This window comes from Kitasatospora viridis, from assembly GCF_007829815.1.
Taxonomy (GTDB): domain Bacteria; phylum Actinomycetota; class Actinomycetes; order Streptomycetales; family Streptomycetaceae; genus Kitasatospora; species Kitasatospora viridis.
The window spans coordinates 1-56,412 of sequence record NZ_VIWT01000002.1 but is presented as its reverse complement, the minus strand read 5'-3'; the positions used below and the strand labels follow the sequence as shown (position 1 = coordinate 56,412).

The window sequence follows — 56,412 nt, the reverse complement described above, 5'->3', positions numbered from 1 at the left end:
GCGCGGCTCGTGCTGGTCCGTCATGCTCCACTGCCTCTCGTGTCGTGCCCTGATCGGCGTCGATCCTAGACCGCCCGGCAAATGGGGAGCGGGTGAAGGAGCGGCTCCCCCGCTCTCCGGCCGGGGACCCCCGCCCGGCCGAAGGCCGGGGCGCGTCGCGACGCCGCCTCCCGAGTGCCGGTCGGTCCAGGACGGAGGATGGGGGCATGGAGGAGCGCGCGGGGCTCGCCGCCGACGGGCCGGCGCCAGAGGCGGGGGCCGGGTCGGAGCGGGGCTCCCTGCGGCGTGACCTGGCCGGGCCGCTGCGCGGATTGCTGGTGGGGCAGTGCCTGGGGCAGTGCGGCGACGGGCTGGCCCAGATCGGGTTCGCGCAGTTCGTGCTGTTCGACGTCGGCCGGGGCGCCAGCCCCGGGCGGATCGCGGCGGTGCTGGCGGTGACGCTGCTGCCGTTCAGCGTGGTGGGCCCGTTCGCCGGGGTGCTGCTGGACCGGCTGGACCGGCGGCGCACGCTGGTGCTGGTGTCGGTGCTGCGCGGGCTGCTGGTCGCGGTCGGGGCCGTGGTCGTGGCGGAGCGGTGGACGGCGCCGGCCTACCTCGCCGTGGTGCTGCTGCTCTCCTCCTCGCGTCTGGTGCTGACCGCCAAGGGCGCCGCGCTGCCGCGCACGGTGCCCCGGGCGCGGCTGGTGCCGGCCAACGCGTTCTCGGCGCTGACCGGATCGGCGGCGGCGTTCCTCGGTGCACTGGGCGGCTCGCTCTTCGTCGGCCGCTCGGTGGTGGCCGCCTTCCTGGGCGCGGGGGTGCTCTACGCGGGGGCGGCGGCGGTGTTCGCCCTGCTGCCCGGGCTCGGGCCGGAGCTGACGGTGCCTCGGGGTTCCGCGCTGCCGGCCGTCCGGCGCACGGTGGCCGACCTGGTCGAGGGCGTGCGGCTGGCCGCCCGGACGGCGGCGATCCGGCGGCCGCTGCTCGCGGTCGGGGCGCACCGGCTGCTACTGGGGGCGGGGTTCGTGGTGCTGGTGCTGGTCGCGGACTCGCAGTACCGGCTGCGGGCCTCGGGCTACGCGGTCGCGCTCGCCGCCACCGGCATCGCCACCTTCGCGGCGAGCGCGGTCGCCCCGCCGCTGGCGGGCCGCTACGGGGCCCGGGCGCTGGTGCCCGCCGCGTTCCTGCCGGCCGCCGCGGCGGCGTACGTCGGCGGGCTGTTCCCCTCGCTCTGGGTGCTGGTGCTCTGCCTGGCGGTGGCGGCGTTCGCCTTCCAGGTGCTGAAGGTCTGCGCGGACGCGCTGGTCGGCGGGGCGACTCCGGACGCGGCGCGCGGGCGGGTGTTCGCGCTGTACGACCTGCTCTACAACCTCGCCTTCGTGCTGTCCGCGCTGGTGCTGGTGCCGTGGTGGCAGGCGGGGCGCGAGCGCACGCTGCTGTGGTGGGTGGCGGCGGGGTTCACGGCCGGCTGGGTGGTGTTCGGCTCGGTCGGCCGCCCGACCCGCGACGGCGGCGGCCGGTGGTGGCGGCGAGGCCCCCGCCGCCGGCACCGCCCGCACCTGCGCGGCCCCCATCCGCACCTGCGCGGCCGCGCCACGGCCCTGGTCGCGGGCGCACTGCCCGCGCTGGCGTTCCCCGCGCCGGCCTGGTGGTGGTTGGCGCCGGCCTTCACCGTCCTGGCCGCCGCCTGCCAGGCGACCTTGCGGCGCGCCCCGGCGGACAGCGACGGCACGGGCAACACCTGACGGCTCGTCACCTGCCGCCGAAGGCCGCCAGCGCCGCGCGGGCCGCCGGGTAGAAGTCCGCCGGGAAGCCACGTTCGGACGTCAGGGCCGCTTCGAGCAGCGGCGCGGCCGCGACGGCGGGGGTTCCGATCCGGGCGATGGTCCGGACCGCCTCGCGGCAGGGCTCGTCGGCCTCGCCCGAGCGCAGCGGTTCCAGCGCCGCCAGCAGGACCGGGAGGGCGGGGTCGGGGTCGCCTGTGATCCGCCACCAGGCACCGGCGGCCTGGACCCGGGTCCACGGGCCGGCCGAGGTCAGCAACTGCCGGACGGCGTCCGCGTACGGGAGCGCCAGCGGCCCCAACTCCCCCAGCCGGCCCAGGTCGGCGTACCCCAGGCCTCTGGTCGAGGTGTCCGCGAGGAAGGCCAGGAAGGTCTGCGGGCGGCCGGTGATCCGCCAGTGCGCCCACGCGGCGTTCTGCGCGCCGTGCCAGCGCCGTCGGCCGGTCGACTGCAGGGTGCTGCCGTCGTGGCGCGGCGGTTGGGTGCGGCCGCGGACGAAGCCGTCGAGGGTGTCCACCGCGGGCCCCGCCGCCGGGCCGATGCTGCCGAGCACGTCGCAGGCCCAGCGCACGTTGCGGGTGGTGAGCGTCGACAGCAGCTCCGGAACCGCCGCGCTCGCGGCGGGGCCCCAGGCGGCGAGCGTGGTGAGGACCGGGCGCAGCCCCTCCGAGCCGGCCGCGTCGAGGAGCATCCGGCGGATGCCGGGCAGCAGTTCGTCGGCGGAGCCCACCAGCGGCCGCAGCACCTGGCCGAGCGAGGTCACCTGGAAGAACGGGGTTCGGCTGCTCGACGCCAGCCACCGGTGCACCGGCTCCAGCACGCCCGGGTGGCCGAGCCGGGCGAGGGCCAGCGCGGCCGGTCCGGCGATCCGGTCGTAGGAGTCGGCGGCGGCCGCGAGCAGCGCGGGCACGGCCGGGGCGAGGTCCTGGGTGGAGTCCGCCGACACCAGGCCCGCCAGCGCCAACGCCGCGTCGCCCCTGGCCAGGGAGCGGTCGGACGCCACGCACCGGACCAGGCCGGCCACCAACTCGGGCCGGGGCGTGCGCCATCGCCGCAGGATGTCCGAGGCCATCGAGACCGCGCCCTCGACCAACTGGGCGTCCTTGGAGTCGAACCCGCCGAGCGCGATCTCGATCCCGCGCTCCACGTGCTCGGCCTCGTCCAGCCGCAGGTCGTTCGGATCCACGCCGATGGATTCGAGCAACTTGCGCGCCCACCAGCTGTGTTCCGTCCCGCGCCCGATCGTCATGATCCGCAGGCTACCGGCCGTCCCGGGTGATCAGCCGACAGGCCCCTCGGCCGGGGCGACAACGACCGCCCGCAGGGCGCGCACCAGCGCTTCGGCGTCCGCGTCGGCGAGCGGGGCGAGGAAGCGCCGCTCCATCTCCGCCCGGGCCTGCTCGGCCTCGCGCAGCCGGGCCCGGCCGCCGGCCGTCAGCTGGACGATGTTCTTGCGCCGGTCCGCCTGGCTGCGGCGGCGCTCGACCAACGCCTTGCCCTCCAGCGCGTCGACCAGGGCGACCATGGTGGTCCGGTCGATGCCCAGCACTCCCGCCGCCGCCAGCTGGGACAGCTCGCCGTGCGCGTCGAGCACGGCCAGCACGGCGAGTTCGCGCCCGTCGAGGTCGTGCGGCGCCAGGGCGCGCGCGGATTCCTTGGTCAGCCGCAGGTAGGCGTGCTTGAGCAGGTAGCCGAGCCGGGCGGTGAGGACCTCGGGCGGTGCGTCGTGCGTCATGGCCCGAATCCTATCCGCGAACTGATGGTCAGTCATACTGACGATCCGCTACGGTGACGAATGCCGACCGCCGATCCGGCGCGCGGCAGCACACCCACGCGAAGGGCGCCTGGCACACATGTCCGACCAGCACATGTCCGACCAGCACATCCCCGCCGTCACGTTCGGCCTCAAGACCACCCCGATGCGGGTCTCCTACCAGGACGTCTTACGGGTCTGGCAGGAGGCCGACGAGCTGCCCGAGATCGCCGACGCCTGGCTCTGGGACCACCTGATGCCGATCGCCGGACCGGCCGACGGCCAGATCCACGAGGGCTGGACCCTGCTCAGCGCGCTGGCCGCGAGCACCCGACGGCTGCGCCTGGGCCTGCTGGTGACGAGCAATCGGATCCGGCCGCCCGCGCTGCTCGGCAAGATGGCCAGCACGGTCGACGTGATCTCCGGGGGCCGCCTGGTCATGGGCCTCGGCGTCGGCGGCACCGTCCAGCCGGCCAGCGCCGGCGGCATCGCGGGCGACAACCCGGCGATCGCCGAGTACGCGGCCTACGGCCTGAGCCTGGTGCCGCCCGGTGAGGGCCTGGCCCGGCTGGCGGAGACCATCGCCATCCTGCGCGGCATGTGGACCCAGGAGGTCTTCGACTTCCACGGCCGCTACTACACGCTGACCGGCAACCGGAACGAGCCGAAGCCGGTCCAGCGCCCGGGCCCGCCCCTGCTGATCGGCGGCTGGGGCGACCGGACGCTGCGCCTGGTCGCCGAGCACGCGGACATCTGGAACATCCCCGGGCCGCCGCACAACTCCCTGGAGCGCATCGCCGAGCGCAGCGCCGTACTGGACCGGCAATGCGCCGCCCTCGGCCGCGATCCGCGCTCGATCACCCGCTCCGTGCAGTACATCGTGTCGTACGACGATCCGGCCGCCGACCGCAAGGCCGTCGGGGAGCTGATCGCCGCCGGCCTGACCCACATCGTGCTGAGCCTGCGCAGCCCCTACCCCCCGGGCGCGGCCCGGTGGCTGGTGGACGAGATCATCACACCGGTGCGGAGCACGCTGGCCGTCTGACGGGCAGCCACTTGTTGGGCCCTCAGCTCCCCGCCGCCGCGCGGGCGCCCGTCACCCGCTCGGCGGCGGCACTCACGAAGTGCCAGCGGGGGCGGGCGACGCCGTACTTGCGCTCCCAGCGCTCCCCGGCGGCCGCCACCCGGGCCTCGCGGGCCAGCGCCGCGTCGTCCAGGGTGTCGAGCAGGCGGGCCCGCCGCTTGATCCGGGAGGTGACGGCCTCCTCGATCCACCGCTCCAGCTCGATCCGTTGCAGCAGGCTCAGCCGGTTCGAGTAGGAGTAGACGGCCCACCGGCTGGTGTTGCGGCCGAGCGCGGAGAGCCAGCAGCTGCGCAGCCGGCCCCGGCGGTCGCAGAAGTAGAGCCGCTCCGCCCGCATCCCGACCACGTCGGCCAGCGCGATCCGCCGGCTCCGCAAGGACCCGCGCACCAGGATCCCGTCCTGGTCGGCGTGGACCATCGCCCGCTCGGCGCGCACGGCGGTGGCCACCCCGGCCCCCAGCAGCAGCACCCCCGCGACGCCGCCCCCGGCCGCGACCACCAGGGCGCCCGGCAGCAGCCCGACCCCCACCAGCGCGGCGCCCGCCGCCCCGTACCGGCTCGGCGCGTCCCGCCTGATCAGCAGAGGTTCCATGCCCGCTCCCATCCCCCGGCACCGCCCTGGTGCCGGGGACAGCATGGCACCCGTACCGCGCAGGTTTACCCCCGGCTACCGCCACGGTTTGACGATCCGTCGGCGGCCGGTGGCTAGCGTCGGGAACCGCGCCGTCCCGCAGCTGCGCCGGGCGCACGACACTGATCGAGTCCTCGGGGGATCCATTGGCATTCACGGGAGCGTCCGCGCTCGTCCGTCCACTGCTCGCGGCGGGCTGCGCCTGCCTGCTGCTGACCGGCTGCGGCGGCGGAACCGCCGGCCGGCCGGCGAGCGCGAGGCCGGTCACCGCGCCCCCGTCCGGCGCCCCGGCCACGCCCTCGCCCTCGGGCTCGACCCCGGCGTACAGCGGCCCGGCCCTGCCCGGACTGGCCGCGCACCCGATCGCGCTGGTGAAGGCCCCGCTCGCCGGCGTCCCGTACCCGGTGGGCGACTCGTTCGTGACCATCGACTTCACCCTCGCCGCGACCGGCACCGGCAGCTCCAACCCCGGGCAGCTGACCTTCTACAGCGCCGCGACCGGCCGCCAGATCGCCACCGCCCAGGTCCCGTTCTACGGAACCGCCCAGGTGGGCGACTTCAACGGCACGCCCGCGATCTTCGTGCACGGCACCGAGGTCACCGCCTCGGACGGGCTGAGCACCGCCGGCTCGGTGGAGCACGAGGTGGGCTTCGACGCGAGCGGGCACAAGGTGACGGACCTGTCCTGGCCCACCTCCGAGGCCCGCACCGGCCTGGCCGGCTGGAGCGCGACCACCGCGAAGTCGCCCGGGGCACCGCAGTTGGTGATCTATGACCAGGACGGCTCGGCCCGCCTCACCCTGCCCGCCGACCAGACCGGCTACGTCCCGCTGGAGCCCGAGCTGCTGGACATCGTGGACGGCGTCGCCCTGGTCGACCACAGCCGCCCGTCCGCCGGCGGCAGCGGCACCGACCACTACCTGGCCGCCTACGACCTCACCCACCCCGGCGACCCGCTCTGGACCAGCGACTCGGCGCGCCCGGCAGGCATCACCTCCGCCACCCCGAGGCTCTGCTTCACCTCGGGCGCCACGATCGGCCTGCTCTGGCCGGCCGGTGGCGGCAAGGACGTGCTGGCGGTCCAGGACGTGCACACCGGCGCGGTCAAGGGCGCCACCCCGCTGATCGCGCCGTCCTCGACGCTCGACGGCACCCCGCCGGAGGCCGACAACGTCCAGTCGGACGAGGCCGTCCTCGCGTTCGCCGAGGGCAACCCGGCGAGCAGCGTCGCGGTGAGCCTGACGGACGGTCACGTGATCTGGCAGCAGTCCGCCGGCCAACAGGCCTTCACGCCCATGGTGGTGGTCGGCGGCGTGGCCTACGGCAGCTCGCCGAGCAGCCCGACCAGGAGCAGCGGCGTCTACACCCGCGCCAGCCTCGCCGTGGACCTGCACACCGGCCGGGTCGCGGCGGACAACCTGCCCACGGCCCCGCTCTCGGCCACCGACAACGGCTACGCCCTGGTTCCTGACGAGCCGTCCGACCGCCCGGACGACGGGGACCCGATCGGCTACTGGATCTTCAAGGCCGCCGCCCACGGCTGACCGAGGGCGCGAAGCGCACCCCGGGCGCCCTGACGTGCTCTCACATCGAGTTCGCACGCCTCCCGGAAGGCATCCTCGGACAATAAGGTATGTATCCGAACAGCTTTAGCCGACCGGGGAGCACACCATGCCCGACCACAGCCCGAGGGCGGCCGACATCCACTTCGACGCCAGCTACGACGGCGACTCGCTGTACGGCCCCGAATCCCCCCTGCACGAGATCTACGGCGACATCATCCCCTGGGACATCGAGGGTCCCCAGCCCGCGCTCGTCGAGGTCGAGGCAGCCGGCGGGTTCCGCGGCGAGGTGCTCGACGTCGGCTGCGGCCTCGGCGAGAACGCCCGCTTCCTGGCCGGGCGCGGCCACCGGGTCACCGCCCTCGACGTCTCCCCCAAGGCCATCGCGCGCGCCGCCGAACTGACCGCGGCGCTCGGCCTCGACGTGCGGTTCCTCGTCTCCGACGCCGTCACCCTCGACGGGCTGGCGGCGGACGCCCGGTACGACACCGTGATAGACAGCGCCCTCTACCACGGCCTGCCGCCGGACCAGCGGCGGCAGTACCTCGCCGCACTGCACCGCGCCACCACGCCGGGAGCCACCCTGCAGGTGATCTGCTTCTCCGACCAGGTACCCAGGGAGATCGCCTCGCCGAACCGCTGCACCGAGCAGGAACTGCGCGCCACCTTCGCCGGAGCGGGCTGGTCGATCAGCAGCCTGCGGCAAACCACCTACACCACGTCCGCGCGCTTCACCCTGGACGTGCTCCACCAGGTCGTCGACGCACTGGACGTCCCCGGCGGGCGGGAGTTCGCCGACGGCCTGCCGACCGACGAGCAAGGCCGGCTGCTCATGCCGGTGTGGGCTGTCACCGCCGACCGCGCCGGCTAGACCGCGTCGTCGGGGTCGTCCGGGCGGGTCCGCCACAGTCCCTCGAAGGCACGGCGCAGCGCCGCCGGCCGCGCCGGGGTCGGAGAACCAGGCCATCGCTCAGTCGGTCTGCCGGGCGGCCGGGTCCGGGGTCCGCGCGCTCTGCTGCGGGAGCTGCCAGGTCGCCGAGACCTTCATGCTGGCCTCGCCGCTGCCGCCGACGATGCCGAGCTTGAGGTCGGCGCCGAACCGGACGCCGAACTCCACCGACACCTCGTGCGGGGGCTGCGGCACCTGGGCGACGGTGTCGTGCACCTCCTGCAGCAGCGGCACCAGCGGGCTGAGGGCGGCGCGCAGCGCGTCCTGGGTCACCTTGGCGACCCGGCCCGGCTGCTCGCCCGGGCCGCGCGAGACCGGGCGGCCGCCGGCCAGCCCGGGCGGGAGCAGGTCGAGCTCGTCGTCGTCCTCGTCCGGCGCCGGCCGGGCGGGCGCCGGCTCGACGGCGGGGAACGCCTGGAGCAGAACTGACGAACCGTTGGCGAACTGGAATTCAAGAAACTCCGACACAGCGGCGATTGTGCCAACTCGCCCGCCCGCCCGCAGCGAGTTCACGAGATCACCCGGGCTTGTCACCGGGGCGGGCGCAGGCGACGGCCGGGGCGTCCGCCGGGGCGGCTTCGCAGTGGTAGGCGCTGTCGGCCCGGTCCTGGCTGAGGTAGCGGGCGGAGCACTGGTCGACGCCGGCGTCGGCGCAGAACGTCAGGGCGGCACCGCCGCTCGCGAACTCGCCCGGTGCGCGGACGATCCAGTAGCCCGACGGCAGCGAGGCCCAGGCGTCGCCGTCCAGCAGCACGGCGCCGGGCACCTGCTGCTGGGCGTCGGCCAGTGCCTGGTCGCGGTCCTCGGGGCCGGCCGAGCGCGGGACGGCGGCGAGCTGGGCGATCCAGCCGGTACCGGCGGGAGACGGCGGTGCGGTGGGGGACGGCAGGGCGGCGCTGGGCTTGGGTTGCCGTCCCTGGCCGGCCAGGCCGATCGCGGCGGCCGCGACGAGGCCGGCGCCGGTGACGGCGACCACGGCGGCGACGGCGGCGGGATGCCGGTGGTGCGGGCGCCGCCGGGGCTGGGGCCGCCCGCCGTCGGGGAGCCCGTCCAGCGCGGCCACCAGGGTCGGCGTCTCCCCCGGCCCCGGCCGAACCGTGCTGACGACGACGGTCTCGCCCTCGCTGCTCAGCACGGCGGTGAGCAGCGTGCGCAGCCGGCCGGCCGACGGGCGGTCCTGCGGCTCGCGGGTGAGCAGGGCGTCGATCACCGGCGCCAGCGGGCCGGCCCGCGACGGGGAGGGCAGCGGGAGTTCGCAGACCGCCCGCAGCGTCTGCCACAGCGAGTCGCGCAGCACCGGGTTTCCGCCCTCGACGCAGGCGTAGAGCAGCATGCCGAGCGACCACAAGTCGCAGGAGGGCCCGACCGGTTCGCCGTTGATCCGCTCCGGCGCCATGTACTCCGGCGAGCCGATGATGTCGCCGGGCGCGGTGAGCGTGGTGGTGCCCTGGAGGGTGGCGATGCCGAAGTCGGTGAGCACGGCGGTGCCGTCGGGGCGGATCAGCACGTTGCCCGGCTTGACGTCCCGGTGCAGGATCCCGGCCGAGTGCGCGGCGTCCAGCGCGCCCAGCACGTCCAGCCCGATCCGGGCGGCCCGCACCGGGGTGAGCGGGCCGTCCTCCAGCAGGACCTCGCGCAGGGAGCGGCCGGGCACCAGCTCCATCACCAGCCAGGGCCGGGGCCGTCGGTCGAGCACCTCGTGGATGGTGACCACGTTGGGGTGGCCGATGCCGGCGAGCGCCCGGGCCTCCCGCAGCACCCGCTCGCGGCTCCGGGCGGCCTGGTCCGGGCCGTCCTCGATGACGGCCCGCACCTCCTTGAGCGCCACCTCGCGCCCGAGCAGCAGGTCGCGGGCCCGCCACACCGTTCCCATGCCGCCGGCGCCCAGGTGCGCCAGGAGTTCGAAGCGTTCGGCGACGAGGTCGCCGACGGAGTGTGTCGCCGCCTGGGCCATGGACCTCTTCCTCGCCGTGCACCTGTTCGGGGACTGCTCTGCTGTGCCTTCGAGGAGCCTGCCCGGCGGAACGTGAGGATTCGATGAGGTTCGTTGAGGCTCGGTTCGCCCGGTCAACCGCCCTGGGCGCGGAAGGTGGCCCGGTACTCCGCGGGCGAGGTGCCGACGCAGCGGTGGAAGGCCGCCCGGAAGGTGGCGGGGCTGCCCAGGCCGCTGAGCCGGGCGACCTGTTCGACGGGAACGGCGGTGGTCTCCAGGAGTTCGCGGGCCCAGTCGATCCGGGCGGCGGTCAGCCAGGCCATCGGCGAGGTGTCGGTCTCCTGCTGGAAGCGCCGAATGAAGGTGCGTCGGGACATGTGCGCGCGCTCGGCCAGTTCGTCCACGCTCTGCGGGCGGGCGAGGTGGTCGAGCATCCAGGCGCGCACCGCCGCGAGCTCCGCGCCGTGCGCGGGCGGCCGGAAGCGCTCGATGAACTGCGCCTGGCCGCCTGCCCGTTGGGGCGGAGCGACGAGCGCCCGGGCGCGCGTGTTGGCCGCCGCGGCGCCGTGGTCGCGGCGGATCACGTGCAGGCACAGGTCGATCCCGGCGGTCACGCCGGCCGCGGTGAGCACGTCGCCGTCGTCGACGTAGAGCTCGTTCGGGCGGACCTGGATCCGGGGGTAGTGGCGTTGCAGGTCGGCGGCGTCCTGCCAGTGGGTGGTCGCGGGGCGCCCGTCCAGCAGCCCGGCGGCGGCCAGCGCGAACGCCCCGGTGCAGATCGACACCAGCCGGGCGCCGCGGGCGTGCGCCGCCCGGATCGCGGCCAGCGCGGCGGCGGGGGGCGCGCTCCGCACGCCCTGGTAGCCGGGGACGACGACGGTGTCGGCCTCGCGCAGCGCCTCCAGCCCGGCGGTGGTGCCGACGGTGAACCCGCCGCTGGTCACGGGCCCGGAGGCCGGGTCGGTGCACACCGTGACCCGGTAGTGCGGGTCCGTCCCGAAGGTCTGCACCGGGATGCCCAGGTCGAGCGGGAGGACCCCGGGGAGCGCCAGCACCACGACCCGGTGCCGTTCGACGGCCGACATGGCACGATCTTAGCGATGCATGGCCTGCGTGCCACTTCCGGCGGTGCGGCCGCGGCTCGTAGCCTGCCGCTCATGGAGTTCTCCCTCGACCTGCCGACCGGGCCACTGGCCGACGCCGTCCTCGCCACCGCACGCGCCGGCGAGACCGTGCCGGTGTTCAACCACAGCGTGCGCAGCTTCCTCTTCGCCGACCTGCTGGCCGCCCACGAAGGGTGCCGGACCGACGCCGAGTACGACCGCGAGCTGCTGTTCGCCGCGACCGTCCTGCACGACCTGGGCACCGGCGGCCTCGCCGAGGGCGCCGCCCGCTTCGAGGTGGAGGGCGCAGACCTGGCGGCGGAGCTGCTGCGGCGCCACCGGGTGCCGGAGGCGGACGTCGACCGCGTCTGGGAGGCGATCGCCCTGCACGCCTCGCCCGGCATCGCCGAGCGCCGGGGCCTGCTGTGCCGCCTCACCCGCGCGGGCGTGTGCATGGACTTCGGGCAGGACGCGCAGATCGCCGCCGGGTGGCAGGAGCGGATCCACACCGCCCACCCCCGCCTGGGCATGGTCCGCGCCCTGGTCGACGCGATCGTCGAGCGCGCCGCCCGCTCCGACGCGGCCGCCGCCCGCTACACGCTCGGCGGCGAACTGCTCCGCGAGCGCCGGGCCGACGGCGTGACCGGCCTGGAGCTCACCGCCGCCCGCGCGCCCGCCCCCTGGTCGGAGTGACCGACCGGGCGGCCTGAGACCCTGTCAGGCCGCCGCGTGACGACGACGGGGGCGGTCGCGCGAGGCGATGGTCTCGGTCAGGGATTCGACCGCATCGACGGTGGCGGTACTCAGAGCGAGGGCGCGGCCGGGCGTGCCGCTGTCGGAGCTGTCGGGGCCGTCGGAGCTGTCGTCGCTGCCGGAACCCTCGGAGCCCTCCGAGCCCTCCGAGCCCTCGGAGCCCTCGGACGTCTCGGCCAGCAGGCCGGAGCGGGCGGTGAACGAGTCGAACACCGAGCGCAGTGCCCCCGGAGCCACCGTCTCGGCTCCGGCGGCGGCGCGGGCCAGGGCGGTGAGGTGTTCGTGCAGCGGATCGACCAGCTCGGTCAGCTCCGGCACGGTGTCCTGCGGAGTGAGCGGCAGGTGTTCGGCCAGCAGGGTGGCGCACCCGGCGACCGCGGACACCTGAGTGCTGATCAGCTCCAGCTGCGCACCCGACCAGGGGCAGCGCTGCTCGGCCGGCTCGGCGTGCGACTGCTCCACCGCGACCGCCAGCTCCTCCCTGACCTGCCGTGACCGCGCCCGCAGCGCGTCGACGGCCGCCCAGTCGGTCGCCCCGACATCGGCGTAGCCGGTCAGCAGCTCGGGCAGCAGCTGCTCCTGCACCCGCAACCACTCCGCGAGCAGGCCCGGCACCCGCCGGGCGGACCAGGTCGGCCAGACCAAGAAGATGAGCACGGCGAGCGCGGCGCCGACCACCGTGTCGGCGGCGCGCGCCCACGCCGTGGGCCCCGGCAGCCCGCCGACGTGGTGGATCAGGAAGACGATCCAGCAGGTCAGCCACAGATTGAGCATCAGCTGCCCGGTCCGCAGGGTGGCGAACGACACCGCGGCCAACACCACCGACGCGACCGCCAGGCCGCCCGGCGACCAGTGCGGCTGGGACAGCGCCCAGGCGAGGAGGCTGCCCAGCACGGCCCCGGCCGCTCGCCCCCAGGCCCGGGCGACGGTGTGCCCGTACTCGGGGAAGAGCACCAGCATGGTGGTCAGCGCCACCCAGAAGCCGTGCGCGGAGATGCCGAGACCGCCCCACCCGCCGATCGACCGGCCGATGACCTCCGCGACCACCACCCCGACGGCCAGCCGCACCGCGTGGCGGAAGATCGGTGACTGGGGCCGCAGTTGGGCCTGGATCCGCCGGGCGGTGCGCGCCACGGACGAGGTGCCCGCGTACAGACCCGGCACCTCGGCGGGAGGCTCCAGTACGTCCCCCAGCCGCTCGTCGGTCGAACGCTGCGCCAACTGCTCGGCCTGCCGCAGCCGCGCGACCAGGTCGCGCGGGCCACGCACGGGCGAGGCGGCCGCCCACGACTCCAGGAGGGCGCCGACTGCCTCGGGCGTGCGGTGCTCGCGCCCGGTGGCCACCGTGCGGGAGATGTCGCCCAGCACCTGCGCGGTGGCGGCCAGCGCCTCCCGGTTCCCGTCCGCGGGGGCCATCAGCCGGACCGTGTGCAGCGCCCGGCGGATCCGCTCGGCCTCTCCCAGCAGCCCGAACATGGCCGCGGCCACCGGCCGGCTGAACTGCGGCAGCAGGTCCAGCGCCTGCCGGGCCGCCGTGAACGGAGCCGACCCGCTCAGGGCGGCCGGACCGGCTGCGACGGAAGCCTCGGCGAGCGACCGGTAGAGCGCCGCGAGGGCCCGGCGCTGGGCGGCGAACCGCGAGTCGTACGGCGGGAGCAACTGCACCACCACGACCAGTCCGGTCCCGGTCGCGATCCACCCGGCCATCACCAGCCCCCCGTGCACGCCGGGAGCCAGGTCAGCCGTGATCATCAGCCCGACGACCGCGAGGCAGCCCCGGATGCCGGACGCGACGCCCAGCGTCCGCCAGAGCCCGGCAGCGAAGGCCGCTACCCCGAGCAACAGCAGGAACAGCCAAGTCCTCCCGTGCACCAGCGCCCCCACCACCGCCATCGCACTGAACGCCACGGCCACCCCGAGCGCGGTCACCACCGGGTGCCGCAACGGGCCCACCATGGTGCCGATGGCGCAGATGAACGCGCCGACACTGGCCATCGACCCGGCGATCGGGTCGTCCAGCACCAGGCCGAGGACCGCGGCGAACAGCACGGCCAGAACGGCCCGCGCAATCGCCGACGGAGCCGCGAACGCCCGCTGAACCCGCAGCCCGTCCCGCCCGACCTCGATCCACGACGACCACCAGCCCATGCCCGGGCCTCCTTCGCGACACAGCGCGTCACCAGGTCTCTCATCCTCAGCGCGCCCCGCCACGGCTGCCACTCACTGCCGCTGGAGTGCCAAGCGGGCTACCACGGAACCGACGGCCTGACTGCTGACCTGGGCATCGCTGTCGGCGTCGTTGTGGCCTAACGCACCTGGCACCGATCGGAGTGATCGTTGGTCAGCCGAACCTCCGGGTCTGGAAACAGGCTGGGCATTACGACTGGATCACCGACGCGACGTCCCGTGACAATCGATCATCCCGCAGGCCGAAGGCGATCGTTCCGCCGACACTGATCGTGTGACTCGAACCAGTGATCCGCCGGCCCGGGACGGCCCTGCTGGTCTCAGCACCGTACGGCGCTTCGCCGAGGGGGATTCGGTGGAGCAGCTGACCGGATTGCTGCATCGCGCGTACGCCGACCACGCGACCGCCGGGCGGGTGTTCTTCGCCTCGTACCAGTCCACGCAGGACACCGCCTACCGGCTGGGCAAGGGTGAGTGCTGGGTGGCGTTCCGGGGAGACGCGATGGTGGGGACGGTGACGGTGGCGGATCCCTTCGTGGCCCCAGCGGGGTACCCGGCTCCGGTGGGCTCGGGGTCGTTCTGGCAGCTGGCGGTGGAGCCGTCGCAGCGGGGCACCGGGCTGGGGCAGCGGCTGCTGACGCTCGCGGAGGAGCGGATTGCCGCGTTGGGTTGCGGGCAGGTGGTGATCGACACGTCGTCCCAGGCGACCGAGCTGGTCGGCTGGTACCGCCGGCGTGGCTACCTGCCGGTGGGCACGTGGCGGTGGGACGTCACCAACTACGAAAGCGTCGTCCTGGTGAAAGACCTGCTGGCCCGCTGATCGTGGCGGCGAAGGCATGCACCGGGCGGCGGTCCCGAAATGGGATCCGCCGCCCGGTGCATGCTCATCTACTCGGCCGCCTACTGGTCGAGGGCGCGGATCGCTTCCTGGGCGGCGATGTTGAGGGCCTCGTCGAGGGCTTCGACACGGCGGCCTCCGGCGTTGGCGACTGGTCCCTTGCCGCCTGTTCCGCCACCCACAGCGCGGGCAGCACCCGCGAGGATCTGGCTGGCCTCGGCTCCGCCGTTGAGGAGACTGGGCGTGATGGCGGCGACGAGCAGAGCCTTGCCGTCGTGTTCGGTCCCGAGGACGACAACGGCGCGTTCGTTGCGGAGGCGGTCGGCCGTGCCGGCGGCGAGGACGCGCAGGTCATCCGCCCCGAGCCCCGTGACCCGCTGCGAGACGATCCGGCCCCCGGGTACCTGGCGGGCACCCGAGGCGAACTGTCCCGCCTGGCTCCGTAGTTCGGCCTCGCGCAGGCGGACGAGCTCCCGCTGCATGGTGGCCAGGGCGTCGAGGCGCTTGTGCAGAACCTCGGGAGCGTGCTTCGGGCTTGTGCCGAGGAGTGTGGAGACCTCTTCGAGCAGCCGACGCTCGGTGTCGTGGTGGCGGAGGGTGCCGTGGCCGGTGAGGGCTTCGACGCGGCGCAGGTTGGAGCCGACCGAGGACTCGCTGAGCAGGCGGAAGGCGCCGACCTGGGAGCCGTGGTCGACGTGTGTTCCGCCGCACAGTTCGCGGGAGAAGTCGCCGATGTCGACGATGCGCACGGTGTCGCCGTACTTCTCGCCGAACAGGGCGATGGCGCCGGCGGCCTCGGCTTCGACGCGGTCTGCGTGCCAGGCCCGGACGGCCGGGTCGTCGAGGACGTGGCCGTTGACGGCGGCTTCGATCTCGGCGAGCTGCTCGGGGGTGACGGCGGAGAAGTGGGCGAAGTCGAAGCGGAGCCGGTCGGGTTCGACGAGGGATCCCTGCTGGCGGGCGTGGTCGCCAAGGGTGGCGCGGACGACGGCGTGCAGGATGTGGGTGGCCGAGTGGGAGCGCATGAGGCCCTTGCGGCGGTCGGCGTCGACGGTGGCTTCGCCGCTCGCTCCGGTGCGGATCTCGCCTTCGATCACGCGGGCGCGGTGGACGCGGAATCCTTCCAGGCCGTATCGGGTGTCGGTAATCCGCAGCTGGGTGCCGTCGGTGGTGCGCAGGGTGCCGGTGTCGCCGATCTGGCCGCCGGCCTCGGCGTAGAACGGGGAACGGTCGAGGACGAGTTCGACGGTGGCGCCTTCGGGGGCGGTGGTGGTGACGGCTCCGTCGGAGATCAGGCCCAGGACGACGACCTCGGCGTGCAGGTGGTCGTAGCCGAGGAAGTCGGTGCGGGGCAGGCGGGCGGACAGCTCGCGGTAGGTGTCCTGTTGGCGCAGGGCTTGGGTGGTCTTGGCCTTGCCGCCGGCCTTGGCGCGCTTCTTCTGCTCGTCCAGCAGGGTGGCGAAGCGGCCTTCGTCGACCGTCAGCCCGGCGTCGTGGGCTGCCTCGACGGTCAGTTCCAGGGGGAATCCGAAGGTGTCAGCCAGTTCGAAGGCGGTCTCGCCGGGCAGCGCGGTGGAGCGGCTCTGGCGGGTACGGGTGATCGCGGCGTTCAGCAGCCGGGTGCCCTGCGCGAGGGTGCGGGTGAACGACTCCTCCTCGGCGGTGACGACCTGCTCGATGAGGGCGGCCTGGTCGGCGAGTTCGGTCCAGACGTCGCTGAGGTTGGCGATCACGCTGCTGGTGGTCGGCGCGAGGACCTCCTGGTTGATGCCCAGCAGCCGGGCGTGCCGGATCGCGCGGCGCATGAGGCGGCGCAGGATGTACCCGCGGCCGTCCTTGGCGGGCAGCACGCCGTCGGCGATCAGGTAGGCGATGGTGCGGGCGTGCTCGGTGACGACCTGGAAGGAGACTTTCTCCTCACCGCTGCCGGGGTAGTCGCGGCCCGCGAGTTCCTGAACCGTCTTCAGGGTCGGCAGCAGCAGGTCGGTGCTGCAGACGTTCTCGACGCCCTGGAGGATCGCGGCGAGGCGGTCGAGGCCGAGGCCGGTGTCGATGCTCTGCTGGGCGAGGTCGCCGAGGATCGGGAAGTCGCCCTTCTTGTCGCCTTCGCCGCGCTGGGACTGCATGAAGACGAGGTTCCAGATCTCCATGAAGCGCTCGCCGTCGACGGCGGGGCCGCCTTCGGGGCCGAAGGCGGGGCCTCGGTCGTAGTGGAGCTCGGAGGAGGGTCCGCAGGGGCCGGGGACGCCCATGGACCAGAAGTTGTCCTCCATGCCGAGGCGTTGGATGCGCTCGGCGGGGACGCCGATCTTGCGCCAGAGCTGTTCGGCCTCGTCGTCGTCCTGATAGACGGTGACCCAGAGCCGGCCCCTCTCCAAGTTGTAGACCTGGGTGAGGAGTTCCCAGGCGTAGGCGATGGCGTCGGCCTTGAAGTAGTCACCGAAGGAGAAGTTGCCGAGCATCTCGAAGAAGGTGGCGTGCCGGCTGGTCCGGCCGACGTTGTCGATGTCGGAGGTCCGGGCGCACTTCTGGATGCTGGTGGCACGAGAGTGCTCCGGGGTGACCTCGCCCAGGAAGTAGGGCTTGAACTGGTTCATGCCGGCGTTGGTCAGCAACAGGGTCGGGTCTGCGGGGATGAGCGGACTGGACGGGACCTGGCGATGGCCGCGGTCGGTGAAGTAGTCCAGGAAGGTGGAGCGGATCTGCGTCGAGCGCATGGCGGTACGGCCTCACGGAAGAGTCGTGGAGGGTGGGGGGAGATCACACGCCGAGCCGGGCCGAGAACAGGGACTGAGAAGTTCTCAGTTCTCCAGCTCGACGCAGATAGCTCGCGCCCCCACGGTGTAGACCATGACTCCAGATCCGTCGCTCACTGATGATGCAGCGCACACGTGCCGATCTTCTGTGCGCTGCACCATCGAGCGTAGCTGATCCGGCGTCAAGATCGCTTGCTGTTGCCGTCGGACTGCCCCGCGCGCAGCAGGGCGAGCAGCACGTCGGTGAGCTCGGAGGGATCGAGCAGGACGAGGTCGGCTCCGAAGCTTGCGAGCGCCTCGGGCTCGGTGAAGCCCCAGCCCGCGCCCACGGAGGTGACGCCCGCCGCTCTGGCTGCGTGGACGTCCGCGTCCATGTCCCCGACGAAGACGGCGGCGCTGGGAACGACGCCGAGTCGGCCGCGGGCGAGGTGCAGCCCGTCGGGCGCGGGCTTGGGAGTGGCGTCCTCGGAGCAGACGACGGTGTCCATCAGGTCTACGAGGACGCCGTCGACGTCGAAGAGCGCGGCCCACTTCATGCGGTGGCTGCCCCTCCGGGGTCGGGCAGGTCGGCTTCGGCGAACAGCGCGTGTAGCCTGACGCGGTGTTCGGCCAGCAACTCGCGGCCGCCGAGCGGCCGTTCAAGCACGCAGAGCGCGTCGGCGACAGGCCCGCCGGCGATCCGCAGTAGGCGGGCCATGTGCAGCAGCTGGCTTCCGGAGCGGGTGACGTCGTCGACCAGCACGGTGCGGCGGCCGTCGATGGCGGCTCCCTCGATCTGGTGCTGGGAGCCGTAGCCCTTGGGTCGGCGGCGCAGGAAGACGGCGGGCAGCCCGGTCGCGGCGGACAGGGCGACGACGAGCGGGATTCCGCCCAGCTCGATGCCGGCGAGCACCTGCGCGTCGCTGGGGACGAGCGGGACCATCGCGGTGGCGACGTCGCGCAGGAGGGTCGGGTCGGCGGCGAGGCGGTACTCGTCGAAGTAGTTGTCGAGCTGCCCGCCGTCCTGGAGCTTGAAGGGGGCGCGGACGCAGGCGGTCTCGGCGAGCCGGGCGACAAGGCCGGCCAGCGACGTGCTGGTGGTCATGGTCCTCCGATCAGGCTGGTCGTGAGGGTGGCGAGGTGAGTGCGGAAGGCGTCGGCGGACTCGGCGGTGCTCAGGAAACCGAGCGGTCGGGTCGGGGTCTCGTACAGCCACCGTTCGTGGTGCAGGAAGTCGAGCAGGCGCGCGGCGGCTGGGCCGGCGAGGCAGACCGGGACGGGCCTGATGGTGGTCGCGTAGTAGAGCGAGGCGGTCAGCTCGTGCAGGGTGCCGACACCGCCGCCCATCGCGACGACGAGGTCGGCGTGGTCGAGGTAGTGGTTGAGCCGGGCACCGAGGTCGGGCAGGTGGACGGACATGGTGGCGTGCGGGTTGAACGCGCCCCACTCGTCGTGCTTGCCGATCAGGGTGACCGCGGTGACGGTAGCGCCTTGGGAGGCCGCTCCCCGGGCGGCGGCTTCCATCAGGCCGTTGTAGCCGCCGTGCAGCAGTTGGTATCCGGCCTGGGCGAGGCTGCGTCCGATCTCCTCGGCCATGGCTTCCTCGTTCGCCGAGGAGGGGACGACGCCCCCGAAGAAGACGGCGGTCAGGCCCTCGCGGGCCCGGCTGGCGGCCGGGCCCGCGAGGTGGAGTGCGTTCACGCCAGCTCCTGGTAGGTGCGGTAGGCGGTGACGGCGTCGTGCAGACCGTCGAGCGCCTGCGGGCAGGCCCGCTCCACCAGGGCGAGCATCCGCTCGATCGCGTTGGTGACGTCTGCGGCCTGCGGGATCGCCGGGCCGCTGATCGCCGTGTCGAGGTCGTCCAGGCAGGCCCGGCCGATCGGGGTCACCGCGATCTGCTCGCGCAGCTGGTACCAGCCCCAGAACTGCGAGGCCGGCACGAGCGCGGTCTTGATGAGGTCCTTCGTCGCGGTGTGCAGGCGGTGCCACTCGGAGTAGGCCACGAACCGCTGTCCCCGCTTGATCCGCTTGTGCAGGAGCACGGCCAGGACCAGGTGCTCGATCAGCAACTCGGCGCACGTGCGGGGGCGGGCGAGGTAGGAAGCGGCGAAGCTCTCGGCCACCGCGATGTCCTGGACGGCCGCAGGCGCCGACTCTCGATCGAGGACGACGGCGGTGTTGACCGTCTCCCGCAGGCGCGGGATGCGGGAGACGGGCGCGAGGTAGAGGTCGATCTGGTGGAGCCGGTCGTTGTCGGGGACGAGGAAGACCATCCCGACGCCGCCGAGGTCGGCGACGATCGTGTCGCGCCAGCCGGGCAGCAGGGCCCCGGCTTCGACGGACATCAGGGTGTCCACCGCCTCGATGAAGGTCGGCAGTTGGGCATCCTGCACGCCGACGACGAGGTCGACGTCGGAGAGCCGGTCGGCGGTGCCGTACGCCAGGGATCCACGGACCATCAGGTGGGTGACGGCCGGGGACGTGGCCAGGATGTCCGCCAGCTTGGACAGCAGCGGCAGTTGGGCGGGCCGGTTGGCCTGGGTGATCTCTGCCAGTTGCAGGGTGGGCATGCGCTTCTCCCTTCGGAGTGCGGAGGTGGGCTGTTGATCAGGCCGTGAGCGCGAGGAGCCGACGCTTGGCCGTCCTCCAACGCCCCGCGGCCTCCATGTCGCCGACCGAGGTGTGCAGTTCGGCGATCAGGTCGTACGCCGCGCCCTCCGGCAGGGCGTAGGTGTAGAAGAGCCGCAGCAGCATCCGCTCGGCGGCATCGATGTAGCCCAGGGTGGCCATGCTGCGGGCGGTCCCCAGCCGTTCGGCCAGGACCGTCTCATCGGCGGTGGGCAGCGGCTGAGCAACCGTCGGGTGGAGCACCGGGCGGCGGGCCAGCCGTCGGTACGCGTCGTCGGCGTACACGTCGGCGATCAGGTGGATCCGGTCCGGGCCCAGGAGGTAGCAGACGCCGTGGGGGTAGGTCGGGGTGAGGCGCCAGATCCGGCCGCCGGCCATGTGCACCTTGGTGCCGCCGGTGACCAGGAAGGCGGAGCTGTTGGTGTGCAGGGGGACGTGCAGGCGGTGCCGCTCGACCTGGTCGAGCTCGTCGTAGTCACGGTGTTCCCAGAGGAAGGCGTTGCCCTCCAGTCGGGCGAGCCGCACCCACATGTAGTTGAGGCCGAGGCCGGCGAGGAAGGCGGTGGTGGCCGGCATCTGGGCCAGCAGGTCGGTCGGCCTGGCGGAGCAGTCGCCGATCGTCACGTCGGCGGCGTCGCCGGAGGCGTTCATCAGCGAGGTGGTCCACCAGCCGCCGGACTGGTAGGCGCTGTACTCCGCCCTCCAGGGTGCCGGGGCGGTCAGGGCCTCGTGGCGCATCCGCTCCAGCTGGGCGGAGTCCACGGCGTCCAGCTGGGCGATCTGCCCAGCCAGAGCGGTCAGTGTGGTGTTCATCGGGTTCCCTCATTCCGCTGGTGCGAAGTCGACGGCGAGCACCGTTCCGCTCGCGGCCTGGTGGCGGCCCCACCCCATCGGGGGATTCACAGGGAGAGGCCGCCGGCTGGTGTCCGCTGTGAAGGTCCGAGGAGCCGGGACCCGGCTCAACTTCCTTCAGAGCGGCGAGACATCTCGCGGATCGGGACCGAAGGAGCCGACCCGGAACTAGGCTTCCTCCGCGCGGTGATGCCGTAGTCATGAAGCTACGCTTAGTGACGTGGGGGTTCGACGGACTACGGGTACGAGTTGCCCGCGCGATCGAGGCCAGGGAGCGCCGGAATGCCAGCTCGTACGCCATCACGGCGGGGACAAGCACTGACTGGTGGTCGGAGTACGCATGAACGCGGGGCAGACGGCCTGGTGACCGGGTACCTCTTCAAGGTCATCCGGGAACAGGTCCCCCGCACCCAGGAGGAGTTGGCCATCGACCTCGGCGTGGACAAGAGCACGCTGCAGGGTTGGGAGTCCGGCCGGCGCCCGCTGTCGGCGACGCGGGCCGGCAACCTCGTCGTCATACGCCGCAAACTCATCCACCTCGGAGCACCACCGGCGTTGGTCGACGCACTGAACCTCGCCATGGACACCGACTTCATCCTCAGCGAGATGCTGAGCGACAGAGCCGGAAGCGGGTCCGTAGAAGAACACCCCCTTGCCAACTGGGTCCTGACGCGCGACACCACCCACATGATCGGATGGGCCGTCAGCGGCGTCCTTCCCGGAGTGGTGGCTGCTCAGATGAGCACCCCGGCGGCACGACGCGGTCCGGTTGCCGTCGCTCCCCTCCTCAGCGCAGCCGACCGCGCGCTGTTCTTCGACACTCTTCGCCAGAAGGCCGAGAGGGACGAGAGGGACAGCGAGGACGCGGCGTTGCTTCGGCGTCAGGTGTTCTATCTCTCGGCCTACGACCGCGATTGGAACGCTGCCGAGTGGTTCGACGCAATGCGACGTCGGGGCCGGCTGACAGCCTCGGTCTCGGGTTGGTCGCCCCGCTGGGTGGAGGCGCGATCGGTTGCTGCAGCCCTTGCCCGGCAGGGCGATCCCGAACTGCTGCGCGACTTCATCGCCCGGTCGCTGACCGACAACGATGCGGCCGAGGCAGCCAACCTCAACTACTGGGCCCACTGGCTCGGCCTGGACCCTCGTCCCCAGACCGACGACAGGTTCATGGCCGAGCGCGACCGCCCGGCCTGGGACGCGTCCGCATTGCTACGGCAGCTCGCGGTCCGGCTCGACCGGGCAGTCGAGTACACGGACCTGTACGTCCACTCGATCTGGGCCTTGCTGATCGCCAGGCGCGGGCTCCTCGACGCCGACCCGCACGTCGCAGAGGACTTGAAAGCACAGGTTCGGACGCTACTGGACGGGGACAGACTTTCTACGCAATCCCGCCGCGAGCTGGAGGCCGTGTACTACGGTCTTCGGATCGGCGGATCCGGCAGTACCCGCAACTGATCCAACGCACCGAAGGACGGCGATGACGGACGACAAGCAGTCGCAGGGCACGGCGGGCTTCCTGATGGAGATGGGAATGCTCAAGCGGGCCAAGCGGTCCGGCTGGTGGATCGCCGGCGTCAAGGACCCGGAGACCATCGCCGAACACAGCTTCCGCACGGCGGTCGTCGGTGCCGTGCTCGCCATGATGGAGGGCGCCGACCCGGCCAAGGTGGCGCTGCTCTGCACGTTCCACGACACCCAGGAGACCCGGATCGGCGACATCCCCCACATCGGCCGACGCTACGTCACCGCCGCCTCCAACGAGAGGGTGACAGAGGATCAGGTCAGCGCGGCCCACCCTGCCGTGCGTGCTGGCATTCAGGCGATCGTGGCGGAGTACGAGAACGCCGAGAGCCTCGAAGTGACCGTGGCCCACGACGCCGACAAGCTCGAATGCCTGATCCAGGCCGTCGAATACCGCGAGCAGGGCTACCAGAACGTCCAGCCCTGGATCGACACCAGCTTCGACAAACTCAAGACCAAGTCGGCTCGCACGCTGGCCGAGGCAGCGCTAACGATGAGCTCGCTCGAATGGCAGAAGGTGTACCTGGGCTGAGCTCGCGGCAGCCGAACCGGCTTGGTGCCGTACCGCGGCCTCGATCGCGGTGCCTTACCGATAGCCAGGCAAACGCTCCCAGACAGCCGCGTGAGCCGGCTGTCCCCCGCCGTCGAGCGCTCCTTGTCCGCAGAGCAGCGGGCAAGGAGCGCTTGCACCTGTGGCTCCCCGACCCCCGGTCAGGCGGCTCAGCGCAGGCCGGCGAAGAGGTCGTTCTCGGGGACGGGTGCGCCGGTGGGGTCCTGGACGCGCAGGAAGGTCTCGACGCCCATCAGTTCGGTGAAGCGCTCCTTGCCCATGCGCAGGAAGAAGATGTTCTCGCCCTGGCTGGCGTGGGCGGCGAGGGCGTCGTACTTCTGGCTGCCGAACTCGGCGGTGTCCACCCAGGTGGTGATCTCCTCGTCGGGCAGGCCGATCTGGGGCATGGTGGCGGCCTCCTCGGGGTCCGGCTCCGGCCAGTCGACGCCGGACTCGCGCAGGACCTCGCCGAACTGGCGCATGCGGGAGCGCGGCGCCGTCGTCCAGTAGAGCTTCGGGGTCTGTCCGGTCAGTTCCAGCGCGGCCGTGGTGATGCGGTTGGCCTGGATGTGGTCGGGGTGGCCGTAGAAGCCGTTCTCGTCGTAGGTGACGACGACGTCGGGCTGGTAGTGCCGCAGCAGTTCGGCGAGGCGGGCGGCTCCCTCGGCGACCGGGGTCGCCCAGAACGAGCCCGGGGCGTCGTTGTTCGGCCAGCCCATCATTCCGGAGTCCGCGTAGTCGAGCATTTCCAGGTGACTGACCTTCAGCACCTCGCAGCTCGCCTCCAGCTCCTGGCGGCGCAGCACGGCGACGGCGGCCGGGTCGTGGCCGGGCTCGCCGGGCTTGGCTCCCCCGGGGCCGTCGCCGCAACCGCCGTCGGTGCAGGTGACCAGGACGGTGCGGATGCCCTCCGCCGCGTAGCGGGCGAGGACACCGCCCGTCCCGCTCGCCTCGTCGTCGGGGTGGGCGTGCACCGCCATCAGGGTCAGGGGCCGGTCAGCCATGGTCAGGATCCTCCGGTTGCAAGAGTGCTTGGTCCGAGTCTGCCGCACGCGGGCGGTCGACCTCCAAGGCTTTCCGCGCGGCAAGACCGACCGGTCAGGCCCCGGCGAGCCAGTGGACCAGGTCCGGGTGGGAGCGGGGGACCTCGCCGTGGTCCTCGTCGTCGTCCACCGGCAGCTGACCGATCGCGGCGAGGATGCGGGGTGGCAGGCGCACGTCGAGGCCTTCCTGGCAGCGGGCCAGCAGGTCGGCGCGGACGGCGTGCGGGACCAGGGGGCGGGGCACGGCGGGCGAGCGGCGGGCGGGGCGGGGGCGGCGGGCGAGCTGCTCGGCCTGCGAGCGCCAGAAGTCGCCGTCCCGGGGTTCGCCGAGGCTGTGGTGATGGAGGCTCAGGCAGGAGGCGGCGGTGTGCGAGCCGCCGCCGGCCGCGAACTCCCACCAGAACCGGGAGCCGTCCCGGTGGCCGGCCAGGTGGAGCAGGGCGCCGAGGACGAGGGCGCCCTCGGGCTGGTCGTGGCCGTGGTCGGCGAGTTGCTCGATCGCGGGTGCGGCGGCGGGTGCGGCCAGGATCAGCGAGCACAGCAGGTCGAGTTCGTGTCCGGCCTGCTGGTGGGCGCTCGGGTAGGGGGCGGGTGCGGCGGTCAGGCGCCGCCAGTAAACGGTCTCGGCCTGGCTCGTGGTCATCTCGGGCTCCCGGGCGGCTGCTCGGAGCCGAAGGTGCGTTCCAGTGTGGCGCGGGCGCGGCGCAGTCGGGCGCGGACGTCGGCCTCGGTGGTGTCCAGGTAGTCGGCGATCCGGCGGTCGGGCAGGCCGAGGCCGTAGCTGAGGACGAGTACGTCGTGGTGGCGTTCGGACAGCCTGCCGAGGGCGTCGTGGACGGCCAGCTTCTCCTGCCAGGTGCGCACTCGCAGGCCGATGCGGTCGACGGTGGCGCAGGCCGCCTCCTGCCAGGGCTGCTCGTCGCCGGCGGGCTCGCGGGCGCCGCCCGCGTCCCGTTCGGCGGTGACGACGGCGATCGCCTCCTTGAGCAGCCGCCAGGCGTAGGCGGCGGTGCTGTGCTCGCGCAGGGCGATGGGCCAGGCCTGCCAGAGGTGTTCCCTGGTCCTCGTGACGACCCGGCGGACGTCCGGCTCGCCGAGGCGTCCGGCCCGGGCGAAGCGGGTCCAGACCAGCTCGTGCGTCTCGCAGAAGGCGGCGAAGGTCAGGCGCGGGTGCCTGCCTGCGGCCAGCGCCCAGTCCGGCTCGGTCACGCGTTCCGTCCTCTCCGGCGGGCGCCCATCGTGGGCCGCGCGGCCGCGAGATGAGAATACTTGCCACGAGGATGATGTGACGGAATGTCAGCCGGACGGTACGACAGTGCACTTGTGATCGAATTCGACCACCCGTCGACTGGAGCACGGGGGTTGGTCGCACCTTACCGACGCTCCGGCGCACCGGCACGACCGCTTCCGCCCGAGCCGCCCAACAACGTGAACGGCCCGTGGGCCCGGACCGGCGTGCGGTCCGGGCCCACGGGCCCGCAGAAGCAGCGCGGCGTCAGCCGGTGAAGGCCGCCAGGCCGTTCGGGGTGCCGAGGCCGGTCGGGCCGTCGTAGCCCTTGCCGGCGGTGCACAGGTAGGCCGGCGAGCAGGTGGCGGTCTTGCCGGTGGTGACGTCGTTCAGCGAGCCCGGGTGGGCGTAGGCGTCGGCCGCCGGGATCGCCGCGTGCGGCGCGCCCGCGTCGGCGTAGACCGCCGCGATGATCGGCGAGGCGACGCTGGTGCCGCCGTAGACGTTCCAGCCGGAGCCGCCGTAGGTCTGGTAGACCGCGACGCCGGTGGCCGGGTCGGCGACCGCCGAGACGTCGGCCACGGTGCGCTTGGCGCAGCCGGTGTCCTTCTGCCAGGTCGGCTTGGCGTCGTACCGGGAGCAGCCGGAGCCGGCACCCTCGCTGCTGCTGGTGGACCACACCGACTCGGTCCAACCGCGGCTGTTGGAGGCCTTCTTGAGCGAGGTGCCGCCGACCGCCGTGACGTACTTGGAGGCGGCCGGGTACTCGACGCCGTAGCCGCTGTCGCCGGAGGAGACGGTGATCGCGACGCCCGGGTGGTTGAAGTAGCTGGCGTCGTAGGAGGTGTCGGCCGAGGACTCGCCGCCGCCGTAGCTGTTGGAGACGAACTTGGCGCCCAGCTTGACGGCCTCGTTGACCGAGGTGCCGAGGTCGCCCATGCTGGCGCTGCTGGCCTCGACGAGGATGATGTGGGCGTTGGGCGCGATCGCCGAGACCATGTCGAGGTCGAGGGATATCTCGCCCGCCCAGCCGCTGTCGTCGGACGGCAGCGAGGTGGTGCTGCCGGTCTGGCTGACCTGCTTGAAGCAGCCGTTCGCCACGGTGCAGGCGGGCAGGCCGTACTGCGCGCGGTAGACGGCGAGGTCGGCCGCGGCGCTCGGGTCGTTGTAGGCGTCCACGATGGCGACGGTCTGGCCCGCGCCGCCGTTGGCCGGCAGGTTGTAGGCGCTGCGCAGGTCGCTGGGCCCGAAGCCGCTGGGGGTGGCGTTCGGGGTGACGCCGAGCGGGTGGGCCTGGGCGACGTCGGTGACCTTCAGCGCGTTGCACGCCATCGTGTCACCGGCCCGCAGGACGGCGCAGGACCGCACCCAGGAGGGTGCGTTGGCGGCGCCGGCGGGTGCGGCGGTGGCGAGGGCGGACAGGCCCAGGGCTGCGGTGCCGGTGAGGGCGAGCGCGATCCGGGCCGCCCGGGCGGTGGTGGGGGTGCGGAACAAGGGAGTGCCTCCTGTGACGGCAGGTCAACGTGGGGGGCGCGCGAGGTGCGTTCATCTCGGGCCATGGGGGTGGCCCGGGGTGGTGGGGGTCGACAGCCGCCCGAAGCACCGTTCGGTCGGGCGGCTCTCGATGAGGCTAAGTCAGTCATGTGCAGGCCAACAAGAGCCTGGGCAGAACTCAACCTTGGGATTCCCTAGGAGCGTTGACGGACCGTGCCCGCCCGCCACCGGCCGCCGCCACCCCGCACCGCCGCCACCTGCACCGCGAGCGCCCGGCCCCACGGCATCCCGCCCCGGACGTGACGCCAGGTCAGCGTCCGACTGGTAAGGGCATCAACTCCTCGGCGCAGCACCCCCGGAGGGAACGGGGACGAGTTGTCGCCTTCCTGCGGTGGAGAGTTGGAGGGACTGTGCGTCAGCTGGGAACCGGAGCGGCCGGCAGGACCTCCGCGCAGAACCGCTCGGCGTCCTCGCGCGCCAGGAACAGCAGTCGGGCCCGCTTGTGCTCCAACTGCACCTCCGGACCGGGCTGGAAGCCGGTGCGGCGCAGCCGGGCGATCGAGGCCTCGTTGCGGCTGTCCGGCTCGGCGACGATCCGGCGCACGCCCCGGTCGGTGAGCACGGCGGCGAGCAGTGCGCCGATCAGCACGGCGGTGTGGCCCGGCCTCGGCTCGCCGGTGGTCGGCGCGATCAGCAGGTGGACGCCGAAGTCGCCGTCCTGGACGGGGTAGTGCTCGCCGAGCGGGTCGTGCTCGGGCTGGTAGGTCTGGAAGAGCGCGACCGGTTCGCCCTCGCGCAGCAGCAGGTGGGCGTGATGGGTGGTGAGCGAGTCGAGGTAGGCGTAGACCTCGCGCACCTGTTCGCGGGTGTGGCCCACCATGCCCCAGAACCGGGCGCGTTCGTCGTCCACCCAGGAGTGCACGACGGCCGCGTCGCCGTCGGGGTCGAGCGGGCGCAGCAGCAGGGCGCCGAAGCCGGGGACGGTCCACTGGAAGGTGGGAGGGTCCTGCCGGGAGGTGGTCACGGGTTCTCCTGGGTGGTCGCGGGGATGAGCCGGCCGCTCAGCCAGAGCGGGAGTTGGTCGTGGCGGTGGCCGGGGCCGCCGGCGCCGAGCGGGACCACCCAGCGGCTGGCGGACCGGTCGGCGAGGTCCCAGGCGTAGCGGGCGGCGCTGGCCCGCCCGCACCGGTCGGTGATCCCGGGGACGCTGGTGGTGGCGAGCACGCAGTCGTGGTCGCCGCCGAGCGGGGGCTCGGTCCAGTCGGGGTCGGCCACCGCCCGCCAGGGGGCGAGGCGGTGGGTCTCGCCCCAGGCGCGGGCGGGCTGGCCGGCCACCTGGTCCAGGGCGGCGCGGACCACGGCCGCCGGGTCCAGGCCGGGCAGCCGGCCGGGGACCAGCAGGTGTTCCAGGGCGAAGCCGACCCGGGCGGTGAGCGAGAGCCAGGGCGCGAACAGGGCCGGGTGGCCGCCGGGTTCGGCGAGCGGGGCGAGCACCGGGAGTGCGGCGACCGCCCGCACCACGGCCGAGCGCAGCGCGGCGAAGCGGCCGGCGGCGACCGAGTCGGCGGCCATCCGCCGGTCCCAGTCGAGCAGTTGGTCGCGAAGTTCGGCGGCCTCGGCGGTCAGGCCGGTCTGCCGGGCGAGCAGACGCAGCAGCGGTTCGGCGGCGGCGAGGCGGGTGTCGGTGTGGACGCTCGCCATGGCCTCGGCGGTCCACCGGTCGTCGGCGCGGAGCAACTCGTCGATCCGTTCGGCGCGGTGCGGCGCGGCGAACTCGACGCCGAGCGGTGCGGCGAGCCCGCGGGCGTTGGCCATCACGGCGTGCCCGGTCACCTCGGCGCGCGGCAGCGGGTGGTGCCAGCCGGTCCAGGCGTGCCGGGCGAGCCAGGCCGGCACGGGGCGCAGCAGGTTGGCGCGGTCGCGGCGCGGCACCCGGCCGGCGACGCGGTGCAGGGTGGCGCCGGCGGTGTCTGCGGCGAGCACCACGTTGACCGGTTCGACCCAGTGCTCCAGGGCGGCGTCCAGTTCGGCGACGGTGCGGGCGCGCAGCAGCGCGGGCAGCGTGGCGAATCCCAACTCGCCGGTGACCCGCGGCGGGTGGCGCAGGCTCAGGTCCTCACCGAGCACCACCGGGCCGCGTTCGGTCTCGATCACCTCGACCTCGACGTCGGGTGCGCCGGCCACCTGGATGCGCTCGGTGTGCGCGTGGGCGGGCCGCCAGCCGTCGGGGCCCAGGGCCTCGACGCCGTGGTCGGTGCGGCGCAGGCGTTCGCGGTAGAGGTCCTGGTAGTCGGCCATCGCGTTGGTGATGGCCCAGGCGACGCCGCCGGTGTGGCCGAAGTGCGCGATGCCGGGGACGCCGGGGACGGCGAGGCCGATCACGTCGTACTCGGGGCAGGCCAGCCGGATCTGCTGGTAGAGGCCCGGGTCCTCGATGAAGCGGTGCGGGTCGCCGGCGATCAGGGCCGCGCCGGTGGCGGTGCGCTCGCCGGTGACCAGCCAGCCGTTGCTGCCGGAGGTGGCGGGGCCGTCGGTGGCGAAGTACCCGAGGGCCTCCTCCCCCAGCACGGCGGCCGCGCGCTCGCGCCACAGCTTGGCGGGCAGGCCGGCGAACAGCACGTGGTGCGAGAGCCAGAGCGCCAGCGGGGTCCACGGCTCCCAGCGGCCGGCCGCCAGGCCGGTCCGGGCGAACTCCGGTGCGGCCGAGGCGGCTTGCGGGAGCGCGGAGTTGACGCCGGCCACGTAGGCGCGGACCCAGGCGGCGGTGTCCGGGTCGAGCCGTTCGAAGCAGCGGCGGGCGGTGTCGACGAGCCGGGCCCGGCGGGCGAAGCGGTCCCAGTCGAGCTCGGCGGGTCCGAGGAAGGCGGCCGAGCTGCCCTGGGCGCGGTGCCGTTCGACCTCCAGCTGCCAGGCGCGGTCGGTGGCGGCGTTGGCGCCCTGGGCGCGGGCGAGCTCCAGGTGGTCGTCGGCGCGCAGGTGCGGGACGCCCCAGTCGTCGCGGTGCACCCGGGCGTTCACCGGGCCACCGCCACCCGGGCGCGCGGGATCACCAGCGGGGTGCCGGTCTCGGGGTCGTCGATCACCCGGCAGGGGAGGTGGAAGACCCGCTCGACCAGTTCGGCGGTGACGATCTCGCCGGGCGGGCCGGCGGCCAGCACCTGTCCGTCGCGCATGGCGATCAGGTGGCTGGCGTAGCGGGCGGCCTGGTTGAGGTCGTGCAGCACGGCGACCAGGGTGCGGCCCTGTTCCTCGTGCAGCCGGGCGCAGAGGTCGAGCAGTTCGACCTGGTGGGTGATGTCGAGGAAGGTGGTGGGTTCGTCGAGCAGCAGCAGCGGGGTCTCCTGGGCGAGGGCCATGGCGATCCAGACCCGCTGGCGCTGGCCGCCGGAGAGCTCGTCGACGGTGCGGTCGGCGAGTTCGGCGACGCCGGTGGCGGCCATCGACTCGCGCACCACCCGTTCGTCGCGCTCGGACCACTGGCGCAGCAGGCCCTGGTGCGGGTAGCGGCCGCGGCTGACCAGGTCGGCGACGGTGATCCCGTCGGGGGCGATGGATGTCTGCGGCAGCAGGCCGAGGGTGCGGGCGACCTGCTTGGCGGGCCGGGAGGCGATGTCCTGGCCGTCCAGCAGCACGGTGCCGGCGGTGGGGCGCAGGGTGCGGGCGAGGGCGCGCAGCAGGGTGGACTTGCCGCAGGCGTTGGGGCCGACGATCACGGTGAAGGAGGCGTCGGGGATGTCGATGCTGAGGTCGCGGGCGATGGTGCGGCGCTCGTAGGCGAGGGTGAGCGAGTCGGCGCGCAGGCGCGGGGTGGTGGGCATGGCGTTCTTTCGAGAGAGTTGACGGGTGGTCAGCGGCTGAGCGGCTGACGGGTCATCAGCGGCTGAGCGGCGCTCAGAGTCGGCCCGCTCGACGCTGCGTGCTGAGCAGCCAGATCAGGTAGCCGCCGCCGAGCACGCCGGTCACCACGCCGACGGGCAGCTGCCGGTCGGCGAGCAGGTGCTGGGCGAGCCAGTCGGCGCCGACCAGCAGGGCTGCGCCCACCGGCATCGCGGCCAGCAGGTTGGGGCCGGGTGAGCGGGTGAGCCGGCGGGCCAGCTGGGGGGCCGTCAGCGCGACGAAGGAGACCGGTCCGGCGGCCGAGGCGGCCAGCGCGGCCAGCACCGTGGCGGCGGCGAGCAGGGTCAGCCGCACCCGCTCGACCCGCACGCCCAGCCCGGCGGCGGTGTCGTCGCCCAGCTCCAGGATCCGCAGCGCGGGCCCGCAGAGCAGCAGGGCCGGCGGGGCGATCAGCAGCAGGCCGAGCAGCGGGGGCAGCGCGTTGTCCCAGCCCCGGCCGTCCAGGCTGCCGGTCAGCCAGAGCAGCGCCCGTGCCGCGTCGGTGAGTTGGGCCCGGGTCAGCAGGTAGCCGTTGACGCCGGTGAGGATCGCCGCCGTGCCGATGCCGACCAGCACCAGTCGGCCGCTGTGCAGTCCGCCGCGCCAGGCCAGCCCGGCGACGGCCGCGCCCGCGAGCACTCCGCCGGCCAGTGCGCCGCCGGCCAGCGCCCAGCTGCCGCCGCCGGCCAGCACGGCCAGCAGCGCTCCGGTGGCGGCGCCCTCGGTGAAGCCGAGGATGTCGGGGCTGCCCAGCGGATTGCGGGTCAGCGACTGGAACAGCGCGCCGGCCAGGGCCAGTGCGGCACCGACCACCAGCGCGGTCACCACCCGTGGCAGCCGCAGTTCCTCGATGACGAAGTGTTCGGCCGGCGTTCCCCCGCCGAACAGCACCCGCAGCACCTCCCCGGGGCTGATCGGGTAGCTGCCGCTGCCCAGTGCCAGCACGGCGAGGGCCAGTGCGGCCGCCACGCACCCCGCGCCCGCCGCGATCCCGCGCGGCCGGACCTTGACGAAGCCGTTCATGCCCCGACCCCCTTGCCCCGGCGGGCGTGCAGCAGGAAGAACGGTCCGCCGAGCACCGCCGTCACCACGCCCACCTGCACCTCGCCCGGCCGACCGAGCACCCGCCCGAGCACGTCGGCCCCCAGCAGCAGCGCCGGCGCGAGCAGCACGCAGCAGGGCAGCAGGCGGCGCAGGTCGGGGCCGGCCAGGGCGCGCGCGAGGTGGGGCACCATCAGGCCGAGGAAGACGATCGGCCCGCAGGCCGCGGTGGCCGCCCCGCAGAGCAGGGTGATCGCCAGCACCGTCAGCGCGCGCACGCGTTCCGGGCGGGCGCCCTGGGCGCGGGCGGTGTCGTCGCCGAGGGCGAGCGCGTTCAGCGGCCGGGCCAGGGCCAGCGCCAGCACCAGCCCGCAGAGCAGGAACGGCAGCACCTTGGCCACGGTCTGCGGGCGGGCGTCGGCGAGCGAGCCGACCGTCCACAGCCGCATCCGCTCCAGCGAGGCGGAGTCGAGCAGCATCAGCGCGCTGACGTAGGAGTAGAGGGTGGCGTTGAGCGCGGCGCCGGCCAGCGCGAGCCGGGCGGGGGTGGCGGTGCGGCCGCCGCCGACCACGTAGACCAGCACGGCGACGGCGGCCGCCCCGGCGAGCGCGAACCAGACGTAGCCGTCGAAGGTCGCCACTCCGAGGAGGGCGGTGGCGGTGACGACGGCGGCGGAGGCGCCGGCGTTGATGCCGAGCAGGCCGGGGTCGGCGAGCGGATTGCGCGTCAGCGCCTGCATCAGGCCGCCGGCCAGGCCGAGTCCGGCGCCGACCAGCAGGCCGAGCAGGGTGCGGGGCAGTCGCAGCCGGTGCACCACCGTGTAGTCGGGTGCGCCCGGTTCGAGCAGTCCGTGCCAGACCTGAGCGGGACTCAGCGATTTGGCGCCGACCCCCAGGCTCAGCACCAGGACGACGAGCAGCAGCGCTGCGACGGCGAGCACCACGGCCCACTGCCGTCGGGCTGGTGAAGTCGCCCTCGACAGCGTGGAGTTGGCAACGGTCACGGAAGGACTCCGAGGCTGGTCACGGGGCCGCAGCCCCCGGCGGAAACTTAGGTTAGGTTAACCTATCTTCTGACTTAGGTTAGGTTAGCCTAAGCTCGCTGACGGGCCGTTCGAAGCCCCGTCCCCCGCACTTCTGCTGTCCCTGCGAAAGGGTCCTTTCGTCATGCACATCTCCAGCCCTTCTCGACTCTCCCGTCGCGGCCTGCTCGCCGCCGGAGGCGCCGCGGCCGTCGGCACCCTGCTCGCCGCCTGCGGCGGCAGCGGGTCGAAAACGGGCGCGGCCCCGGGCGGCTCCGCGCCGAAGGGCCCCTGGACCTTCACCGACGACCAGCCCAAGCAGCTCACCGCCCCCGCCGTGCCCAGCCGGATCGTCGCCTTCACCGGCACCGCCGCCGCGCTGGTCGACTTCGGCCTGGACAGCCAGATCGTCGGCGTCTTCGGCGAGACCAAGGGGGCGGACGGCAAGGCCGACCCGCAGGCCGGCGACCTGGCCGTGGACAAGGTGACGATCATCGGCAACGCCTACGGCGAGTTCGACATCGAGAAGTACGCGGCCCTGCGGCCCGACCTGATGGTCACCCACATGTACGACCCGGGCGCCTTCTGGTACGTGCCGGAGGAGAGCAAGCAGAAGATCCTCCAGGTCAACCCGACCGTCGCCGGCATCACGGTGGCGCGGGTGCCGATCACCCAGCCCATCGAGCACTACGCCAACCTCGCCGCCTCGCTCGGCGCCGACCTGGGCGCCAAGAAGGTGACGGACGCCAAGGCCCGGTTCGAGGCCGCCGCCGAGTCGCTGCGCCAGGCCGCCAAGGCCGCCGGCGGCATCAAGGTGATGGCCGCCTCCGGCAGCCCCGACCTGTTCTACGTCTCCAACCCGAAGATCAGCACCGACCTGATCTACTTCGCCCAGCTCGGCGTCGAGTTCGTGCAGCCCGACAAGCTCGACGCCGGCGACTACTTCGAGAGCCTCAGCTGGGAGAATGCCGGCAAGTACGGCGCCGACCTGATCCTGCTGGACGACCGCGGCACCCAGCTGCAGCCCAAGGACCTGGCCGCCAAGCCGACCTGGGCCGCGCTGCCGGCCGTACGGGCCGGCCAGGTCACCCCGTGGAGCTCGGTCCCCCGGTTCTCCTACGCGGGCGCCGCCCCGCTGCTGGAGCGCCTCGCCAAGGCCGTGCAGAGCGCCAAGAAGGTCGGCTGATGGCCGGCCCCGCGGCAGGCGCCGCCGCCGACCGACCGCTGCTCTACGGCCAGTACCGGTTCTACCGGGCCGCCGTGCTGCGCACCCGCCGACTCGGACCGACCCTGGTCCGGGTCACCCTCGGCGGCGCGGAACTGCGCGGCTACGCCGGCGGCGGCCGCGACCAGAGCTTCTCGCTCTTCCTGCCGCACCCCGGCCAGCCCGAACCGCTGCTGCCGATCGAGGCCGGCGAGGACTGGTTCACCGGCTGGCGCGAACTGCCCGAGGACGAACGGGCCGTCATGCGCTCCTACACCGTGCGCGCGCACCGGCCCGAACCCGCCGAGCTGGACGTGGACTTCGCGCTCCACCAGCCCGCCGGACCGGCCGCCCGCTGGGCCGCCGCGGCCCGGCCCGGCGACCGGGTGGTGCTGATCGGCCCCGCCGTGGCCGACAACCGCAGCGTCACCTTCCACCCGCCCGCCGACACCGACTGGGTGCTGCTGGCCGGCGACGTCACGGCCCTGCCCGCGCTCGGCGCGATCCTGGAGTGGCTGCCGCCGCGGCTGCCGGTGCGGGCCTGGATCGAGGTCCCCGACGCCGCCGACATCCAGGACCTGGACACCCCGCCGGACTGCGAACTGCACTGGCTGGTCGGCGGCGCGGCAGGCGGCGCGGGCAGCCCCGCCGAGGCCGTCGCCCGCGCCGAGCTGCCCGCCGGCACCCCGTACGCCTGGCTGGCCGGCGAGTCCACGATGGTCACCACGCTGCGCCGCCACCTGGTCCGCGAACGCGGCTTCGCCCGCGAACAGGTGAAGTTCTCCGGCTACTGGCGCCGCGGCGCGACCGAGGAGCAGCTGCGCGCCGAAGAGGCCGCCGCAGCCGCCGAGGGCTGAGCCCCGCCCGCCACTCCCCCTTCCACAGAAGAGATCCAGACGACATGAGCCCCCGTACCAGCACCGCAGCGCCGACCGCCGCCGCGGGCAATGCCGCCACCGCCCGCGCGCACCTCTTCAACTCCCGCACCCTGGACGCCTACCGCGAATCGCTCGCGGCCGGCGTCGCGACCGTGGCCGAGCAGGTCGCCCGGGTCGACGGACCGTTCACCGGCGTCACGCCGCAGCAGCTCGCGCCCCGGGTCGACGCCGTCGACCTGGACCGCCCGCTGCACGACCCGGGCGCCGCGCTGGCCGAGTTGGAGCAGGTCTACCTGCGCGACGCGGTCTACTTCCACCACCCGCGCTACCTCGCCCACCTGAACTGCCCGGTGGTGATCCCCGCGCTGCTCGGCGAGGCGGTGCTCAGCGCCGTCAACTCCTCGCTGGACACCTGGGACCAGAGCGCGGGCGGCACCCTGATCGAGCGCCGGCTGATCGACTGGACGGCCGGCCGGATCGGTTTCGGACCCGGCGCCGACGGGGTGTTCACCAGCGGCGGCAGCCAGTCCAACCTGCACGCCCTGCTGCTGGCCCGGGAGGAGGCGCTGCACCGCCTCGGCGGCGACCGTGCGCTGCTGCCGCGGCTGCGCGTCCTCGCCTCCGCCGCCGGGCACTTCAGCGTGCAGAAGTCGGCCAAGCTGCTGGGCCTGGCACCCGACGCGGTGGTCACCGTGCCCACCGACGCGGACCGCCGGATGCGGCCCGAGGCACTGGCCGCCGAGTTGGAGCGCTGCCGCCGCGAGGGCCGGCCGGTGATGGCCGTGGTCGCCACCGCCGGGACCACCGACTTCGGCACCATCGACCCGCTGCCCGACCTCGCCGAGCTGTGCGAGCGCGCCGGGGCCTGGCTGCACGTGGACGCCGCCTACGGCTGCGGGCTGCTGGTCTCCCCCACCCGCCGGCACCTGCTGGCCGGCATCGAACGGGCCGCCTCGGTGACCGTCGACTACCACAAGTCCTTCTTCCAGCCGGTCAGTTCGAGCGCCCTGGTGGTGGCCGACGCGGCCGTGCTGCGGCACGCCACCTACCACGCCGACTACCTCAACCCGGCCCGGATGGTGGAGCAGCGGATCCCCAACCAGGTCGACAAGTCACTGCAGACCACCCGCCGTTTCGACGCGCTCAAACTCTGGCTGACCCTGCGGGTGATGGGCGCGGACGGCGTCGGCGCGCTCTTCGACGAGGTGCTGGACCGGGCCGCCGACGCGCACGACCTGGTCGCCGCCGACCCGCGCTTCGAGGTGGTCACCCGCTCCCAGCTCTCCACCCTGGTCTTCCGCTACCTGCCCGCCGGGGACGGCGCCCACCCGCTGGCCGACGGGGCCAACCTGCACGCCCGCGCGGCGCTGGCCGCCTCCGGCGCCGCGGTGGTGGCCGGCACCACCGTCGAGGGCCGGCACTTCCTGAAGTTCACCCTGCTCAACCCCGAGACCACGCTCGCCGACATCGCCGAGGTGCTCGACCTGTTGGCCGGCCACGCCGAGGCGTTCCTGACCGACACTGCCTGACCGACACTGCCTGACCGACGCCGCCTGACGCACCGTCACATCCCGGGAGATCCCCATGCACACGCACGACTTCATCGCGATCGGCCTCGGCCCCTACAACCTCGGTCTGGCCTGCCTGACCGCCCCGCTGGCGGAGTTGGACGGGGTGTTCCTGGAGGGCCGGTCCGAGTTCGACTGGCACCCGGGCATGCTGCTGGACTTCGCCACCCTGCAGACCCCGTTCATGGCCGACCTGGTCACCCTGGCCGACCCCACCTCGCCCTACTCCTTCCTCAGCTTCCTGAAGGAGACCGGCCGACTCTACCCGTTCTACATCCGCGAGCGGTTCTACCCGGTGCGGGCCGAGTACAACGCCTACTGCCGCTGGGCCGCCGGCAAGCTGACCAGCGTGCGGTTCGACCACCGGGTGACCCGGGTGGAGTGGGACGAGGCCGAGCAGCTGTACACCGTCACCTCGACGGCGGCCGGCCGGCCGGTGCGCCACCGGGCCCGCCACCTGGTGCTGGGCACCGGCACCCCGCCGCACCTGCCCGAGGCCTGCGCCGGCCTGGGCGGCGACCTGGTGCACAACTCCCAGTACCTGGAGGCCAAGCCGATGCTGCAGCGCAAGCGCAGCATCACCGTGGTCGGCAGCGGCCAGAGCGCCGCCGAGATCTACTACGACCTGCTGGCCGACACCGACACCCACGGCTACCGGCTGACCTGGGTGACCCGCTCGCCCCGGTTCTTCCCGCTCGAATACACCAAGCTCACCCTGGAGATGACCTCCCCCGAGTACGTGGACTACTTCCACGCGCTGCCCGAGGCCACCCGCTACCGCCTGGAGGCCGAGCAGAAGGGCCTGTTCAAGGGCATCGACGCGGACCTGATCAACAGCATCTACGACCTGCTGTACCAGAAGAGCGTCACCGGCCCGGTGCCCACCCGGCTGTTCACCCACACCGAACTGCGCACCGCCGAGCACGACGCGGCCGCCGGCCGCTACACCCTCGGCCTGCACCACGCCGAGCAGCAGCGGGACTTCACCCTGGAGACCGAGGGCCTGGTGCTCGCCACCGGCTACCGCTACCGCACCCCCGAGTTCCTGGAGCCGGTGCTCGACCGGATCCGCTTCGACGGCCGGGGCCGGTTCGACGTGGCCCGCAACTACAGCATCGACACCACCGGCCGGGGCGTCTTCCTGCAGAACGGCGGCACCCACACCCACAGCATCACCTCGCCCGACCTCGGCATGGGCCCCTACCGCAACTCGTGGATCATCCGCGAGCTGACCGGCCGCGAGGTCTACCCGATCGAGAAGACCATCGCCTTCCAGGAGTTCGGCGCCCCGGCCGCCTGACTCCCCCACATCCGAGGACCATTCATGAGCACCACCCTGTTCTCCCGCACCGACCCGCGCCTGGGACGGTTCGCCGTCCGGCCGCTGGACCTGGCCACCGACGCCGAACTGCTGCACTCCTGGGTCACCCACCCGAAGGCCGAGTTCTGGCTGATGCAAGGTCAGAGCCGCGCCCAAGTCACCGACGCCTACCGGGAGATAGCCGAGCACCCGGACCACGACGCCTACCTCGGCCTGTTCGACGGCCGGCCGGCCTTCCTGGTCGAGCGCTACGACCCCGCGAAGGTCGAGCTGGTCGGCCTCTACCAGCCGGAGCCGGGCGACGTCGGGATGCACTTCCTCTGCGCGCCCACCGACCGGCCGGTGCACGGCTTCACCCGCGCGGTGATCACCACCGTGCTGGCCTTCCTGTTCGAGGACCCGGCGGCCCGCCGGGTGGTGGTCGAGCCCGACGTGCGCAACACCGCCGTGCACCGGCTCAACGCCGCCGTCGGGTTCGAGCCGGCCGGCCCGATCCACAAGCCCGAGAAGGAGGCGCTGCTGAGCTTCTGCACCCGCGAGCAGTTCGCCGCCGCCACCGCCCGAGGAGCCGCCGCGTGGCGGTGTCGCTCCGAGGAGAGCGCCGTCGCCCACCTGCGCCCCGACACCTGGGCGGTGGCCAACCGGCTGCTGCTGCGCAAGGCGCTGGCCGAGTTCAGCCACGAACGGCTGCTGGCCCCCGAGCGGTCGGCCGATGGCCGGTACGCCGTGCGCAGCGACGACGGCGCCACCGAGTACCGGTTCGCCGCCCGGCTGCTCGCGCTGGACCACTGGCAGATCCCCGCCGACTCGATCACCCGGCACCGCGACGGCGCCGAACTCCCGCTGGACGTCACGGACTTCGTGATCGAGCTGCGGGAGACCCTGGGCCTGTCCGCCGAGGTGCTGCCGGTCTACCTGGAGGAGATCGCCAGCACCCTGTCCGGCAGCGCCTACAAGCTCGACAAGCCGCAGCCGACGGCCGATCAGCTGGCCGCCGCGGACTTCCAGACCATCGAGACCGCGATGACCGAGGGCCACCCCGGCTTCGTCGCCAACAACGGGCGGATCGGCTTCGACGGCGCCGAGTACCACCGCTACGCGCCCGAGGCCGGCAGCCCCGTGCGACTGGTCTGGCTGGCCGCGCACCGCGACCACGCCACCTTCACCAGCTGCGCCGACCTCGACCACCAGGCGCTGATCGAGCAGGAGTTGGACCTGGCCGAGCGGGAGCGGTTCGCCGCCGCGCTGACCGGGCGCGGCCTCGACCCGGCCGACTACCTGCTGTTCCCGGTGCACCCCTGGCAGTGGACCAACAAGCTCTCGGTCAGCTTCGCCGGCGAACTCGCCGCCCAGCGCCTGGTGTTCCTCGGCGAGGGCAGCGACGCCTACCTGGCCCAGCAGTCGATCCGCACCTTCTTCAACCAGGACCGGCCGGACCGGCACTACGTCAAGACCGCGCTGTCGGTGCTCAACATGGGCTTCATGCGCGGACTCTCGGCCGCCTACATGGAGGCCACCCCCGCGATCAACGACTGGCTGGCCGAGCTGATCGAGCGGGACGAGGTGCTGCGCGGCACCGGCCTGAGCATCATCCGCGAGCACGCCGCGATCGGCTACCGGCACCGCCAGTACGAGGCCGCCACCGACCGCTACTCGCCCTACCGCAAGATGCTCGCCGCACTGTGGCGGGAGAGCCCGGTGCCCCGGCTGGCGCCCGGCGAGCGGCTGGCCACCATGGCCTCGCTGCTGCACACCGACCGGGACGGCCGGCCGCTGGCCGCCGCGCTGGTCGAGCGCAGCGGCCTGGCCCCCGCCGACTGGCTGCGCCGCTACCTGGACGCCTACCTGACCCCGCTGCTGCACTGCTTCTACGCCCACGACCTGGCCTTCATGCCGCACGGCGAGAACGTCATCCTGGTGCTCGACCAGGCGGGCACGGTGCGGCGGGCGATCTTCAAGGACCTCGCCGAGGAGATCGTGGTGATGGACCCGGAGGCCCAACTGCCGCCCCAGGTCGAGCGGGTGCGCGCCGAGGTGCCGGAGGAGATGCGACTGCTGTCGATCTTCACCGACGTCTTCGACGGCGTGCTGCGCTACCTGGCCGCCCTGCTGGACGAGGCCGGCATTCTGACGGAGCGGGAGTTCTGGCGCACCGTGGCCGCCTGCACCGCCGACTACCAGGCCGCGGTGCCCGAGCTGGCGGAGAAGTTCGCGCGCTTCGACGCCTTCGCCCCGACCTTCCAGCTCTCCTGCCTGAACCGCCTCCAGCTGCGGAACAACCGTCAGATGGTCGACCTGGCCGACCCCTCGGGCGCACTCCAACTGGTCGGCGAACTGGCCAACCCGATCGCCCCGTTCGCCCCGTTCGCGCCCCGGTGAGCAGCGGACGCGCCCGCTGGGCGGTGCTCGGCACGGTCTGCCTGGTGCAGCTGGTGGTGGTGCTCGACAACACCGTGCTGAACGTCGCGCTGCCCGAGCTCGGCCGCGCCCTCGGCGCCGGCACCCCCGCCCTGCAGTGGATCACCACCGCCTACTCGCTGGCCCAGGCCGGCCTGCTGCTCACCGCCGGCGCGGCGGCCGACCGGTACGGGCGGCGGCGGATGCTGCTGGCCGGCCTGCTGGTCTTCGGCGCCGGGTCGCTGGCCGCCGCCCTGGCCGGCGGCACCGGCCAACTGGTCGCCGCCCGCGCGGTGATGGGCGTCGGCGGGGCGCTGCTCACCACCGCCACCCTGGCCGTGGTGATGCAGGTCTTCGACGGCGCCGAGCGCGACCGGGCGATCGCCGTCTGGGCGATGGTCAGCGCGCTCGGCTTCGCCGCCGGGCCGCCGATCGGCGGACTGCTGCTGGCGCACTTCTGGTGGGGCGCGGTCTTCCTGGCCAACCTGCCGGTGGTGCTGCTCGGGCTGCTCGCCGCCCGGCGCCTGGTGCCCGAGTCGCACGGCCGCCGCGACGGGCGGCCCGACCTGGTCGGGGCGGTGCTCTCCACCGTCGGCATGGTGTCCGTGGTCCGGGCGATCACCGCCGGGCCCGACCTGCCGACGGTGGCCGTGGCGGTGGCCGCCCTGACCGGGTTCCTCTGCTGGGAGCGCCGGACGGCGCAGCCGATGCTCGATCTGGCGTTCTTCCGGGACCGCCGGTTCACCGGCGCGGTCAGCGGGGTGCTGCTGATCACCGCGGGCAGCACCGGCGCGCTCTTCCTGCTCACCCAGCAGCTCCAACTGGTGCACGGCCTCACGCCGTTGGCGGCCGGGCTGCGGATGGCGCCGTTCGCGCTGACCGTCGTGCTGCTGCACCTGACCGGCGTGTCGACCAGGCTGATCGCCCGGCTCGGCACCGCCGGCGCCATCGCCCTCGGCATGGCGCTGCTGGCCGCCGGCCTGGCGGTCACCGTCACGGGTGCGCTGCCGGTCGGCCTGCTGCTGATGGGCACCGGCTGCGCGCTGGCCAACCCCGCCCTGGTGGCCGCCGTGCTGGGCGCCATCCCACCGGAGAAGGCGGGCGCCGGCGCCGGGATCGACGGCGCGACCGCCGAACTCGGCGCCAGCCTCGGCGTGGCCGTGCTCGGCGCGGTGCTCGACGCCCGCTTCACGGCCCTCGCCCCGGCCGGTGTCCCGGCCGACTCGCCGTACACGGCCCTCGGCGCGGGCCGCCCCGACCTGGTGCACGCCTTCGGCGAGGCCGCCCGCACCGCCCAACTGCTCGGCGCCGCCACCGTCCTGGCCGGCGGCCTGCTCGCGGCCCTGCTGCTGCGCCGGGCCGACCGCGCACCCCTGACCTCAAGGAGGAACAACCCCCATGCTGCGCAACGCCCTTGAACCCTGGCACCTGCTCCTGATGCTGGCCGTGGTGGTGCTGCTCTTCGGCTCCCGCAAGCTGCCCGACATGGCCCGCGGCCTCGGCAAGTCGATGCGCATCCTCAAGGCCGAGACCCGGGCCCTCCAGGGGGACGGTCAGGAGCGGCCGGCCCCGGAGGCCTGACGCCCGCTCAACGGCCAGGGCCCGGCTACCGCTCGCCGAGGTCCAGCGCGAACCGGCGGCACACGTGCACCCGGGCGAACTGCTCGCGCATCGCCCGCTCCTCGGCGAGCGCGGCGTGCAGGAACAGCGCCATCGGCCGCAGCCCGGGCCACTGCACGGCGACCGCCCGGTCCGGCTCCCCCGGATCGGTGTACCGGTCGGCGTACACGTGCAGGTAGTGCGAGCTCTCGGCGAACCCCATCGCCCGGTACCAGGCCAGCGTGTCCGGGTCGTCCCTGGTCCACGCGTCCAGGGTCCGGGCCCCCGCCGCCCGGGCCCGCTCGCGCGCCGCGGCGAACAGCGCCCGCCCGATCCCCCGGCGCTGGTGGTCGGGGTGGACCGCGACGGTCTCGACGGTCGCCAGCTCCCCCTCGACGGCGACGTCCATGATCCCGACGACCGCCCCGCCGCCCCCGCGCACCACCAGCTCGAACCCGGGGGCGGCGATCACGGGCTTGGCCCGGAGCACGTCGTCGAAGTAGGGGGTGGACAGGAACGAGAGCACCCGGCAACGCAGCCAGGAGGGCTCGTCAGCGGGCGTGTACTCGGCAGTGCTCTGGTTCACGATGGTCATCCTCGATGTGTGCGACGGCGTCAGAACGGCTGCGGCTACCACGTCGAGGGATCACGCCCCGATTCTGCGCGCCCCTCCCGACCCCGGGCAATCGATTTACCCGGCCCGCCCGGCCCGGACTCCGACCACGGGCTTACACCCTCAGCTGGCCGGCGGTCGCGCACTGTCACCCCTGGGCGGATGTGCCCGGCCCCTCCCGGCTGACACCGTGTCGGGCGAGGCAGTGGACCCCGGCGCTGGGAGGAACCCATGAGCAGCACGCCGCACACCGATCGAGGGAACGTCAGCCCGGCGGGCATCAGCCGCCGCCGGATGCTCGGCGCCGCCGTGGGAGCCGGGACCGCCGCACCGCTCCTGCCGGCCCGCCCCGCCCGGGCCGCCGCCGGCGCCACCCGGCCGGCTACCATCCGACCGACATCCGCCCGCCTGGTGCTCCCCCGGCCCACCGGCCCCCACCCCGTGGGCACCGTGGACCTGACCCTGGTCGACCCGACCCGCCCGGGCCCGACCCCCGGCTCACCGCTGCGGCTGATGGCGAGCCTGTGGTACCCGGCGCGGCCGACCGGACACCACCCCCTCGCCCCCTGGATGGGCGCGGGCGCACTGCGCGCCTTCCTGGCGTCCGGCGGGTTCCCGCCCAGTTCCGCGCTCGGTCCGCTGACGGCCGGTCACCTCGGCGCCCCGGTCCACCGGCCGGGCCACTCGCTGCCCGTCGTCGTCCACTCGCACGGGGCGCACGACCACCGCTCCGACACCACCATCGTGGTCCAGGAGCTCGCCAGCCACGGCTACCTGGTGGTCACCGTGGACCACGCCAACGACTCCTTCACCCAGTTCCCGGACGGGCGGGTGCTCACCCCGGACGGAGCCCGCATGCCCGGCGCGGCGGGCTTCGCCGAGGACGTCCGGTTCCTGCTGGACCGGATCGAGGAGCTCGCCGCCGGCCGCAACCCGGACGCCGACGGCCGGCAGCTGCCCGAGGGCCTGGGCGCGGCGCTCGACCTGGACCGGATCGGCATGTTCGGCTGGTCCAAGGGCGGCGCGGCCACCGCCCTGACCATGGCCGCCGACCGGCGGGTGAAGGCGGGCCTGGCCCTCGACGGCACGATGGACCCGGTGATCACCGGCGACCTGGACCGCCCGTTCATGCTGCTGACCGCGCGGTGCACCCGGACCACCCAGCGCCCGGTCGCCGAGTTCTGGTCACGGCTCAAGGGCTGGCGGCTCGACGTGCGCGCCGCCGGCGCGGCGCACGCCTCGTACACCGACGTCCAGTACCTGGCCCCGCAACTGGCCCGCCTGGCCGGTCTCAGCGACGCACAGCTGCGCAGCATGACCGGCACCCTGGACCCCGGGCGCGCGGTGCGGATCCAGCAGGCCTACCCGCTCGCCTTCTTCGACCGGCACCTGCGCCGGCGGCCCAGCCGACTGCTTGACGGTCCGTCGGCCGCCTTCCCGGAGGTGGCGTACCTCCCCTGACCGGCGCCGCCTCCGGTCCGCTGCGCCGACTGGCCGACCGGGAGTCGCCGCCCGCGCCGCGGCACGAGACGGTGGCGGGAGCGGGCGCGGGAGGTGAGCCGGTGGTACGACGAGGCGTCAGGCGCGAGCGGGTCCGGGTGCGGGCGCGCGTCCGACTGCGGGTCAGGGCCGCGTCCCCGCCCGCCGAGCCGCACCCCCGGGTGCGGATCTGGCGGCCGGCCGCCGTGCTCGGCCTGCTCGCGGTGCTCTGCGTCTCGGGCCTGCTGCTCTACTTCGACGAGCGCTCCTCGCGGGACAGGCAGCAGGTGGTCGGCACGGTGGCGACCGGCGACTACCTGGTGGTCGCGGTGACCCTGCAACACGTCGATCCGGTCGGGGCGACGGTCTCCGCCAAGGTCCTGATCGAGCCGCAGGGCACGCTGCAGAGCGCCGACAACCCGCTGGCCCCCACCCGGGACCTGGTGCTGGACACCAGCTCGCTCGACCAGGCCGTGCTGCGCTTCCCCGCGGGCCAGCAGATCGGCAGCAGCACCGTGAACTTCCCGCTCACCGACGGCCGGGTCTCCGACTACCCGTTCGACAGCTACCAGTCCCTGGTGGGTTTCCAGGCGACCGCCGGCGGCGCGTCCGTGCCGGTGGTGGTCGGCGTGGTGGAGGCCGACCCGTTCTTCGCGATGCACCAGGGCGGCCACCAGAGCGAGCAGGGCACGGTCGCCGTCACCGAGCGGATGGCCCGCTCCCGCAGCACCTTCATCTTCGCCTGGTTCATGATCGTGGCGATGTGGTCGCTGGGCCTGTCCGTCCTGTTCGTCGCCTGGCTGATCACCAAGCAGCGCCGCGGCCTGATCTGGCCCGCGCTCGGCTGGATGGCCGCGACCCTGTTCGCCCTGATCGGCATGCGCAACGCCGCCCCCGGCAGCCCCCCGATCGGCTCGCTGCTCGACTACGCGGCGTTCTACTGGGCCGAGGCACTGGTCGCGCTCGGCCTGACGGTGACGGTGCTGCGCGGCCTGCGGGTGGAGAGCGGGGAGCGGCGCGGCTGAGCCTTGCCCGCCGATCATCCATTCCATTACGATAGGCAACCAGAATGTAATTCATCAAGGGGGCTCATCCATGACCGAATCCTTGCCTTCGACCGCCGTCGTCCGCGTGGCGCAGGGCACCTTCGACCCGACCCGCTACGCCGAGCTCGCCGAGCTGACCACCCGGCAGGCGGAGTACCTGGCCCCGGCGATCAAGCAGTTGCCCGGGTTCATCGACTGGTACGCGGCCGTCTCGCCGGAGGGCTCGATCATCAACGTCAGCGTCTGGGAGTCCGCGGAGCACTCGGACCAGATGAGCCGACTGAAGGAGATGGTCGTCACCGCGCGCGGCGAGATGGCGGAGGCCGGCGTGACGTTCACCCCGATCGTCAACTACCCGCTCAACTGGAACCTGAGCCGATAGCACCCGGGCCACCAAGACTGGACCTCGTCGAGGAAGGCGGGGTCCGCACCGACGAGACGCTCCGCCCCCGCGGTTTGCCGGGGCGGACAGCGGGCAGGCGGCCCAGTACGGCGGCGCTGCGGCGACCGCCGAGGGGCCCCTCGCCGGCGTGGGGCCCGGGAACCCCGAATCGAGGAACGATCATGGTGAAGGTCCTGCTCGTCCTGCTCTGCCTGGTCCTGCCCTGGCTCGCCGTGCTGATCAAGGAGGGCCCGTGCCTGAAGGTGCTGTGGGCCTTCCTGCTCCAGCTGCTCGGCCACTTCCCGGGCGTCGTCTACGGCATCTACCAGGTCGTCAAGGACTGACCGGCAGTCGGCTAATCAACCGTCAGGGTCGCGTGCATGTACTGGTGGATGGTGCAGATGTACGGGTAGCTGCCGGGCTTCGCGGGCGCGGTGAAGGTCGCCGAGGTGCCGGGGGCGATGTCACCGGTGTCGAAGGACTTGTCGGTGGCGGTCGCGGTGTGGGCGGTTGAGTCCTCGTTGACGACGGTGACCCGGTCGCCCGGGTGCACGGTGAGCGCCGCGGGGGCGAAGAGGAAGTTCTTGATGGTGATCCGGGCGCCGGCCGACGAGGAGCCGGTCGTGGCGCCGCCCTGCGCACCACCCTGGGCGCCGCCGGACGAGCAGGCGCTCAGCGCCAGGGCGAGCAGGACGGCTGCGAGGGTCGAGTAGGGGCGCGCGGCGGTCACGGGTGGTCCGTCCGTTCATCGGGAGGAGGAGGGGTGGGTGCCCGGGCGCGGGGGAGTCGACTTTTCCACCCGGGCACCCACCGTCTGGGGGGTGAAGCCGTCAGACCGTCAGGAGCGAGGGGCTGGCCGCCTTGTCCGTGGGCAGGAAGTCGTCGGGGACGGGGTACTGGCCCAGCACGTAGTTGAGGATCGCGGCGTGCATGGCCTCGACCGGCGCGATGGTGGCCGCGGTGGCGATGCCGCCGGGGCTGGTGACGTTGTAGGTCGCGAACAGGTAGGTCTGCGCGGCCTGGTCCTCCAGCGACAGGGCCAGCTTGGCGACCGTGCCGACGTCGGTGGCCGCGTTCAAGGCCTGCACGGTGGCGGCCTGGTTGGACAGCGGGACGTTGGTGATGGCGGGCTTGCCGGCGCCGGTGAGCACCGCGTTCCAGGCCTTGGCGTGGTCGGCGTGCTGGCCCATCGCCGTGGTGATGAAGGTGGCCACCGCCGGCGGCACGGTGCCGAGCTTGCCGGCCTTCGCCGCGTCCAGGGCGGCCTGGTAGGCGCCGACGGCCTGGTTCTCCAGGGCGGTGGCCAGCGCCACCACCTTGAGGTCGCCGGTGTACTGCCCGGAGGCCGAACCGGACATCGAGGCCGCGCCGGAGGCTGCGCTGGAGGCCGCCGAGCCGCCGGACTTGCTGCTGGAGCAGGCCGCGAGCGTCACCGCGACGGCGGCGCCGCCGGCGCCGAGCAGGAAGCGGCGGCGGCCGGCGTCACGCGGCTCGCCGGCCGCGCGGGCCCGGATCTCCTCCGTGAGGTCCACGGCACCGGCGTGCATCGCGGGCAGCGTCGCCCGGTGCGCGTCCTGCATGTCCCGGGTGAGCCGGACGAGCTCGCACTCGCTGATGGGAAGCTCCCAAGCGTCCTCGGTGGCGGTCACTTGACGGCTCCTTCGCTGATCGGGGAGGCGTTGGTCGTCGGGTAGAACGCGTCGGGGAAGCCGACGCTGCCGGCGGCGGCGGGCAGCTTGGCCGGGTCCACCGGGATGGTGATCAGGTCGGCGGCGTTGCCGGCCAGCAGCGCCTGCACGGCGAGCAGCGTGGCGCGGTGCTGCGCCTCGACCGGCGCGACCGAGGCGAAGAGCTTGCGCAGGTCGGCGCTGGAGACCAGGGACACGTTCTTGGTGTAGGTCTGCGCGGCCACGTCCTCCAGGGTGATCGCCAGCTTCACCACGTCCGCCGGGCCCTGGATGGTGGGCAGCGCCTGGTCGACGACCGCCTTGTACTTCGGGTCGGGCCCGCTCTGCGCCTGCCCGCCGGCCTGGGTCGCGGCCGCGTTGAACGCCTGCGCGTGCGCCTGGTGCTGCGCCGTCGTCTTGGCGATGAACGCGGCCACCGTCGCGTTGCCGTTCTTGATGAACGACAGCCCGGCGGCGGTCTGGTAGACGCTCACCGCCAGGTTCTCGATCGACGCGGCGGTCTGCAGCGCCATGATGTCGTCGGCCGTGGCCGCCGACGGCGAGGCCGAATCGGCGAACGCCCGACCCCCGACCAGCGCCGCGACCCCCGCCGCACCCGCCAGCACCGACCCGCGCTGCCACCAGCGCCGCCGGCCCGGCTCGTTCGCCTGCCCGAAGCCGGTCAGTGCGCTGCGCGTGATGCGCACGGCGTCGCTGTTCAGGTCCTGCGACTGCTCGGTCAGCTCTTCGAGCAGCCGGGTGTCGATGTGCTCCGTGGCCATCTTGTCCCGTCCCGTCGTGAACCCGCGATCGTTGCGAGCTCTCACGCCGTCGATTCGGTGTGACCCCCGGGGCGGATTGGCCGCCGGCCGGATCGGCCGGAGGTTCACCCGTCGGAGTGACGGAGTTGACACGGCGTCAGGAGGAGGGTCCGGGCCCTGGACGGCGGCTCACGCACCCATGAGGCTGCCGCCGGCGGTCAGGATCAGGATGCCGACCGCGATGAACACCGCCGGTATCAGCCAGTGGCCGACCCGGCCGAGGGTGGCGACCACCGCGCGGTGGCCGCCCAGCAGGGCGCCCGCGGCGCACCAGAGGCCGATCAGGGCCAGGAACAGGGCGGTGGCCAGCAGGGCGCCGGTCATGTGCAGGGTGCGGAACAGGGGGGTGAAGACGCTGATGTTGTCGGCGCCGTTGGCGAACACCAGGACGGCGATCCGGGGTGCGGTGGTGGCCAACTGCGGTGGGGCGCCGGGAGCGCTGTCGCGCAGGCGCCACAGGCCGCGGACGCCGAAGCCGATCGGGACCAGGCCGAGGAGCCCGACCCAGTGGTCGGGCAGGATCCGCAGGCCGGTGGCGGCGAGCAGGGCGACGCCGAGGACGGCGGCGAACCCGGCGTACTGGCCGGCGACGATCACGGCGGCGCGCGGGCTCCCGCTGGTGCGGCGGGCCAGGAACAGCGCGGCCAGCACGATGAGGTCGTCGACGGTGGTGCCGAGGAAGGCGACCACGGCGGTGGCGAGCAGGGAGGCCGTCACGCGTCCCCACTGGTCGGCTCGGCGGCGGCGGCCCATCGTGGCTGGTCGGCCGGCTGGCTGGCGCTGGTCACGTTCCTCCTCCGGGCCTGTCCCGGCGGACTCCCGAGGAGGGCGTTCCCACCGCACCCTGCTCTGACACCCTGCCCTGACACCCGGTCAGGGCAGGGGCAGCGGTTCAGTTGACGCAGGGGATGCCGCCCATCTTGACCGGCGGGCCCTGCATCGGCAGTGCGGCGGCCGGGTCCGAGGCGCTGCCGCCGGCCGCGGGCGCGGCCGGGGCGGCCGGGGCGGGCGCCGAGCCGCCGGGCGGGGTGTAGTCGGTGCCGAGGGTGACCACGATGTGCCCGGCCGGCACCGCGGCGGACGCCTCGGCGGCCACGCCGTAGCGCGCCGCGACGCCCTGCGCGCCCTCCTTCGCGCCCGCGCCGTAGCTGACCGTGGTGGCCTTCGGCCGGGTGCCGGCCTCGCCGACCCGCCCGGCCGCGTACCCCAGCGCGGTCAGGGCCTTGGACTCGGCCGCGGCCGCACCGGTGACCGTCGAGGCGTTGTACACGTCCACCGTGCCCGAGCCGGTCCGGCTGCCTGCGGCCGGAGTCGGCGCGGGGGCGGCCGGACTCGGCGCCGCGCCCGGGGAGTTGGCGGCGGCCGGAGCCGGCGGCAGGTCGTGGCCGAAGAGCTGCTGGACCTCCCGCTTGATCAGGGCGGGGTCGACGGTGTTCACGTCCTCGCCGCCCATGGTGGCGAAGCCGGTGATCGGCAGGGTGTTGAACTCGACGTTGCCGCCGGTGAGGTTGGTCGCCTGCTGGGCGAAGTCGATGATGTTCAGCTGGTTGTCGATCACCACGTCCTTCTTCACCACGTCGAACAGCGACTGCATCTTGCCGATGTCGCCGAACAGGCCCTCGTTCTTGAGCTTGTACTCGACGGAGGAGATGAAGGCCTGCTGGCGGTGGGTGCGGTCGAGGTCGCCGTTCGGCAGGTTGTGGCGCTGCCGGACGAAGGCGAGCGACTGGCTGGCGTCGAGGGTGTTGATCCCGGCCGCGCCCTTGAAGCCGGAGCCCTGGCCCGCCTCGGCCGGGTCGCTGGTGGCGTGGTTCAGGCAGACCTGCACCGGACCGACGGCCTGCGCGATGTCGTAGAAGCCGAGCAGGTTGACCTCGGCGAAGTGGTCGATCGGGATGCCGAGGAAGTTCTGCACGGTGGCCAGCGTCGCCGCCCGCCCCGCGTCCCGGCTCTGCTGCTCCAGCTGGGCGCCCTTCAGGCCCTGCGCCTGGAGCTTGGGTTCGGCGGCGGCCTTGGCTATGCCGTAGGCCTCCTTGATCTTGTGCATCTTGCCGTCGGCGCCGTAGGTCTGCACGTAGTCGTCGCGCGGTATGGAGAGCGCCGTCACCTTGCCGCCGTCGGCCGGGATGTGCAGCACCATCAGGGTGTTGGTGTTGTAGCCGCCGACGTTGCTGCTGTCCCCCGCCTGCAGGTCGTTCTCGACGAACTGCGGCGGCAGGTCGTTGCCGTTCATGTCCTTGCGGCTGTCCAGGCCGATCAGCAGCAGGTTCACCGAGTTGTCCAGGTGCGGCGGTGCGCTCTTCTCCACGCCGGCGAGGGCGTTGGAGGTGTTCAGGCCAGTGGTCAGGTCGTGGTACGTGTACCAGGTGACCCCGCTGGTGGCGAGCGCGGTGAGCCCGACCCCGCAGAAGACGACGCGCCCGGCCAGGGCCGCCGGGGAGGGGCGGTGCCGCTCGGGCGCCGCGCGCCGGCGGCGTTGTGCTCGGCCTCGGCTGTGGGAGGTGGGCTCGGCCACGACGGTTCCTCTGCTCTGCCACGTGTTCCGGGCGCCGTTCGGCGCACTGACGGCTTGCTCGGTTGCGCAACATAGCAACTGTTTCTGAGAGTCCTCCCAGCGGCCGCCAGGAGGTGTGCTCAGGCCTCGTCGGGGCCGATCGTCCCGCTCAGGACCCGCACGGCGTCGTCGTACTGACGGCGGTCGAAGCGGAACGGGCCGAACCCCGAGTAGTCGCGCGCCTTGCGGTAGGGCTGTTCGAAGGAGTCCCAGACCACCTGTTCGTCCGTCACGGTGATGCCCACCATCAGCGGCCAGCACCCCCACTCCCCGCACTCGCAGCCGAGCAGGGGCGTCTTCGGTCCCGTCCCACCCGTGGACCGCCCGTGGAAGTGCTCCTCCAGCGGGCCGAACCGGTAGAACTCCGGGATGAGGCCCCCGTAGGCGTCGCCGGCCGGATCCATCCGGGCGGCCGTCTCGAACCGGTCGATCAGGTCGGTGAGCGGTATCCCGTCGATGCACGGGATGACTTCGTGCACGCCGTAGTCGCTCCGGCTCCGGTAGTCGAAATGGATCTCCTGGTTGGTCATGTCCGAATTGTCGCAGCACGTGGAAAGTCGGACGACGCACCCCCGGGGCTCGACTACGCTGACCCGAGCCCGCAACGACCCGACCGCCCGACCGCCCGACTGCCCGACTGCCCAACGGAGCCGGAACACGATGACGTTGACCATCGAAGAGCTCGTCCCGCGGGCCGGCCGGGCCGACCAGGCCGCGCTGAACGCCTACGATCCGGACCTGCTCGCGCGGTACGCGGCCGACCCGACCCGCGAGTGGTGGCGCCGGTGCCCGTGCGTGCGGGCGCTGGCCGGGCGGGTGCCCGAGCAGTGGGTCGGCGAGCTGGTCGCGCGGGTCCGCGACCGCGGCGATGTCGCCAACGTCCGGGAGGCGCTGCTCGACCTGCTCATCGACCGGGCCGAACTGCTGCCCTGGCTGCGGGAGGTGGACCCGTCGAGCGAGCCGTACGGGATGCCCGAGCCGATCCTCAGGGCCCGCGGGCTGGTCGGCGACCGCTCGGCGACCCGGGAGCTGGCCACCCTCGCAGCCTCCCCCTGGGACCACCGGCGCCGGTACGGCCAGGCCGGCCTGGAGGCGCTGGTCGCGCGCTACGGCGTCGACGAGGTCCTCGGCGAGCTCGGGGACGCGCGCCCCGAGGACCGGATCTTCGCGCTGCGGATGCGGCACCGCGCCGGCGCGGACGTCACCGACGGCCTGGCCGACCCCGACCGCGCCGTGGCCCGCCTCGCCCAGTCGCTGCTGACCGACCCCGACCGCCTGCGCCGCTACCTCCCCCAGGCCCCGACCACCGAGGCGGCGCTCTGGACCGCCCTCGCCCTGCACCGGCTGACCGGCGAGAGCGCCGAAACCCGCGCCGTCTACGACCGGCTGGGCCGCCCCCGGGTCGAGGTCCCCGGCCTGGACGCCGAGCTGCGCGGCGCCATCGTGCACGAATACGGGACCAGGTGCCAGGACCGGACCGACCCCCGCTGGCGCGTCGAGGCCCTGTGCACCGAGCCCCCGCCCCTGCCCGACCAGGACGACCAGCTCCGCCGCGCCTCGGCCGCCCTGACCGCCGCCGGCCTCGACCACCTGCCGCCCGCCTACTGCGGCGAGTACAACCACCAGGGCGGCGGCACCTACCACGTGATGGAGTACGACGACGAGTACGAGGTGCGGGTCAGCACCCTCGGACGCTTCGTCACCAGCGCCATCGACCCGGACCCCGACCCCCGGTACCGCCACGCCCTGGAGGCCGCCGGCTTCCGCTGGATCGACGAGGCGACCGGCGACATCCTCGTCACCGACCTGTGCGTCTACCGCTTCGGCCACCGCGAGCCGCTGACGGTGGAACAGTTGTTGTTCTACTGGCAGGACTGAGCCTCCTCGGGGGGCACTGTCACACGAGCAGCGCCTCAAGCTCCGGAAGCCGGGCGAACAGGACGGGGAGGCCGCGCACGCCGTTGAGCGCGGACTCCTGTGACAGCGCGAGCTCCGGGCCGGTGCTCGCCTCGACGCCGGCGAGGCAGCGCAGGATGTTCCACCTCGTGTGCCCCAGCCAGCCGCCGATCATGAACGCGAACCAGCTCGGGCCCGACGGCGGCAGCGTTCCGCCCCCCGAGACGTAGCCGTCGAGGACCGAGCGGAAGACGGCGGGCCTGATGTCGTCGAAGCCCGGCCCCTTCGCGAGGCTCAGCGCGGTCGAGCCGAGCTCGCCGGACAGGTCGAGCATGCCCGAGAGCTCCCAGTCGAGCAGCACCGGCCGGCCCTCGCGAACGAGCAGGTTCCACGGTTGGACGTCGCTGTGGGTCAGCACGACGGGGCCCGGCCGTTCGCAGGTGTCGACGAAGCGGGCGATCGCGAGGAACGTCTCGACGTGCGAGGCGAGTTCGTCGGCCCACGGCTGCCCGGTCGCCGCCGCCCGCGCGGCGAGCTCGGGCCAGTCCCGTGCCGCCGGTTCCTCGTTCGACGCGTGGGGCCAGGCGACGTCGAGCGCGTGGAGGCGCGCGAGGATCTCGCCGATCTCGAAGGCGTACGCCGCCGGGACCGGTTCCTCCGGCTGCTTCTCCCCCTCGACCCACCGGTGGACGAGCGTGTGCTCGTCGGCCGAGATCGGCTCGGGCATCGGGATGCCGGCGGCGAAGGCCGCCCGCTCGAACCTGAACACATCCGCGACGCGATAGGTCCAGCGGCGGTCGGCGAGGTTCAACTCCTTCACCGCGAACGACCCTTGGTCGGTATCGAGCCGGTACATCCGGTTGGCGAACCCGCCGTGGACGCGAGTCATCGGTCCGATCGGCCTGCCGAGCTTCGAAAGGTCCACCCCCGCATGCTACGGGCCGACGGTTCATCGCCGCACCGGGGTTTCCGCGACGCAGGTCAGCCGGTCGGGGCGGGGCAGGTCTGGTGGTACGTCAGGCCGGGTACGTCCTGCGCCCACTGATCGGGCGTCAGGCCTGAGCCGATCAGGCGGCAGGCGCGGCCGACAGGGTCGGTGACGATCGCGGGCAGGTCGCCCAGGCTCCACAGCGTGGCCGTGTCGTTGAGGGCGGTGGTGAGCAGCGAGGTGCCGTCCGGGCTGAATTGGACGTCCGCGATCTCCGCTGTAGCCGCCGGCAGCGTGGCCACCGGGGCGGGGTCGGTCGGATCCGCGACGTCCGCCAGGGTCACGCTGCCGTCCTGGTGCCCGACGGCGACCAGGCGGCCCGCGGGGTGGAGGTCGAAGGGGAACAGCCCGGCGTCCGACCCGCCGGCCGCCGGAAACGTGCCGAGGTACCGGGGCGGGGCACTCCGGACCGCAGCCCACAGGTCCACGTTCCCCAACTGCTCGGTCGCCAGCCGGGTGCCGTCGGAGCTGAACGCGGCCTCCGTGAAACCGTCGACCGCGCCCAGCCGCCCCGAGTGCGGAAGCGGCAGCCGGACGGGGGAGGCCGGGGTCGAGGCGTTCCACAGCGAGTCGGGCAGGACCAGCGTGCTGCCGTCGGGAGCGAAGACGGCCGGACTCCGGCTCAGCTCGAAGCCGTTGATCATCCGGAGTTCGGCAGGGGCGGCCGGGTCGGCGGTGTTCCACAGCGCGGCCCAGCCGTTGTCGGTCATCAGCTCCCCACCGCTGGCGACCAGGGTCGTCCCGACCGGGTCGAACGCCACGGCTCCGACTCCGGTCGGCGGGGTCAGCGTGCTGAGCAGTCGCGGGTTACCGGCGTCACTGATGTTCCAGATGGTGATCTGGCCCTGGGCGTCCTCGTCCCCGGTGCCGGTCCCGACCGCCAGCAGTGAACCGTCGTGGTTGAAGGCAACGGCGTCGGCGGAGGCCGGGGCGGCGAAGCCGGGCAGCAGGGCCAGCCGGCGCGGATGGGCGGGGTCCGAGACGTCCCAGCAGGACACCTGCCCCCAGCCGCCGATGACGAGCCTGCGGCCGTCGGGGCTGAAGACCGCCGCTCTCGGCGCGACCGGCGCGGGCACCAGCGCCGCCGATGGGCCGGGACCGGCGCCGGCGTTCAACGACCAGCGGGTGACCGTGCCCGTGCTGCCCGCCAGCACGGCCTGCCGACCGTCCGGGGAGAACGCCACGGCGCCGTTCGAGGTCGCGTCGGCACCCAACTGCACCGGCGGGCCGGGGTGCCTGGGGTCGCTGACGTCCCAGAGCAGCGCGGGCTTGGCCGTCTCGAACGTCGCCGTCACCAGGGACCTGCCGTCCGGGCTGAACCGGGCGGCCTCCACCTGGTCCTGCTCGTCCAGGGCGGCCAGCGCGGTGGGGGTGCCGGGCCGGCTCAGGTCCCACAGGGTGAGGGTGCTGTCGGAGCCCGTGGCCAGGATCGGCGCGTGCGGGCTGAAGGCCAGCGCGGTGCCGAACCCCCGCTCGCTGGACACCGTCTTCGGGTGTCCCGGGTCGCCGACGTCCCACAGCGTCCAGCCGGTCGCGTGGGTGATGGTCGCGAGGGTGTCATCCGTCGCCGTGGTGACGCCCGAAGCGGTGACCAGGGTGCGGCCGTCGGGTCCGAACAGCACCACGTCCGAGTCGAACGCGCCGATCGGTGCCGACAGCTGACGGGGAGTCGACGGCGAGCCGACGTCCCACAGGGCCAGCGTGCCCCGGGCCCCGCCGGCCACCGCCGCCAAGGTGCGGCCGTCCGGGCTGACGGCCGCTCCCCGCACGTCCGTCAGCCCGGTCAGGGTGAACAGCAGCCGGGGGCTGGCGCGTTCGGACAGATCCCAGGCGACCACGGCACTGTTCGGGGGATCCTGCGCGTCGTCCTCGACGGCGACCAGCAGGCGGCCGTCCGGGCTGAAGGAGAGGCCGTCCGAACGGTAGGACAGCGAGCCGGCGGCGGGCAGGGTGGCGAGCTCGCGGGCCGCACCGGCACCGGCGGCGGAGGTGTCCCAGAGCGAGAGCGTGCCGGCGCGGACGTCGTCGGTCCCCATCGCCAGTAGGGTGCCGTCCGGGCTCAGCACGGCCCCGTCGGGGAGCTTGCCGCCCACCGTGGTGACACCCGCGAACCGGGACTGCTGGAGCGTGGTGACCAACCCGGCCTGGGTCTGCGGGGTCGGATCCACCGTCAGCGCCGCCAGACTGAGCCGCAGTGAGGTCATCGGGTCGTCGGCCCGGGCGGTCTCCGCCTCGGACTGGAGCGCCCGGCCGACCGCGAGCCGCCGCTGCTGCTCGGCGACCTGGCGCTGCTGGTCCGCCGTCTGGCGCTGCTGCTCCGCGGCCCAGCGCTGCGCAGAGGCCTGGTCGCTCTGCTGACGGGCGATCACCGCGCTGGCGCCGGCGATCAGGGCCAGCACCGCCAGTAGGCTGACCGCTCCCCTGCGCAGCGCCGCACCGCGCCGGCGCTGGCGGTGCGACTCGGCCAGGAAGCGCCGCTCGCCCGGCCCGAGCTGCCCCGGGCCCAGCCGGGTCTCCAGCTCCCGCGCCGCCTCCAGGCGGGTGCCCCGGTAGAGCAGGCCGTTGTCGTGCGCGGCGCGTTCCCAGGCGGCCGCGGCCTCCTCGATCTGCTGGCGCGCCAGGTGGTCCGCCCGGTGTTCGTCCAACCAGCCGCGCAACCGGGGCCAGGCGTCCAGCAGCGCCTCGTGGGTGATCTCGACGACCTCCCGCCGCTGCACCAGCAGCCGCCGGTCGGTGAAGCGCGCCAGCACGGTCGCCGCGACCTCGGGGTCCGGCGCCTCGGCCAGCAGCCGGGCGCGCGGCACAGCGCGGCGGGTGTCGGCCGCGCCGGCCGCGATCCGCAGCAGGCGGGGGAAGAGCCAGCAGGCGGCGCGCCGTTCCGCGGCGTCCAGGGCGCGGTAGACGTCCTCGGCCGTGTGGGCGACCGCGCCGCGGATGCCGCCGGCGGCCAGGTAGCCCGCGACCGTCATGGTCGACCCGGCCCTGGCCTGCCAGACGGCTTCGAGCGCGTGGGCGAGCAGGGGGAGGCGACCCGGCTCGTAGCCGTACGCGGTAGGACGGCCGGGCTGCTCGGCGTCCTCGGCGTCCTCGGAGCCGTCCGGCCCGCCCGCCGCTCCCACCGCGCCCGGCCCGCCGAGGTCGCTCAACAGCAGCTCCACCAGGCCCGGTTCGAGGTCCAGCCGGACCGACCGGGCCGGGAACAGGACAGCCTGGCGCACCTCCTCCCGCGACATCGCCTCGACCAGGACCTGACGCTGCTCCAGCGCCTCGTGCAGCAACGCGTACCGCGCGCACTGCGGGTAGAAGTCCGCGCGCACGCCGAAGACGACCAGCGCCGCCGGCCCGTCGGCGCCCGGCCGGCCGAGCGCTTCGAGCGCCGTCACGAAGCGCCGCCGCTCCTGCTCGTCGGCGCCCATCGTGAACAGTTCCTCGGCCTGGTCGACGACGATGACC

52 protein-coding genes and 1 pseudogene (1 of these 53 only partly in view) are annotated in these 56,412 nt (G+C 73.6%); 21 read left to right on the top strand and 32 right to left on the bottom strand.

The window, feature by feature from the left end; translation table 11 throughout:
- Positions 1–24 carry the start of a hypothetical protein gene (locus FHX73_RS27540; protein WP_211786350.1) on the bottom strand. 327 nt of this gene lie to the left of the window's left edge, so only the first 24 of its 351 coding nucleotides appear in the window; the start codon lies at positions 22–24; its stop codon lies off the left edge, out of view.
- Between the two features lie 182 nt (positions 25–206).
- Between FHX73_RS27540 and FHX73_RS27535 the strand changes: the two genes are divergently transcribed.
- The gene (locus FHX73_RS27535; protein WP_145908604.1) at positions 207–1,724 is read left to right on the top strand and encodes an MFS transporter; all 1,518 of its coding nucleotides are present in this window, start codon (positions 207–209) and stop codon (positions 1,722–1,724) included.
- Between the two features lie 7 nt (positions 1,725–1,731).
- Here FHX73_RS27535 and FHX73_RS27530 read toward each other — a convergent pair whose 3' ends face one another.
- Both FHX73_RS27530 and FHX73_RS27525 read right to left on the bottom strand, forming a co-directional pair.
- Positions 1,732–3,012, bottom strand: a complete 1,281-nt coding sequence (locus FHX73_RS27530; protein WP_145908603.1) for a hypothetical protein — start codon at positions 3,010–3,012, stop codon at positions 1,732–1,734.
- A 30-nt stretch (positions 3,013–3,042) separates the two neighbouring features.
- On the bottom strand, positions 3,043–3,498 hold the full coding sequence (locus tag FHX73_RS27525; protein ID WP_145908602.1) for a MarR family winged helix-turn-helix transcriptional regulator: 456 nt from the start codon (positions 3,496–3,498) through the stop codon (positions 3,043–3,045).
- Positions 3,499–3,616: 118 nt separating this feature from the next.
- On the opposite strand from FHX73_RS27525, the gene FHX73_RS27520 reads away from it, so the two are divergent.
- Positions 3,617–4,561 (top strand): LLM class flavin-dependent oxidoreductase, encoded by a 945-nt coding sequence (locus tag FHX73_RS27520; RefSeq protein ID WP_246213913.1) that lies wholly within the window; start codon positions 3,617–3,619, stop codon positions 4,559–4,561.
- 22 nt (positions 4,562–4,583) lie between these two features.
- Here the strand turns inward: FHX73_RS27520 and FHX73_RS27515 are convergent, their stop codons facing one another.
- Positions 4,584–5,192: a hypothetical protein gene (locus FHX73_RS27515; protein ID WP_145908601.1), complete on the bottom strand. Its 609-nt coding sequence runs from the start codon at positions 5,190–5,192 to the stop codon at positions 4,584–4,586.
- 185 nt (positions 5,193–5,377) lie between these two features.
- Here FHX73_RS27515 and FHX73_RS27510 point away from each other — a divergent pair, with 185 nt between their 5' ends.
- Both FHX73_RS27510 and FHX73_RS27505 read left to right on the top strand, forming a co-directional pair.
- Positions 5,378–6,775 (top strand): hypothetical protein, encoded by a 1,398-nt coding sequence (locus FHX73_RS27510; RefSeq protein ID WP_145908600.1) that lies wholly within the window; start codon positions 5,378–5,380, stop codon positions 6,773–6,775.
- A gap of 127 nt (positions 6,776–6,902) precedes the next feature.
- Complete coding sequence (locus FHX73_RS27505) at positions 6,903–7,664, top strand: class I SAM-dependent methyltransferase (RefSeq protein ID WP_145908599.1); 762 nt, start codon at positions 6,903–6,905, stop codon at positions 7,662–7,664.
- Positions 7,665–7,763: 99 nt separating this feature from the next.
- Here the strand turns inward: FHX73_RS27505 and FHX73_RS27500 are convergent, their stop codons facing one another.
- From FHX73_RS27500 to FHX73_RS27490, 3 genes are all read right to left on the bottom strand, one after another.
- Positions 7,764–8,210 carry a CU044_2847 family protein gene (locus tag FHX73_RS27500; protein WP_246213912.1) on the bottom strand — a complete coding sequence of 149 codons (447 nt, stop codon included), beginning with the start codon at positions 8,208–8,210 and terminating at the stop codon, positions 7,764–7,766.
- 49 nt (positions 8,211–8,259) lie between these two features.
- Entirely contained in the window at positions 8,260–9,696 is a 1,437-nt protein-coding gene (locus FHX73_RS27495) for a serine/threonine-protein kinase (protein WP_145908598.1), read from the bottom strand.
- Between the two features lie 113 nt (positions 9,697–9,809).
- Positions 9,810–10,760, bottom strand: a complete 951-nt coding sequence (locus tag FHX73_RS27490; RefSeq protein WP_170305096.1) for a GlxA family transcriptional regulator — start codon at positions 10,758–10,760, stop codon at positions 9,810–9,812.
- Between the two features lie 72 nt (positions 10,761–10,832).
- Here FHX73_RS27490 and FHX73_RS27485 point away from each other — a divergent pair, with 72 nt between their 5' ends.
- The gene (locus FHX73_RS27485) at positions 10,833–11,471 is read left to right on the top strand and encodes an HD domain-containing protein (RefSeq protein ID WP_145908597.1); all 639 of its coding nucleotides are present in this window, start codon (positions 10,833–10,835) and stop codon (positions 11,469–11,471) included.
- Between the two features lie 24 nt (positions 11,472–11,495).
- Here FHX73_RS27485 and FHX73_RS27480 read toward each other — a convergent pair whose 3' ends face one another.
- On the bottom strand, positions 11,496–13,679 hold the full coding sequence (locus FHX73_RS27480; RefSeq protein ID WP_145908596.1) for an FUSC family protein: 2,184 nt from the start codon (positions 13,677–13,679) through the stop codon (positions 11,496–11,498).
- A 313-nt stretch (positions 13,680–13,992) separates the two neighbouring features.
- Between FHX73_RS27480 and FHX73_RS27475 the strand changes: the two genes are divergently transcribed.
- Positions 13,993–14,538 (top strand): GNAT family N-acetyltransferase, encoded by a 546-nt coding sequence (locus FHX73_RS27475; RefSeq protein WP_484140836.1) that lies wholly within the window; start codon positions 13,993–13,995, stop codon positions 14,536–14,538.
- An 80-nt stretch (positions 14,539–14,618) separates the two neighbouring features.
- On the opposite strand, the gene alaS is transcribed toward FHX73_RS27475, so the two are convergent.
- The 6 genes from alaS to FHX73_RS27445 form a co-directional block, all read right to left on the bottom strand.
- A complete protein-coding gene (alaS, locus tag FHX73_RS27470; protein WP_145908594.1) occupies positions 14,619–17,273 on the bottom strand; it encodes an alanine--tRNA ligase in 2,655 nt (884 codons plus the stop codon).
- A 221-nt stretch (positions 17,274–17,494) separates the two neighbouring features.
- Positions 17,495–17,848, bottom strand: a complete 354-nt coding sequence (locus FHX73_RS27465; RefSeq protein ID WP_145908593.1) for an HAD family hydrolase — start codon at positions 17,846–17,848, stop codon at positions 17,495–17,497.
- Positions 17,845–18,396: an orotate phosphoribosyltransferase gene (locus tag FHX73_RS27460; RefSeq protein ID WP_145908592.1), complete on the bottom strand. Its 552-nt coding sequence runs from the start codon at positions 18,394–18,396 to the stop codon at positions 17,845–17,847. The genes FHX73_RS27465 and FHX73_RS27460 overlap by 4 nt, the downstream gene beginning before the upstream one ends.
- On the bottom strand, positions 18,393–18,992 hold the full coding sequence (locus tag FHX73_RS27455; RefSeq protein ID WP_246213911.1) for an SLOG cluster 4 domain-containing protein: 600 nt from the start codon (positions 18,990–18,992) through the stop codon (positions 18,393–18,395). Before FHX73_RS27455 ends, FHX73_RS27460 begins: the two co-directional genes overlap by 4 nt.
- Entirely contained in the window at positions 18,989–19,861 is an 873-nt protein-coding gene (locus tag FHX73_RS27450) for a hypothetical protein (RefSeq protein ID WP_145908591.1), read from the bottom strand. Before FHX73_RS27450 ends, FHX73_RS27455 begins: the two co-directional genes overlap by 4 nt.
- Positions 19,862–19,898: 37 nt before the next feature.
- Positions 19,899–20,732, bottom strand: a complete 834-nt coding sequence (locus FHX73_RS27445; protein ID WP_145908590.1) for an aspartyl/asparaginyl beta-hydroxylase domain-containing protein — start codon at positions 20,730–20,732, stop codon at positions 19,899–19,901.
- Between the two features lie 402 nt (positions 20,733–21,134).
- On the opposite strand from FHX73_RS27445, the gene FHX73_RS27440 reads away from it, so the two are divergent.
- Together FHX73_RS27440 and FHX73_RS27435 are read left to right on the top strand one after the other, a co-directional pair.
- Positions 21,135–22,226, top strand: coding sequence for a helix-turn-helix domain-containing protein (locus FHX73_RS27440; RefSeq protein WP_246213910.1), 1,092 nt, complete (start codon positions 21,135–21,137; stop codon positions 22,224–22,226).
- A gap of 22 nt (positions 22,227–22,248) precedes the next feature.
- Entirely contained in the window at positions 22,249–22,824 is a 576-nt protein-coding gene (locus FHX73_RS27435; protein WP_145908589.1) for an HD domain-containing protein, read from the top strand.
- Positions 22,825–23,012: 188 nt separating this feature from the next.
- On the opposite strand, the gene FHX73_RS27430 is transcribed toward FHX73_RS27435, so the two are convergent.
- The 9 genes from FHX73_RS27430 to FHX73_RS27390 all read right to left on the bottom strand — a co-directional run bounded on the left by FHX73_RS27430 (position 23,013) and on the right by FHX73_RS27390 (position 32,507).
- A complete protein-coding gene (locus FHX73_RS27430; RefSeq protein ID WP_145908588.1) occupies positions 23,013–23,846 on the bottom strand; it encodes a PIG-L family deacetylase in 834 nt (277 codons plus the stop codon).
- A gap of 94 nt (positions 23,847–23,940) precedes the next feature.
- The gene (locus tag FHX73_RS27425; RefSeq protein WP_246213909.1) at positions 23,941–24,528 is read right to left on the bottom strand and encodes a hypothetical protein; all 588 of its coding nucleotides are present in this window, start codon (positions 24,526–24,528) and stop codon (positions 23,941–23,943) included.
- On the bottom strand, positions 24,525–25,094 hold the full coding sequence (locus tag FHX73_RS46475) for a sigma factor-like helix-turn-helix DNA-binding protein (RefSeq protein ID WP_246213908.1): 570 nt from the start codon (positions 25,092–25,094) through the stop codon (positions 24,525–24,527). The genes FHX73_RS27425 and FHX73_RS46475 overlap by 4 nt, the downstream gene beginning before the upstream one ends.
- Positions 25,095–25,380: 286 nt before the next feature.
- Positions 25,381–26,607: a S53 family peptidase gene (locus FHX73_RS27415; protein WP_145908587.1), complete on the bottom strand. Its 1,227-nt coding sequence runs from the start codon at positions 26,605–26,607 to the stop codon at positions 25,381–25,383.
- Positions 26,608–27,022: 415 nt separating this feature from the next.
- The gene (locus FHX73_RS27410) at positions 27,023–27,631 is read right to left on the bottom strand and encodes a GNAT family N-acetyltransferase (protein WP_145908586.1); all 609 of its coding nucleotides are present in this window, start codon (positions 27,629–27,631) and stop codon (positions 27,023–27,025) included.
- Complete coding sequence (locus tag FHX73_RS27405; RefSeq protein ID WP_145908585.1) at positions 27,628–29,625, bottom strand: penicillin acylase family protein; 1,998 nt, start codon at positions 29,623–29,625, stop codon at positions 27,628–27,630. The genes FHX73_RS27410 and FHX73_RS27405 overlap by 4 nt, the downstream gene beginning before the upstream one ends.
- Positions 29,622–30,425, bottom strand: a complete 804-nt coding sequence (locus FHX73_RS27400) for an ABC transporter ATP-binding protein (RefSeq protein WP_145908584.1) — start codon at positions 30,423–30,425, stop codon at positions 29,622–29,624. The genes FHX73_RS27405 and FHX73_RS27400 overlap by 4 nt, the downstream gene beginning before the upstream one ends.
- Before the next feature lie 73 nt (positions 30,426–30,498).
- A complete protein-coding gene (locus tag FHX73_RS27395; RefSeq protein ID WP_145908583.1) occupies positions 30,499–31,506 on the bottom strand; it encodes a FecCD family ABC transporter permease in 1,008 nt (335 codons plus the stop codon).
- On the bottom strand, positions 31,503–32,507 hold the full coding sequence (locus FHX73_RS27390; RefSeq protein ID WP_425461457.1) for a FecCD family ABC transporter permease: 1,005 nt from the start codon (positions 32,505–32,507) through the stop codon (positions 31,503–31,505). The genes FHX73_RS27395 and FHX73_RS27390 overlap by 4 nt, the downstream gene beginning before the upstream one ends.
- A gap of 184 nt (positions 32,508–32,691) precedes the next feature.
- On the opposite strand from FHX73_RS27390, the gene FHX73_RS27385 reads away from it, so the two are divergent.
- The 8 genes and pseudogenes from FHX73_RS27385 to tatA all read left to right on the top strand — a co-directional run bounded on the left by FHX73_RS27385 (position 32,692) and on the right by tatA (position 41,495).
- The gene (locus FHX73_RS27385) at positions 32,692–33,732 is read left to right on the top strand and encodes an ABC transporter substrate-binding protein (protein WP_145908582.1); all 1,041 of its coding nucleotides are present in this window, start codon (positions 32,692–32,694) and stop codon (positions 33,730–33,732) included.
- Entirely contained in the window at positions 33,732–34,607 is an 876-nt protein-coding gene (locus FHX73_RS27380) for a siderophore-interacting protein (protein ID WP_145908581.1), read from the top strand. Before FHX73_RS27385 ends, FHX73_RS27380 begins: the two co-directional genes overlap by 1 nt.
- A gap of 44 nt (positions 34,608–34,651) precedes the next feature.
- Positions 34,652–36,157: a pyridoxal phosphate-dependent decarboxylase family protein gene (locus FHX73_RS27375; protein WP_145908580.1), complete on the top strand. Its 1,506-nt coding sequence runs from the start codon at positions 34,652–34,654 to the stop codon at positions 36,155–36,157.
- 55 nt (positions 36,158–36,212) lie between these two features.
- Positions 36,213–37,496 (top strand): lysine N(6)-hydroxylase/L-ornithine N(5)-oxygenase family protein, encoded by a 1,284-nt coding sequence (locus FHX73_RS27370; RefSeq protein ID WP_145908579.1) that lies wholly within the window; start codon positions 36,213–36,215, stop codon positions 37,494–37,496.
- A 24-nt stretch (positions 37,497–37,520) separates the two neighbouring features.
- Positions 37,521–38,000, top strand: a pseudogene (locus FHX73_RS46470) (GNAT family N-acetyltransferase); the annotation flags it as partial.
- A gap of 129 nt (positions 38,001–38,129) precedes the next feature.
- On the top strand, positions 38,130–39,896 hold the full coding sequence (locus FHX73_RS27365) for an IucA/IucC family protein (protein ID WP_246213973.1): 1,767 nt from the start codon (positions 38,130–38,132) through the stop codon (positions 39,894–39,896).
- Complete coding sequence (locus tag FHX73_RS27360) at positions 39,893–41,332, top strand: MFS transporter (protein ID WP_145908577.1); 1,440 nt, start codon at positions 39,893–39,895, stop codon at positions 41,330–41,332. The genes FHX73_RS27365 and FHX73_RS27360 overlap by 4 nt, the downstream gene beginning before the upstream one ends.
- Positions 41,313–41,495 carry a Sec-independent protein translocase subunit TatA gene (gene tatA / locus FHX73_RS27355; protein ID WP_145908576.1) on the top strand — a complete coding sequence of 61 codons (183 nt, stop codon included), beginning with the start codon at positions 41,313–41,315 and terminating at the stop codon, positions 41,493–41,495. Before FHX73_RS27360 ends, tatA begins: the two co-directional genes overlap by 20 nt.
- Before the next feature lie 25 nt (positions 41,496–41,520).
- Here tatA and FHX73_RS27350 read toward each other — a convergent pair whose 3' ends face one another.
- Positions 41,521–42,099 carry a GNAT family N-acetyltransferase gene (locus FHX73_RS27350; protein ID WP_246213906.1) on the bottom strand — a complete coding sequence of 193 codons (579 nt, stop codon included), beginning with the start codon at positions 42,097–42,099 and terminating at the stop codon, positions 41,521–41,523.
- A gap of 258 nt (positions 42,100–42,357) precedes the next feature.
- Here FHX73_RS27350 and FHX73_RS27345 point away from each other — a divergent pair, with 258 nt between their 5' ends.
- The 4 genes from FHX73_RS27345 to FHX73_RS27330 all read left to right on the top strand — a co-directional run bounded on the left by FHX73_RS27345 (position 42,358) and on the right by FHX73_RS27330 (position 45,377).
- On the top strand, positions 42,358–43,587 hold the full coding sequence (locus FHX73_RS27345; RefSeq protein WP_145908574.1) for an alpha/beta hydrolase family protein: 1,230 nt from the start codon (positions 42,358–42,360) through the stop codon (positions 43,585–43,587).
- Between the two features lie 101 nt (positions 43,588–43,688).
- On the top strand, positions 43,689–44,630 hold the full coding sequence (locus FHX73_RS27340; RefSeq protein ID WP_170305094.1) for a DUF4436 family protein: 942 nt from the start codon (positions 43,689–43,691) through the stop codon (positions 44,628–44,630).
- 70 nt (positions 44,631–44,700) lie between these two features.
- A complete protein-coding gene (locus FHX73_RS27335; protein WP_145908572.1) occupies positions 44,701–45,033 on the top strand; it encodes a hypothetical protein in 333 nt (110 codons plus the stop codon).
- A 182-nt stretch (positions 45,034–45,215) separates the two neighbouring features.
- Positions 45,216–45,377: a YqaE/Pmp3 family membrane protein gene (locus FHX73_RS27330; protein ID WP_145908571.1), complete on the top strand. Its 162-nt coding sequence runs from the start codon at positions 45,216–45,218 to the stop codon at positions 45,375–45,377.
- Between the two features lie 11 nt (positions 45,378–45,388).
- Here the strand turns inward: FHX73_RS27330 and FHX73_RS27325 are convergent, their stop codons facing one another.
- The 6 genes from FHX73_RS27325 to FHX73_RS27300 form a co-directional block, all read right to left on the bottom strand.
- Complete coding sequence (locus FHX73_RS27325) at positions 45,389–45,763, bottom strand: cupredoxin domain-containing protein (RefSeq protein WP_145908570.1); 375 nt, start codon at positions 45,761–45,763, stop codon at positions 45,389–45,391.
- A gap of 100 nt (positions 45,764–45,863) precedes the next feature.
- Positions 45,864–46,682, bottom strand: coding sequence for a ferritin-like domain-containing protein (locus FHX73_RS27320; RefSeq protein ID WP_246213905.1), 819 nt, complete (start codon positions 46,680–46,682; stop codon positions 45,864–45,866).
- A complete protein-coding gene (locus tag FHX73_RS27315; RefSeq protein WP_145908569.1) occupies positions 46,679–47,482 on the bottom strand; it encodes a ferritin-like domain-containing protein in 804 nt (267 codons plus the stop codon). The genes FHX73_RS27320 and FHX73_RS27315 overlap by 4 nt, the downstream gene beginning before the upstream one ends.
- A gap of 168 nt (positions 47,483–47,650) precedes the next feature.
- Positions 47,651–48,238 (bottom strand): cadmium resistance transporter, encoded by a 588-nt coding sequence (locus FHX73_RS27310; protein ID WP_211786349.1) that lies wholly within the window; start codon positions 48,236–48,238, stop codon positions 47,651–47,653.
- A 175-nt stretch (positions 48,239–48,413) separates the two neighbouring features.
- The gene (locus FHX73_RS27305) at positions 48,414–50,036 is read right to left on the bottom strand and encodes an LCP family protein (RefSeq protein ID WP_145908567.1); all 1,623 of its coding nucleotides are present in this window, start codon (positions 50,034–50,036) and stop codon (positions 48,414–48,416) included.
- A gap of 119 nt (positions 50,037–50,155) precedes the next feature.
- Positions 50,156–50,605, bottom strand: coding sequence for a hypothetical protein (locus tag FHX73_RS27300; RefSeq protein WP_145908566.1), 450 nt, complete (start codon positions 50,603–50,605; stop codon positions 50,156–50,158).
- 130 nt (positions 50,606–50,735) lie between these two features.
- Here FHX73_RS27300 and FHX73_RS27295 point away from each other — a divergent pair, with 130 nt between their 5' ends.
- Entirely contained in the window at positions 50,736–51,953 is a 1,218-nt protein-coding gene (locus FHX73_RS27295; protein ID WP_145908565.1) for a hypothetical protein, read from the top strand.
- Between the two features lie 19 nt (positions 51,954–51,972).
- Here FHX73_RS27295 and FHX73_RS27290 read toward each other — a convergent pair whose 3' ends face one another.
- Both FHX73_RS27290 and FHX73_RS27285 read right to left on the bottom strand, forming a co-directional pair.
- Positions 51,973–52,860, bottom strand: a complete 888-nt coding sequence (locus FHX73_RS27290; protein ID WP_211786348.1) for a phosphotransferase family protein — start codon at positions 52,858–52,860, stop codon at positions 51,973–51,975.
- 92 nt (positions 52,861–52,952) lie between these two features.
- The coding region (locus FHX73_RS27285) for a WD40 repeat domain-containing protein (protein ID WP_145908563.1) at positions 52,953–56,412 on the bottom strand (3,460 nt) is incomplete at its 5' end.

Bases quoted from the DNA above. Each gene is read 5' to 3' on its own strand.
- FHX73_RS27535 (WP_145908604.1), top strand. From the start codon at position 207: ATGGAGGAGCGCGCGGGGCTCGCCGCCGACGGGCCGGCGCCAGAGGCG.
- FHX73_RS27530 (WP_145908603.1), bottom strand. From the start codon at position 3,012: ATGACGATCGGGCGCGGGACGGAACACAGCTGGTGGGCGCGCAAGTTG.
- FHX73_RS27525 (WP_145908602.1), bottom strand. From the start codon at position 3,498: ATGACGCACGACGCACCGCCCGAGGTCCTCACCGCCCGGCTCGGCTAC.
- FHX73_RS27520 (WP_246213913.1), top strand. From the start codon at position 3,617: ATGTCCGACCAGCACATGTCCGACCAGCACATCCCCGCCGTCACGTTC.
- FHX73_RS27515 (WP_145908601.1), bottom strand. From the start codon at position 5,192: ATGGAACCTCTGCTGATCAGGCGGGACGCGCCGAGCCGGTACGGGGCG.
- FHX73_RS27505 (WP_145908599.1), top strand. From the start codon at position 6,903: ATGCCCGACCACAGCCCGAGGGCGGCCGACATCCACTTCGACGCCAGC.
- FHX73_RS27495 (WP_145908598.1), bottom strand. From the start codon at position 9,696: ATGGCCCAGGCGGCGACACACTCCGTCGGCGACCTCGTCGCCGAACGC.
- FHX73_RS27490 (WP_170305096.1), bottom strand. From the start codon at position 10,760: ATGTCGGCCGTCGAACGGCACCGGGTCGTGGTGCTGGCGCTCCCCGGG.
- FHX73_RS27485 (WP_145908597.1), top strand. From the start codon at position 10,833: ATGGAGTTCTCCCTCGACCTGCCGACCGGGCCACTGGCCGACGCCGTC.
- FHX73_RS27480 (WP_145908596.1), bottom strand. From the start codon at position 13,679: ATGGGCTGGTGGTCGTCGTGGATCGAGGTCGGGCGGGACGGGCTGCGG.
- alaS (WP_145908594.1), bottom strand. From the start codon at position 17,273: ATGCGCTCGACGCAGATCCGCTCCACCTTCCTGGACTACTTCACCGAC.
- FHX73_RS27465 (WP_145908593.1), bottom strand. From the start codon at position 17,848: ATGAAGTGGGCCGCGCTCTTCGACGTCGACGGCGTCCTCGTAGACCTG.
- FHX73_RS27460 (WP_145908592.1), bottom strand. From the start codon at position 18,396: ATGACCACCAGCACGTCGCTGGCCGGCCTTGTCGCCCGGCTCGCCGAG.
- FHX73_RS27450 (WP_145908591.1), bottom strand. From the start codon at position 19,861: ATGCCCACCCTGCAACTGGCAGAGATCACCCAGGCCAACCGGCCCGCC.
- FHX73_RS27445 (WP_145908590.1), bottom strand. From the start codon at position 20,732: ATGAACACCACACTGACCGCTCTGGCTGGGCAGATCGCCCAGCTGGAC.
- FHX73_RS27435 (WP_145908589.1), top strand. From the start codon at position 22,249: ATGACGGACGACAAGCAGTCGCAGGGCACGGCGGGCTTCCTGATGGAG.
- FHX73_RS27430 (WP_145908588.1), bottom strand. From the start codon at position 23,846: ATGGCTGACCGGCCCCTGACCCTGATGGCGGTGCACGCCCACCCCGAC.
- FHX73_RS27425 (WP_246213909.1), bottom strand. From the start codon at position 24,528: ATGACCACGAGCCAGGCCGAGACCGTTTACTGGCGGCGCCTGACCGCC.
- FHX73_RS27400 (WP_145908584.1), bottom strand. From the start codon at position 30,425: ATGCCCACCACCCCGCGCCTGCGCGCCGACTCGCTCACCCTCGCCTAC.
- FHX73_RS27395 (WP_145908583.1), bottom strand. From the start codon at position 31,506: ATGAACGGCTTCGTCAAGGTCCGGCCGCGCGGGATCGCGGCGGGCGCG.
- FHX73_RS27385 (WP_145908582.1), top strand. From the start codon at position 32,692: ATGCACATCTCCAGCCCTTCTCGACTCTCCCGTCGCGGCCTGCTCGCC.
- FHX73_RS27380 (WP_145908581.1), top strand. From the start codon at position 33,732: ATGGCCGGCCCCGCGGCAGGCGCCGCCGCCGACCGACCGCTGCTCTAC.
- FHX73_RS27375 (WP_145908580.1), top strand. From the start codon at position 34,652: ATGAGCCCCCGTACCAGCACCGCAGCGCCGACCGCCGCCGCGGGCAAT.
- FHX73_RS27370 (WP_145908579.1), top strand. From the start codon at position 36,213: ATGCACACGCACGACTTCATCGCGATCGGCCTCGGCCCCTACAACCTC.
- tatA (WP_145908576.1), top strand. From the start codon at position 41,313: ATGCTGCGCAACGCCCTTGAACCCTGGCACCTGCTCCTGATGCTGGCC.
- FHX73_RS27345 (WP_145908574.1), top strand. From the start codon at position 42,358: ATGAGCAGCACGCCGCACACCGATCGAGGGAACGTCAGCCCGGCGGGC.
- FHX73_RS27335 (WP_145908572.1), top strand. From the start codon at position 44,701: ATGACCGAATCCTTGCCTTCGACCGCCGTCGTCCGCGTGGCGCAGGGC.
- FHX73_RS27330 (WP_145908571.1), top strand. From the start codon at position 45,216: ATGGTGAAGGTCCTGCTCGTCCTGCTCTGCCTGGTCCTGCCCTGGCTC.
- FHX73_RS27315 (WP_145908569.1), bottom strand. From the start codon at position 47,482: ATGGCCACGGAGCACATCGACACCCGGCTGCTCGAAGAGCTGACCGAG.
- FHX73_RS27300 (WP_145908566.1), bottom strand. From the start codon at position 50,605: ATGACCAACCAGGAGATCCATTTCGACTACCGGAGCCGGAGCGACTAC.
- FHX73_RS27295 (WP_145908565.1), top strand. From the start codon at position 50,736: ATGACGTTGACCATCGAAGAGCTCGTCCCGCGGGCCGGCCGGGCCGAC.
- FHX73_RS27290 (WP_211786348.1), bottom strand. From the start codon at position 52,860: ATGACTCGCGTCCACGGCGGGTTCGCCAACCGGATGTACCGGCTCGAT.